Here is a 54,185-nt window from a genome sequence, read left to right on the forward strand (position 1 = left end):
TAGTACGAGAGGACCGGGAGGAACGCACCTCTGGTGTACCAGTTATCGTGCCAACGGTAAACGCTGGGTAGCCATGTGCGGAGTGGATAACCGCTGAAAGCATCTAAGTGGGAAGCCCACCTCAAGATGAGTGTTCCCATGGGGTAACCCAGTAAGGTCACGGGCAGAACACCCGTTGATAGGCTCTACGTGGAAGTCCAGTAATGGATGCAGCGGAGGAGTACTAATAGACCGAGGGCTTGACCAACTTCTTGGTTCTTGCCTGAAAGACAGACTTTGTTTGATTCAGACGCGCGACGAAAGTTGCAGATCCTATGCAGTTCTCAGGGTTCACAACCCATGAGAATGTTTAACTATCCTGGTGTCCATAGCGGTGTGGAACCACTCCGATCCATCTCGAACTCGGTTGTGAAACGCATCAGCGGCGACGATATTTGGGGGGTAGCCCCCTGAGAAAATAGCTCGATGCCAGGTAAAACATTCCATACGAAGAAACCACCTCGCAACGAGGTGGTTTTTTTGTGCCTGAACATATTGCTTGCCGTTGTAGCGTTTCGGCAGTGATGGCGAAGCCGTGGCCAGGCTTGTGTCTCGAATCCGTTGGATGAGTCGCAGGCTCTGGCATGCAGGACTGCGCTGGTCTCAGTGTGATTGTGTGGACCTCAGTGCTGCTTTCGCATACTTCACTCTGCAGTCGATCTTTCCTCTTTTGTTGATCGCCCTGGCGGTGGCTGCGAAAGTGTTCGGAAGCACCAGTGGCATGGATCAGGTGATCGATGCGATCACGCCTCTGCTGCCCCCTTCGGCGGTGGGTGTTGTTGAGTCAACGCTGCTCGGTCTCGTGGCACAGGGGTTTGGAGCCGGTTTGTTCGGCGTTGCCCTGCTGGTGCTGGCCGCCAGCAATGCTTATCTCACACTGCAGAGGGGAGCGGACCGGCTCTGGGAGGAGTTTCTTCCGCAGACAACAACTGTTGTGCCTCTGAAAACCCAGGCGATCGACTTCGTGCGGGGGCGTCTGGAAGCCTTCCTGATCGTTGTTTTGGCGGCGTCATTGATTGTTCTGGAGCAGATTGTTTTCAATCTCGGCAGGATTCCTGAAAGCCTGATGGCATCGTTGTTGTCCATGTGGCCCGATGCCGTGGTCGTGCTGAAGACGATTCCATTTCTGAATGTCGGACATGTCATCGTGCCGACGCTGTGGCTGTCGTTGTTATCTCTGCTGCTTCAACGGGTTCTTCCCAGTCGTCGGGTTCCCTGGAAACCATTGATTCCAGGGGCTCTGCTGGTGGGTGTGGCGTTGAACGTTCTCAACAGTGCCTTCAGCTTGAGCATTATTTCCCTCGGTAATCGTTTTCAGGCTTATGGCGTGATTGGTGGTGTGATGGTGTTGACCTTGTGGGTCTGGTTGATCGGTGTGATTCATTACTTTGGCCAGTGTCTGAGTGTTGAACTGGCAAGCGCACGATCCACGCGCTTGTAAGGGAAATCCGCCCTGCGAAGCATCTTGAATCCACGGCAACGGCTGCGATGCTGAAGCAAGGAGCCTGGAAGTGATCATGACGCGCCCCTCCCCCTTGGTCTGGCTGGCCATCGTGCTGTTGCTGCTTCTGCCAACGGCCGCAGGGCGCCTGCTGCTGGATCTGGCTGGCGGATTGCTGCTCATCCTGTTGGTTCTGCCGTTCCTGCTGACGGGGCTGGGCTGGATCGGCTGGAAGATTCTTCAGTCGCGCATGGTGACCTGTTCGGCCTGTGGCGCGGTGAACTTCGGGGGATCCAGCGTCTGCAGCGTCTGCGGAACCGCGCTTGATGGGATGTCCGGGCCTGATCCATCGGTCCCAGCCAGTGAGGTGACCATCGATGTAACGGCTCAGGATGCCGGTTCCGACTCCTGAGCCAGCAGGTGGCGCTCCCGCAGAAACAGAAACAGGGGGGCCCCACAGGCGAATGACACGCTGAAGCTCACCAGGATCGCCACCCACCAGGCGCGGATCTTCAGCCGTGGGCCTTCGGTGCAGATCCAGAGGCTCACGGCCGAAGCGCCGATCAGCAGGTCTGAGCTCAGTGAGCGGGCGGCGGCTGTGCTGGAGGCGTCGGCGATGAAACGCGGCAGATCAAAGGCCTGACCACCGCTTTCCGCGATGAACTCCAGATTGGCGCGCCAGGGGAGCACAGCTCCGAGCAAGGCCAGGGCCAGATAGATCCAGGGCAGAACCTTACGCATCGTCCGAGGGCTCCAGGGTGTCGGGGTCGAGCTGAACCACCGCTTCTTCCATTGTCTTCAACAGGCTCTCGCAATGGTCGAGATAGACCTGTCCATGCAGCACATGCCGTTGCAGCTCCGCCATCGGAACGGCGTCATCCTGCAGTTCGGCCAGGATCAGATCCAAGGCCTGCAGTGCTTCCTCGTAGCTGAGTCCGGAGGCGTCCTTTCGCCAGTCCTTGATCCGGTCCTGAAGGGACTCGCTGTCGTTCATGGAGTCGATGCGTCGGAAGCGGGGCGGATGGCATCCACCCTGGTGTCGAGCAGACCATCACGGAGCTGCACAGTCAGCCTGTCACCGGGTTGCACATCGCTGATGCCGGTGACCGCGGCTCCGCTGGCGTCGTTCACCAGGGCCAGTCCACGCTGCAGCCATCGTTCAGGCGAAAGCGCCTGCAGCAGAAGCCGTTTCTGCTGCAGCTCCTGGCGCAGGCGTGGCAGGCGGGCTGTCGGTGCCTGCTGCTCCAGCCGCCGCCGCCGATCCAGCAGCCGCTGACGCTCACGGGCCAGCCGCCAGCTCGGCAGATCACGCAGCCGCTCTCGTCTCCGCTGCAGGTCCCGTTCCACCGTCTGGCGATCCGGCAGCAGCGCCACGATGGCGGCGGTGGGGGTGGCGGCGCGGTGATCGGCGACCAGATCGGCCACCGTGAGGTCATCCTCGTGGCCGAGGCCGGTGATCACCGGCACGGGAAAGACCGCCAGATCCCTGCAGAGCCCTTCGTCGTCGAACACCGCCAGATCCTCGCGACTGCCTCCGCCCCTGGCGAGCACAAGAGCTTCCAGTTGCAGATGTTCGTGACGCATCGCGAGTGCGGAGAGCACGCCACGAATGCGTTCAGCCACCGCTCCCTGAACGGGAATCGGCACCAGCAGCAGCCGGGTCATCGGCCAGCGTTCCCGAGCCGTTCGCAGCATGTCCGCCAGCGCGGAACTGGGCACGCTGGTGAGGATGACCACCACGGCAGGTCGCAGCGGCAAGGGGCGTCGACGGGCAGGATCGATCACCCCTTCCTCGAGCAGCCGGTCACGCACCTGCTCGAACTGACGCAGCACGGTGGTGAGGCTGGGCCTGATGTCCAGCACCTGCACCGACAGGCTGGCGCGGGCGATCCAGAAATTGAGCTTGCCCACCACGGTGACGCCGTCCCCGTCCTGCGGATGATGGCTCAGCTGCTTGAGGCGGGAGGCCCAGACCACACCGGTGATGCTCGCGTCACCGTCGGTCAGGGTGAGCCACAGATGCCCCTTTTTCAGCTGCGGTCTCGAGACGCTTGCCTCGACCAGGAAGCGGGGGGCGAATCCGCGTTCCAGCAGGCTGCCGACGGCGGCATTCAGTTCACCGACCGAATAGGTCGGAATCCGATCAGCGCTCAAGGCGGCGGTAGGCGAGACCCCAGTAGAGACAGACCAGTCCACTCACCATGGCCACGAATGCACCCCATGGTTGATGCAGCTGGGTCAAGGAGATGGAGAAGATCACAAGGGCACTGCTCAGGAGCCTCGATCCATCGCGGCGGTTCTGAACGTAGAGCGGTGCCAATGTCAGCCGTTGTGATTCGGTCCACTGTGAACCATGGTGTGGACATCCAGGCGAAGACAACAAAAAACCCCACCGACGATCGGCGGGGTTTTGTGAAGCCCTGAAGGGATCAGCCGAGGCCGATCTGGGACAGGATGCCCTGGCCGGTCAGCAGCTCGGTGCCGAGGCCGATGACGAAGCCGAGCATGGCCAGGCGGCCGTTCCAGGTCTCAGCGAAGTTGACGAAACCGAAACGGGATTGGGTGGAGTCGGACATGAGGAAGAACCGATTGGTTGGAAGCAATGTAACAAAGGATGGAGATTTGTTGCTTGTGCTTTCGGTGACACCGCTGAGTGATGGGGCGGCCTTTCAGTTCGGACGCGATGGCCGTCGTTTTGTTCGGGCGGTGGGAATCGCCTGGCGTGGATCCTCCGGCCAGGGGTGCTTCGGATAGCGCCCGCGCATGTCGCGTCGGACGTCGGCGTAGCTTCCGCTCCAGAAGCCGGCCAGGTCGCAGGTCCGCTGCAGAGGCCGCCCGGCGGGAGAGAGCAGTTCGAGCGTCACCGGCAATCGTCCATCGAGCAGTTGAGGGCTGTCAGCGCAGCCGAACATCTCCTGCAGCTTCACGGCAAGGACCACTTCATCCTCTTCGTAGCGCAAGGCGGCGCACCGTCCGGACGGGATCGGAACCTGGCGGGGCAGCAGTGTCTCCAGTTGCTGTCGATGCCCCCACTCCAGGTCTGTCCAAAGAGCGTTCTCCAGGGTGGTGGGATCCAGGTCCTGCCAGCGGAGGCAGCCGATCAGGACCGGGCCGAGCCAGTGCTCCGCCGTGGCGAGCAATGCCTCAGGCGTTCTCTGCGGCCAGGGAGCTCCCAGATGGCGATGGGCCAGATCCTGGCGCCGGCAGAGCTGTTGCAGGGCATCGGTCCAGGGCAGCCAGTCGAGGCGGCGCGACTCCGCCAGCAGTTCCAGCAGCAGATCGCGGCACTGGAGTCCGTCCGGGGTCGGCAGAGCGTCCTCTCGGATCGTGAGATGCCCCAGCATCAGCCTCCGCCTTGCCCGGATCCGTGCTGCGGCGGCATCCCAGTGCGCGCTGTCCTGCCACTGCCCCTCCTGCGCGGCCAGGCTCTGCAGCGTGGCGTCGCTGATCGCCACGGCGAGCTGGATGCGGGTCTCGCGACTGCCGAGGTCCACCCGTGCCACCGCCAGCGCCTCGGTCCCTGTCAGTGGGTCATGCGGCACCAGATCGGCGCCGCGTCCCTGGCGCAACCGGTAGCGGCCCGGCTGGCCGGGACGCTGCAGTGCCAGCCAGCCTGGAAACGCCGCCAGGATCAGCCGGGAAGCGTCCTGCTCCGGTTGGTCATCGGGAGGATCGAGCTTCAGCGCCTCCAGCTGGCGGCGCAGCTGACGGCTGAGCTGTCGCAGCGGGGCCAGCCGTCTCTCCCGTTTGAGAGCCTCGAGCCGGGCGTGCAGGTCGCAACCGCTGTCGCGCAGACGCAGCGGGTCCCGTTCGCTCAGCAGGGCCGCCAGATCACATCCGAGTTCGGGACAGCCCCGTCGGTGTGCCTCCAGCATCAGCACCCCCAGGCGCGGATGCGTGCCCAGCTGGCCAAGCAGCCTGCCGGAGGGGCTCAGCCTGCCGTCGGTGGTCAGGACCCCAAGGGCGATCAGCTGTTGCTGGCCCTCCAGCAGCGATGCCGCAGGCGGTGGCTCGAGCCAGGGAAGCTCCTCCCCGAGGCCTGCGCCCCAGGCTGCCAGTTCCAGCACCACGGGCTGCGGATCCGCCAGCTGCAGTTCCGGCGTGCTGAAGGCCGGCCGCCGCTGCTGTTCCGCTGGAGACCAGAGCCGCACGCAGCAGCCCGGTCCCTGGCGTCCTGCCCGTCCGCGGCGTTGATCGGCGCTGGCCAGGCTGGAGGGGACTGTCTCCAGGCCTTCCATGCCCTGCCCGGGGTCGTAGCGCAGCTGCCGGCTGAGTCCGCTGTCGATCACCAGGCGCACGCCGTCGATGGTCACCGAGCTTTCCGCGATGGCGCTGGCGAGGATCACCGTTCCGTCATGGTCAGCGCTGCAGCGCTGCAGGGCACGGTTCTGCTCCTCCAGGGGCAGCTGGCCATGCAGCGGCAGGATCCGCCAGCGCCGCAGGTATCCAGCTGTCTCCAGCAGTTCCTTGCACCGGATGATCTCCGCCAGGCCCGGCAGGAACACCAGCACACCGCTGCGTGCGGGCAGCTCGATGGCGTGGGTTTCGATCGCCCTGAGGACCTGACGAGGCAGGGCCTCATCGCGCCGGGGGAGCTGGTGAACGGTCTCCACAGGGTGAGCCCGCCCCTCGCTTTCCAGCACGGCGGCCTCCGGCAGACGGTTCCGCAGGTCGGAGAGATCGAGCGTGGCTGACATCAGCATCACCGCCAGCTCCGGTTGCAGCAGCGGACGGGCTTCCTGCAGCAGTGCGAAGGCAAGATCGGCGTCCCGACGACGTTCGTGGAATTCGTCGAACAGCACCACGGCCACACCGTTGAGAGCCGGGTCGGCCTGCAGCCGTCGCAGAAACAGGCCATCGGTGATCACCTCCACCTGCGTCTGTGCCGAGCGTTGCTGCTCGCCGCGGACCGAGAAGCCGACCCGCTCACCGACGCTTTCCCCAAGGGTCTCCGCCAGGCGGGAAGCAGCGGCTCTGGCAGCCAGGCGTCGGGGTTCGATCATCCAGATCCGCCCCTCCCGGATGCGGTTGTCGCCCATCGGGCCCAGGGCGCCCAGCAGAGCCAGAGGCACGCGGGTCGTCTTGCCAGCTCCTGGAGGAGCCTGGAGCAGCACTGTGGATCCCGGTTGCAGCGCTTCGCAGAGCCGCGGCAACAGCGGATCGATCGGGTAGGCCGTCAAGCCGGGGCTCAGTGAACGAGGTTCAGCACCCCGAGCAACAGCAGGCTGCTGACGGCACCGAAGGCGGCGAGCAGCTTCACCAGCGGCCCAAGGGAGGCGGTGAGGTTGGCCATAAAGACTTCCTTAAAGGCCGGAATAATTCCGGTCTAGCTCCGGTCGCCGCCGCTTGTGGTCGCTGTTCGCACGTTTTTACAGAGCGTTGGATTCAGCGCACATGGCGGGTGCCATCCACCGGGTGGTACTCCTCTCCCGTGAGCTCCTCGAACACGATCGCCGGCAGCCCGGTTTCGAACATGGTCTGAAGCGCTTCCTTGAGATAGGGATTCCATCCACCGGTGCTCACCTGGCCGTGGCGCACCGTCCAGTCCCAGGTCCCCTGCAGATCCCGGGGAATCCGGCCTTCGCGGTCGCGACGGGCCACCAGGTCAAGGGATTCCACCAGACCCACGATCACCGGTTGTTTGCCGTACGCAGGCGTGAGGCTGAGCTCGAGTCGCACAGGATCTTCCTTCAGCATCCTCAGACGGAAGCGGGGCGGAAGTTTCACGCCCTTGATGACTGCAGCAACGATCCGTGTTCTCTGATCCACTCGTTCGACCCTCTCATCGATTCCAGAACGGTGCCGTCTGACGACAACCGATCCCTAACTTATTCAGCAGTGGTCCCTGAGGTATCTGAGCCGGCCTCCTCGTCGCCGCCGAAACGTACCGTCAGCAGATCCTCCTCGGTGATCCGCCCGTCGTTGTCGAGCAATTCCGGGTGCACGGTGACACGGCCTGTACGGTCAGCGGGCTCACCAATCGGACCGCTTGCCGCTCTGAATCCGCGGCTCATCACGCGGAACGCCTGCCACAGCAACGCCACGAACACGACGCCGTAGAGAACGGGGAACAGGGACGACAGCATCGTTGGGCCAAGCGTTCCAACAGCACCATCATGGCTGCCAGCAGGGACTGGACGCACTCGGTCACAGGTCTGACCGGCCGCCGTCTGGATTGCGCCAGACCATCTCCTTACGGTTTGAACATCTCTTCGTTAATCCTGCTGGTGAATCTGTCGAACTGGACCCCGCCCCGCGCCCTCCTTGTCCCTGTCGTCGCTGGTGGCCTGTTGATCGGCGGTGCTGCCGCCCAGCAGTTCGTCACGGCTCAGCAGATGGCTCAGGCCGGACCGGCCTCGGCGGCGCTTTCACGGGAATCCTTCGTGGCGGCGGCCGTGAAGCGCAGTGGAGCGGCCGTGGTGACCCTGGAGACCGCCCGCACCGTGCGCAGTCCGGGGGTGTCCGGCCTGCCTCGCGGACTGATGGCGGATCCGATGTTCCGTCATTTCTTTGGAATACCCGGCACGGCGACGCCCCGTTCACGCGTGCAGCGCGGCCAGGGCAGCGGAGTGATCTTCGATGCGGAGGGATTGCTGCTCACCAACGCCCATGTGGTGGAGGGTGCCGACACCCTCAGCGTGGGGCTCTCCGACGGCCGCCGGGTGTCCGGCCGGGTGGTCGGCAAGGACACGCTCACCGATCTGGCGGTCGTGCGTCTTGAAGGCAAGGGGCCCTGGCCCACCGCGACGCTGGGGAATTCCGATCAGCTCAATGTCGGGGACTGGGCCATCGCGGTGGGCAACCCCTTCGGTCTTGAGAACACCGTCACCCTCGGCATCATCAGCAATCTGAACCGCAACGTCTCCCAGCTGGGGATCTCAGGCAAGCGGCTGGATCTGATCCAGACCGATGCCGCCATCAACCCCGGAAATTCCGGCGGCCCCCTTCTCAATGCCGATGGGGAGGTCGTCGGGATCAACACCTTGGTGCGCTCCGGCCCCGGAGCCGGTCTCGGATTCGCGATCCCGATCAACCGGGCTCAGGCGATCGCCCGTGAGCTGGTGAAGTCCGGTCGGGTCCAGCATCCGATGGTGGGTATCGGTCTCTCGCCGGTCCCGTCCCCCAATCCCGGCGCTGCCGTGCCTCCCGGGGCTGTGATCCGTTCGGTGCAGCCCGGAGGTCCGGCAGACAAGGCCGGCCTGAAGGTGGATGACGTGATCATCTCCATCGATGGCCGCACCATGAAGGGCCCGGCTGCCGTGGTCAGCGCCATCGAAAGCCGTGGAGTCGGTGAGCGGCTGCGCATCACGGTGCGACGCGGAGAGGACGAGGTGACGCTCGAGGTCACACCGGTCGACCTCTCCACACTTCAGCCGGCCTGAGAGGGCTAGCTCTCGGAATCCCGCAACTGTTCCACGCAGCGGGTGATGCAGTCGCCGTCATCCAGCGAGCAGGTCGTGATGCATTCGAAGTAGGTCTCCACGGCATCCCAGGTCTGCTCGTTCTGTCCGGACGGACCGCTGGACGAGGCAGCGAAACCTGGACGGGAGGCCTTCGTCATCACGGCTGGGAGCGGGTTTTGTCAGCCTATGCACACGTGATGAACAGGTAAAGGAGAATGAGTGGTCCTGCCTAAGTCTGTGTGAAGTCTGCTTAAGGCAGTGAGGCTCTTCGGCTGAGATCGCTGTTCAGGCCGTCTTCTTGCGGCGGGCCTGCCGGTCCTTCTGCTTCTGGCGATTCGCCTTCCGTTTCTCTTCCTGATCCGCTGCGAGCCGCTGCTGTTCCGCTGCAGCCCTTTCCTCCGCCTTCTTTTCGAGGTAATAGGCGTAATCGCCCCGGTACAGGATCAGGTCGCCATCGCGCAGCTCCACGATGCGATTGGCGACCTTGGAGATGAAATAACGGTCGTGGGACACCACCAGCACGGCCCCCTCGAAGTGCTGGAGAGCCTCCTCGAGCATCTGCTTCGCCGGGATGTCCAGGTGGTTGGTGGGCTCATCCAGCACCAGCAGATTGCAGGGGCTGAGCAGCATCAGGGCCAGGGCCAGGCGAGCTTTCTCGCCACCGCTCAACTTGCCCACCTCCTTGAACACGGTGTCGTTGCTGAAGCAGAAGCTGCCAAGCAATGAGCGCACCTGAGTCTGGGTCCAGTCGGGCACCGCCTCGAACATGGTGTCGATCACGGTCTTCTCCAGATCCAGCGCTTCAGCCTGGTTCTGTTCGAAATAGCGCCCCACCACGTTGTGCTCCCCCAGGCGGGCCGATCCGTCGTCGGGGGTCTCCAGGCCCATCACCAGCCTCAGCAGGGTGGATTTGCCTGCGCCGTTCGGTCCCACGAAGGCGATGCGATCCCCCCGTTCCACCTCGAGGTCGGCACCGAGGAACAGGATCTTCTCGCCGTAGCTGTGGGTGAGGTTCTCGATCACCGCCACCTGGGCACCGGAACGTGGGGCATCGGGGAACCGGAAGCTCGGGCCAGCCACCGTCTCGATCGGTGCATCGACCATCTCGACCTTCTCGAGCAGTTTCTCGCGGCTCTTGGCCTGGGTGCTGCGGGTGGCGCTGGCGCGGAAGCGGTCGATGTAGGCCTGCTGGGTGGCGATCTCCTTCTGCTGGCGATCAAACGCCGCCTGGGTCGCCTCCTGTTCCAGCTGTTTCTGCTCGAGATGGGCGGTGTAGTTGCCGAGGTAGCTGCGGGAAATGCCCCGTTCCGTGGAAACGATCTGATTGCACACCCGGTCCAGAAAGGTGCGGTCGTGGCTGATCACCACCAGCGCTGCGGTCTGCTCCAGCAGGTAACCCTCCAGCCACTGGATCGTCTCGACGTCCAGGTGGTTGGTGGGCTCGTCCAGCAGCAGCAGGTCTGGTTCCTGGAGAAGGATCTTGCCGAGGGCGATGCGCATCTGCCAGCCGCCGGAGTAATCCCGCACCAGCTGTTCAGCGCCCTCAGGCGTGAACCCGATGGTGGGCAGAAGCTTGTCGATGCGCGCGTCGAGCTCGTAACCGTGGAGAGCTTCGAACCGGCTCTGGAGCCGGCCGAGCTCGTGGATCAGCTGGTCGAGATGGGCGGGATCCTCCGCGGCCTTCTCGGAGCCCATCTCATCCTCCACCTGCCGCTGACGGTTGAGCACCGTGGCCGCCTCTCCGAAGGCCTGAAACAGCTCCTGCCGGACCGAGCGGTCGGGATCCACATCGAACTCCTGCTGCAGGTAGGCGATGCGGGGTTCACCCTGGCGCACCACCTGGCCACTGCTGGGCTCTTCCTCGCCTGCGATCAGGCGCATCTGTGTGGACTTGCCGGCACCGTTCACCCCCACCAGGCCGATGCGGTCTCCGGGTTTCACCTCCCAGGTGACATTCCGCAGCACCTCCCCGGTGGGATAGATCTTGCTGACGTGCTCGAGTCGCAGCACCGGCCAAGGGGCGTTGAGCACCCATCATCCCTGCCGGCAGACTGAACAGTCTCTGGCTCACCGCTCGATGCCGAAACTGGAGCAGCTGGCAGCGCTGGTGGTGGCGGCGGGCCTCGCCCTGGTCAGTTACTGGCTGTTCTTCAGCTGGGCTGGTGGCGGCGGTTACGAGCGTCGTGCTCCCTCCCGGGATCAGGCTGCCCTCACAGACCGCCGCGGGCCTTGATCAACCAGCGGCTCGTGTCGGCGTCGTCGAGGCTGGCCAGGTGTGCCTTCACCTCGTCCGGAGTCACCGGCAGACCGAGGTCGTCTCCCAGCCGGCAGATGCAGTCCATCGCTCCGGTGGGATCCTGCAGGGCCTGACGGAACAGTGCCTGGGTCTGATCGGGATTGCTGCGGATCCGCTCATAGAGCGCAGCGGCATTGGCGGTCATCGGCCTCACGCGTCTGACGCAACGCTATTCAGAGCCGTGGAATCTGACCGCAGGCCTCAGGCGGCCCTGTCGATCCCTTCCTCCCGCTGACCGAGGGCGGAGGCGTCCTCCATGCTGCGGGCATCCATGCAGAGCACCTTGCGGAGCTGGGCGTAATTGGCGGCCTGGGAGCTGCGGCCCTCCTGGCTCGCTCCGTATTCCGCCCGCTGCAGCACGTGGTGCAGATGGGTCAGCAGGTAGGTGCTGATCACGGCGGACACCAGCACGTCGCTGTTGTCCGGGCCGCGCCGGTTCGGGCGGCGTCGGGGACGGCGACTCGGCTGGGATTGAGCCTTGGTGGTCGCTTTCGAGGCGGATTGCGTCATGGGGTACTCCGAGGAGGACCAGTGCCCTCACCATAGTCATGGATACTACCCTTGCCCACCTCTGTACACTTTCGGGTAGCTGAGACTCCATCTGGAGATCCGGTCGTGCCCACCCGTCAGACCTCGACCAGCGGGAAGCCCAAGTCCCCGCGGATTCAGGTGGTCCTGCCCGAGGATCTCTGTGCCCGGCTGACGGCCCTGGCGGAGCAGGAATCCCGCACCGTCAGCAACATGGCGCGCGTGCTGATCCAGCAGGGGGTGCAGCGCCATGAGCAGGGCGATGCGGGGCAATCAGCTGCCAAGGAGTCTTCGCCGGCAGCCATGCGGCCGGAAGACAGGCTCCGCAACAGCCTCGAGGCTCAGCAGCCCAGGCGTCTGCGCGGAGCGCCGCGTCGCCTGAGGCTGCATCGGCCCGGCTGAGGCAGCCTCAGGCCGGCTCCACCCTCACCCCCAGCAGCGTCTCCCGTGCTGCGCCGGTGATCGCCGGCGCGTTGGCCGGGTGGCCTTTGTGGTGCCACCAGGCCAGCAGGGCGAACACGAGGGCTTCCCGGGCCTCCGCCGCCAGCCCCAGGCTGTCGGAGCTGCGCAGCTGCAGGCCATGGCATCGCCGGCGCAGGGCCGACATCAGGCTGGGATTGCGTCGTCCGCCGCCGGCCACCACCAGCTCGAGAGGCCGGATCCCCTCCCGCTTCTGCAGGCGGTCGAGATCCTGCCCCACCACGGCTGCACTGAAGCCGGTGAGGGTGGCGATCGCATCCTCCGGTCGCATCCCGGAGAGGTCACCCAGTCGCCGCTCCAGATCTTCGGCACCGAAGCGTTCTCGCCCGGTGGATTTCGGCGGATCCTCCTGGAAGTAGGGCTCCGTCAGCCAGCGGCGGATCCAGTCATCCCGGCACTCACCGGCTGCAGCCGTCGCGCCGTCCCGGTCGAAACGGATCCGGCCTTCGCTGAATCGCTGCATCGCCAGATCAATCAGGGTGTTGGCGGGTCCGCAGTCCCAGCCCCGCACCGCCGCGTTGCGATCCGGACCGCATCGCGGCGGGATCAGCGTCAGGTTGGCGATGCCCCCGAGATTGAGCAGGGCCCGCCAGCCGTCGATGCCCCCCAGCAGCGCCGCATCGGCCCTGGGCACCAGCGGTGCACCCTGGCCTCCCAGGGCCAGGTCCGCTGCCCGGAAGTCGTGCACCACAGCGCGCTCCAGCAGTCGGGCCAGCAGAGGCCCCTGCAGCACCTGCCAGCTGGCCCCCCGGCGTCCGTTCGCCGGCGGGCGATGCCACAGGGTCTGGCCATGACACCCCACCAGTTCGGCTCTGCTGTCCGGATCGCAGGCCCAGGCGGCAGCCGCCTGGGCTTCGGTGACCGCTTCCGCCAGCTCCAGCCAGGCTCCGGCAGTCAGCGGCGTTCCCTGTCCGGCGGTCACCAGCTGGTGCTGCAGATCCTCCGGATACGGGCAGTGCTGATGCCGGATCAGCCGCCAGCGGGGACGTTCGGCCCCGCCCCGGAAGTCGGCCAGAACGGCATCGACCCCATCAGCGCTGGTGCCGCTCATCAGACCGAGGCAGAGCATGGGCGGGCGATCAGGTCTTGGGCAGTCGCTGCAGGTCGTCCACCAGACCCATCACCACCAGCAGATGCCCTTCCTCCAGCACGTGGGAGGCCGGAGGGTTCACCGTGAGGCTGCTCTGGGGGCCCGCGGCCAGCACATTCACGCGGAAGTTCTTGCGCAGGTTGAGGTCCCGCAGGGATCGACCCATGAACGGTTCCGGCACCTTGATCTCCTCGATGCAGTGCTTCTCATCCAGGGCCAGACGCTCCATCAGATTCGGACGCACCAGTTCAAGCCCGAGGCGTTCCCCCTGCATCCGGGAGGGGAAGATCACGCGGTCGGCTCCGACCCGCTTCAGCATCTTTTCGTGCAGATCGCTGGTGGCGCGCGCAATCACCTGCTTCACCCGCGTTCCCTCGCTGTCCTTGGCGATCAGGGTGGCGGTGATGCTGGCCTCGATCGGTTCACTCATCGCCACCACCACCGTGCCCATGTCGAGCACGCCGGCTTCGCGCAGCGACTCCTCGTCGGTGCAGTCGACGACCCTGGCCTCCACGGTGGGCTCCAGCTGCTGCAGTTCCGCGATGGCGCGTTCCGAGCGGTCCACGGCAAGCACCTCGGCTCCGTTCTGCAGCAGTTCGCGGCAGACGGCGATCCCGAAGCGCCCGACGCCGATCACCGCGAAGCCGAGCCGCTCACTCCCCTGGAGCGGGCTCCACTGCCACCATTCCTTCATGGCTGAAGGGCCCGGGGATCACGCTCAGACATACAGATCCTCCCGGGGGTATCCGATCCGATTCTGACGGTGCAGGTGATGGCCCTCTCGGCTGACCGCCTCCCAGATGGCGCTGAGCAGCAGAAACACCCCCAGACGACCCACGAACATCCCGATCAGCAGCACCAGCTGACCGAAACGACCCAGTTCCTCGGTCACCCCGAGATCCAGGCCAACCGTGCAGAACGCCGAGATGCAGGTGAACAGCATCTCCAGGAAGGTGAACGGGTCCTCGCCGTTGAGGTTGCTCCCCAGGCTGAGCAGCAGGGCCATTCCCAGAACGAACAGCAGCGAGGCGACGGTGATGCCCACGGCTCGCAGCACCACCTTGTCGGAGATCTCCCTGTTGCGGATCACCACGGAATCGCGGCCCCGCAGCGTCGAGCGGGTCGCCGCCATCAGCGCCGCGACGGTTGTGGTCTTGATCCCGCCGCCGGTCCCGCCGGGACTGGCACCGATGAACATCAGCGCCATCAGCAGCAGCGTCCCCGAGTCGGTGATGTTCTCCAGGGAGAACGGAACGGTGGTGAAGCCGGCAGTGCGGGCGGTGACCGATTCGAACAGGGCGGTCATCCAGCGTTCGGGCCAGGCCATCTCGATGAACACCTCCCCCCGGTTGAGCCATTCGGTCACCGCCAGCCCCAGGGTGCCGAAGGCGATCAGCAGCAAGGTGGTCCGCAGCACCAGCCGGGTGTGGAGGCTTGGACGCCGCCGTCCCCGACGGAACCCGAGCCCGACCAGGTCACTGGTGACCCGCCAGCCCAGTCCGCCCATCACGATCAGCAGCATCACCACCGCGTTGACGACCGGGTTCGCGTGATAGCGCTCGAGGCTGTCCGACCAGAGACCGAAGCCGGCGTTGTTGTAAGCCGAGATGCTGTGGAACAGCGACGCCCAGATCCGCTCCCCCCGATCCGGGATATCGCTGAAGCCGAAGCCGTAGAGCACCATCGCGCCGATCAGGATCACCGCGGCTGCGGTCAGGGCGATGGCACGGAAGGTGGCGCCCACTCCGCCGACGCCGAATTCATCGAGGGTCCGCCCCCGGTCAAGCCGGCGGCGCAGAGCGGTTCCCTTCACCACGAACCCCTGCAGGAACGTGGTGATCGCCATCAGTCCGAGACCGCCAGCCAGGATCATCCCGGCCAGCACCAGCTGCCCGAAACCGGTCAGGTCCGTGCCGATGTCGATGATCGACAGCCCCGTGACGGTGATGGCGGAGGTGGCCGTGAACAGCGCTTCCCAGAGGCCGACACGTTCGTTGGAACAGAGCGGTGTGCTCAGCACCAGGGTCCCGAGCAGGATCACCAGCAGGCCTGTCACCACCGTGAACTGCGGAACGGTGAGCCGGCGATGCCAGCCCTGGCTGCGTTCGAGGGCCTGGCGGAGGGGCACGCGGTGCGGCTGGAGGATTCGACCAGTGTTGATCAGGTTGGGCCGTAGCGCCACAGGATCAGGGCCGGCACCAGCACGGTCATGATCAGCGTCAGACCGCTTCCGTATCGGGTGACGTCCAGGAACCGATAGCGTCCTGGGCCGAACACCATCAGATTCGTCTGATACCCCACCGGGGTGAGGAACGACTGGCTGGCCCCGAACAGCACGGTGATCAGCAAGGCGGTGGCCGGCAGATCCAGCCCCGGTGCCAGCTGCACCGCCACCGGCGCCAGCAGGGCCACCGAGGCAGCGTTGCTCATCACCTGCGTCACCAGCGTGGTGCCGATGAAGATCACCATCAGCGCCCCATAGGTCGGCCAGCCATCGAGGCCCTGCGACAGCCCGGCCGCCAGCGCATCAGCCAGACCCGTGGTCTTCAGGGCGACGCTGAAGCTGGTGAGCGATCCCAGCAGCAGAATCACATCCAGGCGGATCGCCCGCTGCAGCTCACCCGGTCGCAGGCAGCCGCTCGCCACCACCGCCACGGTGGCGAGCAGCACCGATGCCACCAGCGGAACCGGCGTCAGGGTCGGCAGCAGCAGCATGCCGACGGCGATCGACACCGCCAGCGGCTTGCGGCGCACCGTCGGCAGATCCTCCTCCAGCCGGTCGAGCACCAGAAGGTCGTTGCTGGCCTGCAGCCCGCGGATCGAATCGAGCGGTGCCTGAAGCAGCAGCACGTCTCCCTCCCGCAACACCACCTGGCCAAGCCGCTCCTGAACGGTTTCCTGGCCGCGTCGCAGCGCCAGCACCGTGGCGTTGTGCCGCTGACGGAAACGCAGTTCCCGCAGGCTGGCGCCGGCCAGGGTGGAGCCGGCTGGCAGCAGCACCTCCACCGTTTTCTGGCCGCCGGCGCTGCTGTCGAGGTTGACGCCGGCGTTCTGCCCCTGGGTGGTGAGCTGGATGGTGTGGTCCTGCTGCAGGCGCAGCAGGTCCTGGCGGGTGACCCGCAGCAGCAGGTGATCGCCAGCCTGCAGCCGTCGATCCGCCAGGGGGGGGAGCAGGCGTTCTCCGCCACGCTGAAGTTCCAGCACGTCCACGTCGAAGCGCCGTTGCAGACGGCTGTTGTGCAGCGAGCGACCGACCAGTTCCGAATCCCCGGGAATCGTCACTTCCGTGCAGTAGGAACTGGTCTGGGGATTGATGGTGAGCTCGTCGCCGTTGCTGCCCCGATCCGGCAGCAGCACCCGCGGGGCGAGCACGAGATAGAGAGCGCCGGCCAGCCAGATCGGGATGCTGATCAGCGTGAAGCTGAACAGTTCCAGGGATCCGTAGCCGAGCTGCTCGCTGATGTCGCTCACCAGCAGGTTCACGGAACTGCCCAGCAGGGTCAGGGTGCCCCCCAGCACGGTGGAGAAGGACAGCGGCAGCAGCACCCTCGAAGGCGAGAGCCCCCGGCGGTGGCACCAGTTCTCCACCACCGGCAGCAGCGAAGCCACCACGGGGGTGTTGGGCACGATGCCGGACACCGGCGCGATCACGAAGGCCATCAGGGCGATCAGACGCCGTGGGGTCCGGATCCGCTCGGAGGCGATCAGAGCCCTCAGACGATCGAGGGCACCGCTTTTGAACAGAGCAGCGGAGACGGGGAACAGGCCCAGCAGGGTGATCAGAGCAGGGCTCCCGAATCCCGCCAGGGCCTCCTGAGGGTTCAGAACGCCTGAGGCCATCAGCAGCCCGACGCTGAGCAGCCCGGTGAGTTCCGGTGCCAGAGCACCGGAGATGAACAGCACCACAGCCAGGATCAGCACGGCCAGGGTGATCAGGGCATGCGGGTCCTGGATCGCGCTGGTCAGCTCGGCCATTCCGGGGCCTGCCCGTTCACAGGTGCCTCCGATTCTGCCCCGGCAGGGAAGAACTGATCCCGGAGCCATTGCTGCAGCCCCCGAAGACCGTCCCCCCGCATCGCTGAGAGGAAGAGGCTGGCGGGCTCCCGGCAGCGGATCGCTTCGATGGCGTCCAGCGAGCAGCGGTCGATCTGATTGGCCACCACCTGGCGGAAGGCCCGACTGCCGAGGGAGTCCAGGAGCCGGTGCACGGTGCTCAGCTGACTGGGCCAGTCCGGATCGGCCAGATCCACCACCAGCAGCAGCACGTCGGCATCGAGGGCCTCTTCGAGGGTGGCGCGGAAGGCTTCCACGAGCGGGGCCGGAAGATCCCGGATGAAACCGACCGTGTCGGTGAGCAGCACCCGGTCGGGGCGTTGGCCCGGGCGGGGCAGATCCAGCTTGCGGGTGGTGGGATCGAGGGTGGCGAAGAGTTTGTTCTCCGCCAGCACGCGGTCGCTCTCCCGCCTGCCACAGAGGGCATTGAGCAGACTTGACTTTCCGGCATTGGTGTACCCCACCAGAGCCACCCGCGGCAGGTCCTGGCGCTGCTCCCGCAGACGGCTGCGGTGCTCCTGCAGTTGCTTCTGATCGCGCAGCAGCCGTTCGATGCGTCGGCTGATGGCGCGTCGATCCTTCTCCAGCTGGGTTTCACCCGGTCCGCGGGTGCCGATACCGCCGCCCTGACGCGAGAGGCTGCGGCCACGGCCCAGCAGGCGTGGAAGGCGGTATCGCAGCTGGGCCAGCTCCACCTGCAGGCGACCGGCAGCGCTGCCGGCCCGCTGGGCAAAGATGTCCAGGATCAGCTCGCTGCGGTCCATCACCGGACAGTCGAGCAGCCGTTCCAGATTGCGGGCCTGCACCGGAGACAACTCCCGGTCCGTGATCACCAGGGACGCACCGTTGCGGCGCACCTCGAGTGCGGATTCCTGCAATTTCCCCGTCCCCCACAGGGTCTGGGGGTTGGCGCTGCCCGGGCGCTGCTGGATCACGGCCACCGGTGTCGCCCCGGCACTGCGCACCAGTCCTTCCAGCTCTGCCAGCTCCCGTTCACTGCGGCCGGGATCGCGGGCCGCCAGGGTAAGCAGCAGGACGCGTTCAGCCGGGTTGTCGGCGGCGACAGGGGAGGGGGCGTCGCCGCTCGGCAGGCTCGGTGGCTGCAGCTGGCACAGGTCGCGAAGAGCCCCTTCCTCCAGGGTTCGCCATCCCAGGGGCTGCTTCGGATCCGGTTGCAGCAGTCGCGCCGGCCGGCTGCCGTCCGATGCCGTGCAGGGGGCGAAGCACAGCCAGGATCGGGGCGCCAGATCCAGGGCCACCACGCTGTCGCGGGGCTCGCTGGACAGCCCCTGCCGACTGAAGGGACAGCTGATCAGTCTCCAACCGCCGCTCTGCCGACGGGGAGCCTGCGGCAGATGCGTGAGCAGGGGGTCGGATCCGTGGAGCGGACCGATCCACAGCAGACGGCAGAGGCCGCGACCGTCCAGCACCAGATGCAGGGGCTGTTCGAGCTCCAGGGCCATGTCCGCCAGCCGTTCCAGGGTGAGAAGGTCGGCACCGCTGGACTCGGGATGGCGGCGGTGGCTGAGCCGTTCGAGCTGACGCTGCTGGGCAGGGCGAAGGCCCCTGGTGCGTCCGGCGAGGTGGGCCTGCTTCAACGGCCGAGCAGCCAGGCGCCGGCCGATCTCAGGCCCAGAGCAAGGCCCGGGAACCGCGTGAGATAGGCAGCACGGCGAATCTGAAAGGCCAGCGGCCCGGCCAGGGTGATGCCCATTCCGGTGAGGGTGGCGTCGCCGATGCCGAGGCTGAGCATCTCCCCGCGGTCCTCGAAACGGAACGGTGCGGCTGTGGACTGGTGGCGCACGGCAAGGATGGCTTCGGCCACGGCGGCTCCCTGCTGCATCGCCACCTGAGCGGTGCTCGGCCAGGGCTCGTCAGCGTTGCGGGTGGCATCGCCGATGGCGAAGATGCTGCTCGATCCCTTCACGCTCAGATCCGGCTGGATCTGCAGGCGTCCGGCCTCCAGTGCGGGGGAGGGATTCAGAGGTGGCCAGCTCGGCCGACTGCCGGCGGTCCAGATCAGTCCGGCATGGCTCAGGGATGTGCCGTTGTTCAGGTCCACCCGGTCGGCATGGACCTCGGTCACGGCCGTGTTGAGATGCAGGGTCACGTCACGCCGTTCCAGAGCCGCTGCGGCACGCTCCCGGTTGAAGGCCGCGTTTCCGGGCAGGATCGAGTCGCTGAGTTCGATCAGGTGAAGGCGCGCTGAGCCCTCGAGCAGATCGGCCATCTTGCAGGCCAGCTCAACGCCGGTGGGGCCGGCCCCGGCGATGACGAGGGCGGCATCGTCCTGGCGCTGGTGGCGCAGATCCCTGATCCAGCGGCGCAGGGTTGCCACGTCGGCGAGATCGCGGAAGCCGATGGCATGCCTTCGCACACCAGGGATCCCGAAATCAGCGGACTCCGCTCCGGTGGCGATCAGCAGCTGGCTCCAGCGCAAGGTCTGACCGCCCGCGGTGATCAGGGTCCTGCCGTCGCCGTCGATCGACTGCACCGTGTCCTGCAGCCAGCTGATGCCCCGGCCGCTGAGCAGATCCCGGTAGGGAGGCGCCACTTCCCACAGCTGCAGCTCATCACTGAGCAGCTCATAGAGCATCGGCTGGAACAGGAAGCGCTCCCGCGGCTCCACCAGCACGATGGGGAGGGAGGGATCCCGGCTGCGAAGGCTCAGGGCCGCCGTCAATCCGCCGAATCCACCGCCCACGATCACCACGGCATCGCATGGTGACGAAGGTCCGGTCATGGGCGGTGTGAGTGTTCCTCAAACCATAGGCAGCGTCGACGGAACGGCGACGGGTGAAGATGGCGCTATGACCGACGGCTCGGACGCCATGACTCGCACTGCGGTCCCCCTGGAGATGTCCTCCCTGGATCCGCTTGCAGCAATGGATCTCGAGGCGGCGCGTCACGAGCTGGAACCGCTCGCCCCTGCGGAGCGACTGGCCTGGGCGCAGCATCGTTTCCCAGGAGCTTTCGCCCTCACCACCAGTTTCGGAATCCAGTCGGCAGTGCTGCTGCACATGGTCAGTCAGCTGGAGGGCGGTGAGTCCATCCCCGTGATCTGGGTGGACACCGGCTACCTGCCACCGGAGACCTACCACTACGCCCAGCAGCTGACGGAACAACTGGGCATCCGTCTGGTGGTGGCGCAGAGTCCGATGTCTCCCGCCCGCATGGAGGCCCTGCATGGTCGGCTCTGGGAGACAGGGCAGGTCAGTGACCTGGAGACCTACCACCGGATCCGCAAGGTGGAACCGCTTGAAGAGGCGTTCGCATCCCTTGATGTCCGCTGCTGGGCCAGCGGAGTGCGCAGCGGGCAGACGGACCACCGCCGTTCAATGACCTGGCTGGATCCGATCCGCACCCGACTGTCCCTGCGGCCGGTGCTCGACTGGACCCCCAGGGATGTCTTCTATTACATGCAGGAGCATGATCTGCCTCAGCACCCGCTGTTTGATCAGGGCTACTCGACGGTCGGGGACTGGCATTCCAGCGGTCCGGACAGCGGAGACCACAGCGGCCGCGGCACCCGTTTCGGCGGCCTGAAGCAGGAGTGCGGCATTCACCTGCCGCAGAACGCTGCTGAGGGAATGCTCGGGGACGGCATCTGATCGTGGTCGATCCGGCGGTCTGCAGCACCGGCCTGCTGATCGGAAACAGTCGCTGGCACTGGGCCGAGTTCCAGGCCGATCGCTGGCATTTCGACCACAGCCTCCCCGACCTCAGCCGGCTCGAGATCACGCCGCCTGTCTGGGCGGCTGTCGGCCCGGTGCCGGAGACGCCATTCCTGAACACGGTGCGACGCCTCACCCTGGCGGACGTCCCCGTGGAGGGCTGTCCTCCCTGGCTCGGGGTTGACCGGGCACTGGGGGCCTTCAGTGCCTGGAACCGCTGCATCGAACAGCAACTGGATCGTCGGGCCGGTGTGCTGCTGGCGGATGCCGGCACGGTGCTCAGCCTCACGCTTCTGGACTCCGCCGGTGGTTTCCGGGGTGGTCAGCTGATTCCGGGCCTGCGGATGCAGCTGCAGGCCATGGCCGCGGGTGCATCCGGCCTTGATCTGCCGGCTCTGGATGTCGAATCCCCAAGCCTGTTCCCCCGGGAAACCGATGCAGCGATGTGGCGTGGCGCCCTGCAGGCTCTGGTGGGAGCTCTGGGGGAAGCACAGCGGCAGTGCGGGGCTCTCATCTGGCTCTGCGGAGGAGACGCGGCCCGGCTGGAACCAGAACTGATCCGGGCGGGGCTCCACGTCCGCTGTGATCCCGATCTGGTGATGAAGGGACTGGTGGATCTGATGCCGATGATCAGCCCAGATCCAGATCACTGAGCAGGTCATCCGCCATCGAGGCGGATTTCACCTTTGTATAGATGCGTTCAAGTTTGCCTTCGGCATCCACCACGAAGGTGTGGCGCATCATGCCCATGTATTCGCGGCCCATGAACTTCTTCAGGCCGTAACTCTCGTAGCTGGTCGCCACGGCACAGGGCTCCTCATCCGTCAGCAGGGTGAAGGGCAGTTCGTGCTTGCTGATGAACTTGGTGTGGGAGGCAGCGTTGTCCTTGCTGATGCCGAGCACCTGGATGCCGTGTTCAGCGAAGCGCTCCCAGCGGTCGCGGAAGTTGCAGGCCTCCTTGGTGCAACCCGGCGTGTCGTCCTTGGGGTAGAAGTACAGAACGACCCGTTGTCCCAGAAATGAGGACAGCTTCACGGGTTCACCGTCCTGATTGGGGAGTGTGAAATCAGGTGCCGGATCGCCGATCTGGAGAGCCACAGGCGCAGTCGGAAGCAACTGGCGGCAGCGTAATGGCCCTTTGGCTGATCCCGAGGCGGGAGGCTCCCGATGCCCAGGTGACGCTGACGGAACGGGAACGCTCCTGGGCGGACGCTCTCGGATCGCAGCGCGCGGAGCAGTTCGCCCATTCCCGTCGCTGGCTGCGCAGCTGTCTTGCGGATCGCTTCCGACTGTGTCCGGATCGCATCCCCCTGGATGCGCCGCCGGGGCATCCGCCGACCCTCGCTGCTGGATGGGGCTGGACCAGCATCAGCCACAGCCGTGATGCCCTGCTGCTGGGCTGGTCCAGCCAACGCATCGGGGTCGATCTCGAACGCCATGACCGAAGCTTTGCGGCGGAGGCTCTCTGCCGGCGCTTCTTCTGCCCCGATGACCGGGACGCTCTGCTCAGCCTTGCGGCCGCGGAACGCCGCCCGGCGGTGTTGCAGCACTGGATTGCCAAGGAAGCGGCGATCAAATGGCAACGGGGAGGACTGGCAACCGATCTGGACCAATGGTCGTTGAGCGAGACGATCGGCATGGCGGTTCACCGCAGCCTGGGTCTGCGGTTACAGGTGCACCACGTCAATCTTGGGGACTGGCGTCTGGCCGTGGTCGGAGCTGATTTCGGCCCGGGACAGCCTCCCCCGATCTGCCGGATTTGAGCTCGACTTGGTCCTGATCGAACCAGATCTGCGCGTTTGTGTTGGCGATTTTTCTACCTACAGCTATTTTTTTGGGTGACGTCCCTCTCTGTCGTCCGTGTTTACTCGTCTCGCCGCCGGCCTTTTGGCTGGTGCTTCCCTCGCCACTCTGGCTGCTCCCGCAGAAGCCGGTACCAAGCGTCCTGTTCGCTGGAACACCGGTGGTGCTGTGTGGACCACCTCCTCCAAAGCTTTCAAAAAGTTCTTCAAGACCGGTGAAATCACCGACCGTGCTCTTGAAGCTGGCATCAACAACTCCGGCTGGACTGCCGAAGAGATCCAGGAAGGCATGACCAAGACCTACAAGGTCGATGTGGTCGGTGTTGCTCGCTTCCTCTACTCCAAGGACGGCGTCAAGTTCCTCAAGGATCAGACCGCTTCCTACTTCCCTTACTGGAAGATGAAGAAGACCGCAGTTCCCGCTCTGCGTTCCGCCATCATCGCTGCTTCCAAGAAGGGCAAGCTGTCCTCCGCAGGCATCATGAAGAACCTGCCTGTCGACTTCCGTCTGGCTGACACCTGCGGCACCTACACCGGTGCTCAGAACGTCTGTGCTCCCGACAAGTGCGAAGGCGACGCCCAGTGCACCTCCCTGCTGTCCTGGTACGTCTTCCTGCCCGCTTGCGTCCAGGCCAACTCCGCACTGCCTGAGCCCGCTCCCCGTGCAGTGCAGACCTACACAGCTCCTGCCCGTCCCCTGTGGTGATCAGGCCCTGAGCCGATTTCGTTCATCAAGCCCCGGCCTCGGCCGGGGTTTTTTCATGGTTTGACAAAACGTCCCTGCAGCAGGAGGTGCCGCATCGGCAACGCAAAGCCATCGCGTCCGACCCGGCGCAGCTCGCGGCGCAGCTGCTCGATCACGTCGTTCCCCACGTCCGAGATCATGCGTCGGTAGCTGGACCCCTCGGCCAGCCAGCGTTCCTCCAGATCGGCACCGCCGCTGAGTGACAGGGTCTCACCCCAGCTGCGCTCCTCCAGCTCCCAGCCGCAGTTCCGCATCACGTCGGTGCACACCTCGGTGCCAGCCAGCCACTGCTGTTCGCGTTGCAGCAGCGCTTCGAGACCATCCCCGATGGCTGCATCGGTTGCCTGCATCAGAGCGGTCGCCGGTCCCGCTGCCGCTGTGCTGATCAACAGGCGCAGGCCGCTCCCCGCCTTGCAGCGCTGCATCAGGATCTCCCAGAGCATCTGCCAGCGCTCCGGTTCCAGGTCAGCGGCACCGAGGCGGCCCCCGATCCATTCGAAGCGTTGACCGTCCGGAAGCTGGCAGAGCACTCCTGGATCGCCGCAGAGCAGCTGCGGTTGCAGGGACGCGTCTAGCAGTTCGAGTTGGGCGCTGATCCGTCTGTGGTCCCCCTCGGTGGGACTCAGCACGGTGACGCCGCCCTCCGGGACGGCCCGCAGCGGATCCAGGGCCCAGAGCAGGGAGCGCATCCCCACGAGCAGCACCCGGTCGTTTCGCTTCCATGGCACCGAACGCCAGAGCTGATCCCGCAGGCGATGCAGCCGGTCTCCCTCCTGGCCCAACTGCCGCTGGATCCAGCGCTCCAGGGCCGGGCTGTCGGGCCCACTGCTCAGCAGCAGCGGCTGTTCCGCCGCCAGCTCAGCGGCCGCAGCGAGCTGGGCCGCGCGGCGCTCCGCCATGCGCTGGCGGCGCTGCCCTTCCCAGCCCTGGCTGCCGGGTTGCCAGAACACCTCCCCCTGGAGAGCGGTCGGCAGGTACTGCTGGTCCACCCAGTGCTCCACGTAGGCGTGGGGGTAGCGGTAGCCGACGCCATCACCGAAGGCTGCGCCGTCCCGGTTGCCGTCCCGCAGGTGGCTGGGCACGTCCTGTCGGCTGGCCGAGCGGACGGTCTTGAGGGCATCGAAGAACCCCATCACGCTGTTGCTTTTCTCGGCACCAGCCAGATACAGAGCGGCCTGCGCCAGCGGATAGAGCCCCTCGGGCAGGCCGACCCGCTCGAAGGCCGCGGCGCATGCCTCCACCACCACGATCGCCTGGGGATCCGCCAGACCGATGTCCTCCCCGGCGGCGATCAGCATGCGCCGGAAGATGAAGCGGGGGTTTTCGCCTGCTTCCACCATGCGGGCGAGCCAGAAGAGGGCGGCGTCGGCATCGGACCCCCGCAGCGACTTGATGAAGGCGCTGATGGTGTCGAAGTGGGCATCGCCGTGCTTGTCGTAGAGCACCGCCCGCTCCTGGATCGACTCCTCGGCGATGGTCAGATCGATCCGGATCACACCGCCGGCGTCCGGTTCGGAGCTCTCCACCGCCAGCTCCAGGGCATTGAGCAGGCTGCGGGCATCGCCATTGGCGACATCCACCAGATGCGCAGCGGCCTCCGCTGTGATCTCCACCCTGCGCTCGCCGAAGCCCCGTTCGTCGTCGTCCAGCGCCCGGACCAGCAGCCGCTGCAGATCCTGCGGTTCGAGAGGCAGCAGCCGGAACAGCCGCGAGCGGCTCACCAGCGCCTTGTTCACTTCGAAGTAGGGGTTCTCGGTGGTGGCTCCGATCAGGGTGACGGTGCCGTTCTCCACCCAGGGCAGCAGGGCATCCTGCTGAGCGCTGTTGAAGCGGTGAACCTCGTCGATGAACAGGATCGTGCGCAGACCATGGCGCTCCAGCCGGGTGCGTGCCGCCTCCACCTCCTCTCGCAGATCCTTCACCCCCGCCAGCACGGCATTGAGGCTGCTGAAGTGGGCTCGTGTGTGATTGGCCACGATGCGCGCCAGGGTCGTCTTGCCGACTCCGGGTGGCCCGTGCAGGATCAGATTGCCGACGCGATCGGCGGCGATGGCCCGGCGCAGCAGTCGACCGTCCGCCAGGATGCCGCTCTGCCCCTCGAATTCCTCAAGGGTGCGCGGTCGCATCCGATCGGCCAGGGGCGCCAGCCTCCGACGTTGCTGATCACCGTGAAAGGCGAAGAGGTCCTGGCTCAATGGGCGCGGACATCTGGTGACAATCTTGCCGCTATCCCGAAGAATCGGGCCGTTGTTGGAATCTTCCGGATAATTCGACCAGACAAGGATTCTCAGTGCGCGCTCCGCAGCGATTGGTTCTGCCACTGATGGCCCTTGCCGTCGTCAGTGCCTGCAAGGGCGAGCCCCCGAAGCAACCGCCACCGCCCAAGGTTCAGGTGGCTCCTGCGGAGCTGGCGGTCTTCACCGATGGGGTGGACACGGTCAGCACCCTGGATTCCCTCAGCAAGGTGGAACTGGCGGCCCAGGCATCCGGACGGATCCTGCAGCTGGGGATCGATCAGGGGGATCAGGTGAATCCCGGTGATCTCCTCGTGGTGCTCGACCAGGCGCAGCAGCAGGCGCAGCTGGCGTCCGACAAAGCGCAGCTGATGGAGGAGGAGACCCGCTCGGAAACGGCCAAGACCAACTGGGAGCGCTACGAATATCTGGCCGCTCAAGGCGCCTCGTCCCAGAAGCAGCTGGATCAGTACCGCACCCAGTACCTCACGTCCGTTGAACAGGTCAACACCGCCCGAGAGAGGGTCAGGGCGACGGAAGCCAATCTCAGTTACAGCAACCTGCGCTCACCGGCCGGCGGCACCGTGGCGGATGTTCATGTGCAGGTCGGCGATGTGATTCAGCAGGGTCAGGTGTTCACAACCCTGGTTCAGAACGCCGAGCTGGAGGCCAGGGTCGAGATTCCTGCCGTCTTCTCCGAGCGGGTGAAGCTCGGTCTGCCGGTGCTGCTCAGCGCACCTGGCAGCGACAAGGTGATCAGCACCGGTGCCATTGATTCGATCGATCCGCAGGTGGATGCGACCACCCAGGGTCTGCTGGTGAAGGCCGTCTTCAAGAATCCGACCGGCCAGCTGCTCAGCGGTCAGCGCCTGCGCACCCGGGTGCTGCTCGACGAGACCGAGCAGCTGTCGGTGCCCTTCGCTGCTGTCACCCAGACCTCCGGTCAGAGCTTCGTGTTCCGTCTCGGAACCCTGGCGGAGCTGAAGGCGAATCCCGGCAAGGCCGATCTGGCCAAGCTCAGCAAGGCGATCGACGCCGGCAAGCTGCCCGCGAATGCCCGCTTCGCTCTGCAGACACCGGTCATGGTCGGGGAACTGGAGAACAACCTCTACCCGGTCAGCAAGGGGCTGTCGTCGAACGCAACCGTGATCACCACGAATCTGCTGAACCTGAAGCACGGCATGCCTGTTCAGGTTCAGACGGGTGCGACACCGAACTGAAGCTGAACGATGTCCGCCTCCAATACCTTCATCACCCGCCCGGTCCTCAGCACGGTCTGCAGCCTGCTGATCGTGATCGTCGGGCTGATCGCCATTCCGATCCTGCCGATCGAGAACCTTCCGGACATCGCTCCCCCGACGGTGAAGGTGCGTGCCACCTATGTGGGAGCTGATGCCGTCTCCGTTGAACAAGGCGTCACCTCGGTGCTGGAGCAGCAGATCAACGGTGTGGAGGACATGGACTTCATCACCTCCAACAGCTCATCGGATGGTGTCAGTTCGATTGCGGTCTCCTTCAACAGCGGCACCGACGGCAACATCAACCAGGTGAACGTTCAGAACCGCGTCTCCCTGGCGGAGCCGCAGCTTCCTGAGGAGGTGCGCAAATCGGGCGTGACGGTGAACAAGGCCTCGAATTCGATCCTGCTGGTTTACAACTTCGTCAATGCACCCGATTCCGAGACCGACTACAGCGTTGAAACGATCAGTGGATATCTCGACAAGAACCTGACGGACAACATCAAGCGGGTGAAAGGCGTCGGCGATGTCACGTACTTCGGAAACCGCAAGATCGCCTTCCGTCTCTGGCTGGATCCTCAGAAGCTCACCGCCAGCGGGCTGTCCGCCTCTGATGTGGTCCAACAGCTGCAGAGTCAGAACCGCCTGGTTCCAGCCGGGAAGGTGGGTGGCGATCCGGCGCCGGAGGGTCAGGAATTCACCTTCACGGTGCAACTGCAGGGACGTCTGACCACGGAGAGCGAGTTCGAGAACATCGTGCTCGCCAGGAATGCCAATGGCGGCCTGGTGAAACTCAAGGATGTGGGCCGTGTCTCCCTCGGCGGTGAGGTCTACGGCGTTGATGCCATCGACCTGCGTGGATCTCCCTCGGTGGGCGTGGCGATCTATCAGCTCTCCGGCAGCAATGCCATCGAGGTGTCCAACGGCGTCAAGGACGTGCTGGAGACCTTCGAGCAGACCCTGCCTGTGGGCCTCGAGGTGGAGAAGATCTACGACACCACCGATTTCATCAGCCAGTCGATCAAGGGGGTCACCAATTCGCTGCGCGATGCGGTGATCCTGGTGGTGCTGATCCTGTTCCTGTTTCTGCAGAACTGGAAGGCCACCCTGGTGCCGGCCATCGCCATTCCCGTGGCGTTGATCGGCACCTTTGCCCTGGTGCTCGCCTTCGGGTTCTCGCTGAATCAGCTCACCCTGTTCGGGCTGGTGCTGGCTACGGGACTGGTGGTGGACGACGCGATCACGGTGGTGGAGGACACCTCCGCGAAGAAGGCGGAGGGTCGCACCGCCGTGCAGGCGGCGATGGAGACGATGGATGAGCTGTTCAGTGCCGTCATCGCCACCTCCCTGGTGAAGATGGCGGTGTTCCTGCCGGTGCTGTTCTTCCCCGGTGCGACGGGAACGATCTACAAGCAGTTCGCCGCAACGATCCTGTTCTCCATCGGGATCTCCACGTTCAACGCCCTCACGTTCTCTCCGATGCTCTCCGCGCTGCTGCTGGCGCGGGAAACCAAGGAGCTCAGCCGCCATCAGTACGCCACGGCTGGGGTGGTGCTCGGTTTCATCTACGGCCTGCTCAGCGCCGGTGACGGTGCTGTGCTGGCGGCGGTGCCGATGGCGGTGGGGGCGGTGATCGGCTACATCGCGTCGCTGCTGACGGGGCTGCCGCTGCGCTTGCCCTTCGCGGCCGGAGGCGCCGTGGTCGGCGTGATCATCGCCGGCATCAGCAAGCTCCCCCCCGTGTTGTTGTTCACCGGGATCGGTCTGCTGGTGGGCTGGTTCATCCCGTCGATCTTCACCAACTTCAACCGCTTCTACAGCGGCTTCGAGAAGCGCTACGCCAGCGTGCTCGACATGGTGCTCAAGGCACGTCCGGTGGTGATGGGCGTGCTGGCGATCGGGATTCTGCTCACGGGCCTGGCGTTCACCCGCGTACCGGGGGGATTCGTGCCGATCGAGGATCAGGGGTATGCGATCGGGGTGGTGCAGGCTCCCGACGGCCAGTCGAGCCAGAAGACTCTCGCCATCAACCGTCAGATCGCGGAGGTGATGAGCACCGAAGAGGACGTGAGGGCCGCGGCACTGTTCAGCGGAGCCAGCCTGGATGGCAATGCTCCCAACAAGGGTCTGTTCTTCGCCGGGTTCAAGCACTGGGATGAGCGTCCCGGGGAGGATCACACCGTCGGCGCGGTGGTGAAGCGCCTCAATCAGAAGTTCTACGAGCAGATCCAGGGCGCCCGGGTGATCGTCGTCGAACCTCCGGCCATTCCCGGCTACGGCACCGGAGGCGGCTTCGAATTCCAGCTGCTGGATCAGAGCAGCGGCGCTTACTCCCTGGATGATTTCTTCGCGGCCTCAGGCCGAATCATCCAGGCTGCCAACACCAATTCGATCCTGAACCGGGTGTACACCCTGTTCACGCCGCAATCGCCCCAGATCGAGATCAAGGTGGACCGGGAGCAGATGGCTTCCCTCGGGGTGGATTACGGCAGCGCCATGTCCACCTTCAGCGTCAATTTCGGAGGTGCCTATGTCAACGACACCTTCCAGGAAGGCAAGGTGCGCCGTGTCTATGTGCAGGCGGATGCGGACAACCGTGCAACACCGGAGCAGCTGGCCTCCGTCTACGTGAGCAATGCCGAGGGCCGCCAGATCCCACTGTCCGAGTTCTTCACGGTGACTCCATCCACGGGGCCGAGCGTCATCCCCCATTTCAATCTCTACCGCTCGATCAAGGTGGAGGGCACGCCGGCTGCGGGCAACAGTTCCGGTCAGGCGATCTCGGCGATGCGCCAGACGTTTGAACAGGGCAGCTTCCGGGGTCTTGATTACGACTGGACCGGCATCTCCCGGGAGGAAGTGAAGGCGGGATCCCTGGCGATCGTGATCTTCGCCCTCGGCATCCTGGCGGTGTTCCTGGTGCTCTCCGCCCAGTACGAGAGCTACACCGATCCGATCATCATCCTGCTGACGGTTCCCACCGCTCTGCTGGGCGCCCTGGTGTTTCTTGCCGGTGCGGGCCAGGTGCTGAACATCTATGCCCAGGTGGGTCTGGTGATGCTGATCGGTCTGGCGGGAGGGAACGCGATCCTGATCGTGGACCTTGCCAATCAGCGGATGGGCGAGGGGGATTCCGCCCTCGAGGCCGCCCGTTTCGCGGCTCAGTCGCGTCTGCGGCCGATCCTGATGACGGCGATCTCCTCACTCACCGGCTTCCTGCCGTTGATGCTGGCCACCGGTGCCGGCGCCCAGAGTCAGTCCTCCCTCGGGCTTGTGGTGTTCGGCGGTCTGCTGGTGGCCACCTTCCTCTCCACCCTCGTGGTGCCTGTGTTTTACGTGGTGATGAAATCTCTGCTGGGCGAGGCGGAGGGACGGGACGTCACAACTGAGCAGACGCCGACGTCATGACCCCGATGGATCAGCCACCGGAACTGGATCCGAGCCGTTCCTTCAGCGGCTGGAGGGTGTTGATGGCTGCTGTGGTGGGAGCGGCCACCGGCGCCGCTGTGAGTTTCTTCATCCAGGAACTGATCGAACACTCCCCTGCTGAGATCCCGCAGCGCAGCGTCCGGTTGTTCTTTCTGATGGTGATCCTGGCTGGAGCCCTGAGCAGCTTCGCGATTGAGGTGATGCGTCAGCTTCAGCAGGAGGCCACCGATGAGGCTTACCGCCACTACAACCCCCATCGGGGCCGCCGCTGAGCCGACGATCAGGTGATCACGGTTTAAGTGATCACGGTGGGACGGTCCATGCCGGTGCGCTCCTGGATCTCCGCCAGCGCATTGATGCCGCTGATCATGTCGGCCAGAGCGATCTGGGGATCCTGGTTGAGATCACCGGTGCTGGGCACGTAACTCTCCAGATACACACGGATCGTGGCGCCCTTGGTGCCTGTGCCGGAGAGGCGAACAACAACCCTGCTGCCGTCCTCGAGCAGGATGCGAAGTCCCTGGCCTTTGGTCACGGAGCCATCGACGGGGTCGGTGTAGCTGAAGTTGTCGGCCCCGCTGATGCTGCGACCCGCCAAGGACTGGCCGATGAGGCCGGGAAGCATGCCTTCGAGGCGGTCATAGAGACCATGGGCCGCGTCGCTGGGCACCGCCTCATAGTCGTGGCGGGAGTAGTAGTGGCGTCCGAAGCGCTTCCAGTGCTCGGCCATGATCTCGGCGACGCTGCAGCGGCGTTCCGCCAGGATCTGCAGCCAGAACAGCACGGCCCAGAGGCCGTCTTTCTCACGGATGTGATTGCTGCCGGTGCCGAAGCTCTCTTCACCGCAGAGGGTGATGCGACCGGCATCGAGCAGGTTGCCGAAGAACTTCCACCCCGTGGGGGTCTCGTAGCACTCGATCCCCAGCTCCTTGGCCACCACATCAACGGCTGCACTGGTGGGCATCGATCGCGCCACACCCGCCAGGCCGGAGGCGTATGCCGGCACCACCGACGCATTGGCCGTGAGCACGGCCAGGCTGTCGCTGGGATTCACGAAGCACTGGTGGCCCAGAATCATGTTGCGGTCGCCATCGCCATCGCAGGCGGCACCGAAGCGATGGGCATCACCGTTGAGCAGCAGATCGGCCAGCTCGTGGGCATAGGTGAGGTTCGGGTCGGGATGACCACCGCCGAAGTCCTCGAGGGGGACGCCGTTGCGCACGCTGCCGGCCGGAGCACCCAGCAGACTCTCGAACACGCGGCTGGCGTAGGGACCGGTGACGGCGTGCATGGCGTCGAAGGCCAGCGGGAAATCGCCGCGGATCAGATCGGCGATGCGATCGAAATCGAACAGCTGCTGCATCAGCGCCACGAAGTCATCGACGCCGTCGATCACCTCCACCTGCATCGCACCGATGCTGAAGCTGCCGGGAGCATCGATGGGGATCGCCGGCGCTTCGAGGATCGTGTACTGCTCAAGGGTCTTGGTGCACTCGAACACCGCGTCGGTGAAGCTGGCCGGCGTCGGCCCGCCGTTGGCACCGTTCACCTTCACGCCGAAGTCCCCATCAGGGCCGCCGGGGTTGTGGCTTGCCGAGAGGATGATGCCGCCGATGGCCTGACGCTTGCGGATCAGGTTGGAGGCCGCGGGGGTGGAAAGGATGCCGCCGGTGGCGACGATCACCTTGCTGAGGCCATGGGCGGCCCCCATGCGCAGGATCACGTCGATGGCACGACGGTTGCCGTAGCGGCCGTCGCCCCCCAGCACCAGGGTTCCCCCCTGCACACCGGTGAGGGTGCGGAACACGGCCTCCACGAAGCTCTCGAGGTAGTGCGGCGCTTCGAACTGCTGGCTGCTCTTGCGCAGTCCGGACGTGCCGGGCTTCTGATCGGTGAAGGGAGTGTCCAGGCGCACCTGACGTTGCGTCGGTTCCACCGGGGCCGAGGTGGTCATCACGAAGAGTGGGACTACGCGGAACGTAAACACGGGATGACCGTGGCAGCGTGATGGACACGACCAGTTGCGGTCGCCAGCCACTCCCCGCGCGTTTCGGGCTCGGATATGCACAGAACACTGCTGCTGATGCTGCTTGGAGCCGGGTTACAGCTGGCTCCAGCCCACGCCACCCAGGCCTGGAAGCGGGCAAAGCCGTTCCCTGAGGCCTCGGCTGCTGCCAAGAACGCCGCAGAGGCTGTGATCCATGAGGCAGGTTCGGAGGAATGCCTGCGCGGCAAGCTCTCCAACGCCATCGTGCAGCTGTCCAACAGCTGCGACGTGTCCGGCCTCTCCTCGTCGGTCTGCGATCTGGCCTCCGATATCGCCGGTCGCGAGCTGGAACTGGACGTGGCTGAAATGCTCAGCACCTCTGAAACGCTGCTCCAGATGCTCGGCGACGGGGCATCAGCACGCTGAGCGTGATCAGGAGGCCCCGAACCCGAAGCCGCTGCCACCACCGCCGGGATTCGGTCCACCCTGAGGCTGGTTCTTCGGCGTTTTCTTCACTGGCTCCGCGCAGCTGATCGTGATGCGCCGGGCCTCGCTGTCGATGCTGTCGCGGCGTTTGTAATCGTTGCTGCCTGCGGTGGTGGATCGTTCGATCACGGCCCAAAGCACGTCCTTGCAAACCACGGGCAGGCGGGGATGGTCCATCAGCGGATCAGCCAGGCTGCGGGCTCGGCTGCAGTCAGCCGCGTCGTTCTCCCTGGAACAGCTGTAGGCGGCGAGCTGAATCTCGCGCAGCTTCTCCTTGCTGGGCCAGGGCACATAGGGTTCTGCCGCCTGCACCGGCAGGGCGAGAGCCAGCAGCAGCAGAGCCGCGGTGGAGTGGAACGGAGTCATGGGCGCATTCTGACCTGATCGCTGTTCAGTTGATGCAGACCGATAACCCTCTGGTGATCCAGCAGGTCTTGTCATCGTCACGCCGCTCAGCGGGTGATCGGGTCTCGCCGGGTGACTGATCAAGGTTCAAGCCTTGGACGGTCAACCAAGCTTTGCCGGGTTCCGTGACACGGATGGTGAGGCGGTTGATCCCGGGGATCAGATCAACATCGTGGAAGGCATTGCGCAGGTGAAAGCTTCCATCGCCAGCGAACGGTTGGACCATGCATCCGCCATCGAACTGGTGCCCGGACTCACGCTTGACGATGCAGTGCACCCATTCACCTTCGGCTCTGTTTTGCTTGAGAGGCGGATCAGCCAGGCTGCGAAATTCATTCAGCAGCAGTTGATTGAATTGCTGAAAGCAACCAAGCAGAACTTGGCCGTGAATGGATCCGTCCTTCAGGGACTCTTTGGCCAAGGAGCAGAAGCGGTCACGATGTTTGTTCCAGGCTGAGAACGTTCTATCGCCCAGGATCGCATTCAACTTGGCGTCGGATTGTTCGACATTTTGCGTGGCACAGGCCTGAGCTTCCAGGGTTGTTTGCCCAGGGCAAATCAGCATGGCGATGAGCGGGAGCATCATTTTTCATGACCTGATGGATGGCTTGATGTTGATTCAACTGTTGGATCTGTTTGGATTCGGGGAACCGTTCATTACCCCATCCCCGCAGCGGATCTTCTGACGTTCCAGCTTGCGGCGCAGGTGCGGTGTGATCCCCAGTTCGGCGGTGTCCCAGAGCCGATCCATCTCCCGGGTGAAATGTTGGGCGAGTTCGGGTGAGTGAATGGCGAGCAGGGTCTCGTCATTGGTGTGGGCAGCCGATGGCGACCAGTTGAAGGACCCAGTGATCACGGTGCGGTTGTCGATGACAGCGAACTTGTGATGCAGCTTGTCGCCTCGGGCGAGCCGTGGCGTGCCGATGCCCCGCAAGGGGGCCTCATAGGGCTGGTTGTTCCGCTCCAGCTTGCAGTTGCGATCCGGTAGGGCCACCCCCAGCAGATCCAGCACTTCCGAGAAGGAACGGCTGGCAAAGCCGGGATCGGCCACCAGCCGAATCTTCACGCCGGCCTTCACCCGCTCCTGCAGCACATCAGCCAGCTGCTGGGCCGAGAACACGAACAACGCCATGTCGATCGAGCGGCGTGCTGCACCCAACTGCTGGCCCAGCCAGTTCAACCCATGTTCCGGGTTGCGTTTCGGGTGGGGGGCGAACAGCACCTCCACCCGGGCATCGCCCACCATCACCGTCTGTGGCCCGGCGGATCGTTTCGCCAACCCGAAGCGACTGTCCTCTTTGCCGCCGGGTCCGTCTCCCCACATGCGCTGGAATTCAGCCCGGAACAGCTCCGCGAGGTCCTCACTTCTCAGGTGCAGCATGTGGTTGACGTTGCCGCGGGTGCTGTTGCGGCCGGCATCGCCATGGATGCCGGAACTGGTCAGATTGGCCGAGCCGGTGAGCACGCTGCGGCCGTCGATCACCAGGAATTTGTGGTGCATCAGGCCGCTGCCGCTGCTGCCGTCCTCGCGGTCGTCCACCATCGGGATGCCTGCCTCCTGCAGCAGGCCGACCGCGTCTCCGGCGGCAGCCTCCTCATCACTGGTGATGCCATCGCCATCAAGATCCGCCAGCTGCTGCAGGCGTTGCCAGCGCTGGCGTTGATGGTTCGCCAGGTGGGTCGGCTGCTGCTCACGCCAGGGGCTGCTGTAGGTGTTCTCCAGAACCACCTGCACCGTGAGTCCGCGATCCCGGGCAGCGATCAAGGCTTTGGCGATCCCGGGCAGCGTCAGTTCCTGCACGGCCACCAGCACCTCCTGCTGAGCGCCCTCGATGGCCGCGATCAGGGATCGCTCGAGATCATCGCCATTGCGCCAGCGTCCCGTCAGCGGTGAGCGGTAGCTGCTGGTGTCACGGTGATTGAACAGCACCTCGATCTGAGGTGGCTGCGGCAGTTCGGTTGCCGTGCTGCCGATCACGCGACCCTGCTGACTGCAGCCGCTGCTGATCAACAGCGCAGTGATCAGAGAGAGGGATCGGAGCACGATGCCGTATGGGGATCACGCTTCAAGCATTCCCCGGCGAGATCAGTGGGGCATCTCCGAGGTCTTGAGCATGGCGATGAACCAGAAACTGCTCAGCACCAGGGCAACGGCGACGCCGGCAGCGATCCCGACCCTGGCCATCACCAGCGGAACGATCAAAGGAAACGCCATCGCCCCCGCGAGGGGGGTGATGGCGACGAACCAGCGCAGGGAGGCCGGTGCTTCGTTGTCGTGGGAGTTCAGAACCACTCGGCGCGGGCTTCGCTGGCGGGGTTGCTGTTGTCCTCGGGGGTCTGACGAGCGAAGTTCAGGGTGATGTTGCGCTTCTGCTCGCCGTCTGCGGCTGTGGCTTCGATGGGGTACATCTGCTCACCGTCGCGGAAGGGCACCTGGATGCGGAAGGTGCCGTCGGTGGAGAGGGGCACGTCCTCGCCGCCGATGGTGAGACGGGCGGAAGGATCCGTGGCGCCGTAGACGATCAGCTCGGCGTCAGCCACCAGCCAGAAGGAGCGTTGGCGGGGAGCCACACCACCGAGGCCGGACTCATTACGGCCGCTGGCCCAGAGGCCGATGCCGGAATCGCTCAGCCCGAAGCTGTCGGAATCGCCGGAGGAGTCGACACCCTCCTGGAACTCCTCGGAACCGACGCGGCGACGGCGGAAGTGCACCGTGGCGCTCTGATACAGACGCTCGTGCAGGCCACTGTCGCTGGGCTCAGCGGGTGTGACGGGAGCAGCAGGAGCTTCCGGAACCGAAGTGGTGTCGAGGCTGAAGGGGACGAACTGATCCAGGATCTGCTCGCTGGGGTGCAGAGCCGGGACGCGGGCCACGGAGGAGAAGGCCAGGGACATCCAGGTGGTGCCGATCCGGTAGCCGAGCTCGACGCGGTAGTCGCGGTCGCAGAGGGGAACCGGCAGATACCACTCGGTGCTGTGGCTGTCGACGGGGACTTCCTGAAGGGTGTGAGGGTGAGCGCTGCCGTCCTGCATGCCGGTCACGTCGGCAAGGCGCAGGCAGAGGCGGCTGGCGCCCTCCTTCTGAGCCCGCTGGCGGTCATCGTCGGAGATCTCCCAGAACACGTAGGCCCACTGGGGATCGCGAGGCAGGAAGACCACGCGGGTCTCGCTGGTGGAAATCGCGGGAGCACTCAGCTCAGCCTCGATCGCCTTGAGATCACCACCGCGCTGTTCCTGACGCTGCGCCACCTCGCCGACGAGGGCTTCCTTGCTCTTACGGCTGTAAAGAGGAACGCCCAGGTCGCTTGCGATCTGCCGAAGTTGGCGCAGTGTCAGACGTGCCAGAGAGGTGAGGGTTTGGGACACGTCCAAAAACTCCAGTTTTCATTCGGGATCATTGTGCGGCCAAACACCTCGATTCAGACCTTGCCTGGAGTCGGAGTCAGCATCCACTGACGGCAAGCCGTTGGAGGATTGGCGGGGATCACTGTTCAGCACACAAAAAAAGCGGGGCAGAGGCCCCGCTTTTGTGAGTGACCGGGCCCACGTTCAGCGGCCGATGCTGCGGAAGGGAACCCGTGACATGTAGTCGATGTCCGTGGTGGTGGTGTTCCCGCGCGGGTTGGGCATCGGCAGATCCTTGAGCCATTCGAGGTAATCGGCGGGAGCGCCACCCCGCTTGATCTTGGCGCGTGCTGGCAAGGCCTTTCCGGGGCCTCCCATGAACACGATCTGAGGGAAGCCGAGGATCCCCCGGTAGTACTCGTCGTAGCGGGGGCTGGTGATGTTGAAGGGGGTGTCACCCAGGTCGCGTCCGGGGAGCACCCGGTTGCGCTGGGAGGGCACGGTGTCGTAGCCGAAGGCATCGAGGTATTCCTGGCTGTCGAGCAGCACATCAACGAGGCCCTCGACCCCTTTGGTGCCGATCACGATCGACCAGGCGATCTCCTCGGACTTGTTGCTCTTGCGGCCCAGCAGCTTCTCCACAAGGTGGCGAACCACCTTGTAGTTGCTGTTCATCCCGTAGAAGCTGCGCTTGAAGGTGTCGGAGAGCACCAGTCCACGGATGAAGTCCCGGACCGTGATCTGCCCGTCCTTCAGCTGGGATTCCAGGTTGACGTCGCGGTCGGATTCGAAGGCGTGGAAGAAGATCTGCCGATAGGCGCTCTCGATCACCGTGACGAGGTTGTCCCGGTCCATGGCGATTTCCATGGAGTAGGCCCGTGCCGTCTCATCCGAGTTGACGCGCAGGGCGGCGACCCGTGAGTTCTGGGTGATCGGTGCGTACTCCAGAAGGGGAATGGCCACGCGAGCTTCAGCATCCACTGCCGCAGATCGTAGAAGTGCCGACCTGTCCCCCTTCCCGCCGCAGGGGCACCGATTACATCCCGTAATAGAGAGTTGAGTACTTCTGCTTACCAGCCGAAGGGGGCCAGGGCCCCGGGCATGCCGGCACTGGCGGCAGCCGTCGCCGCTGCTGGGTCATCCAGCTGGCGGGTTTCCATGCAGAAGGAGGCATTGTTGGAGAGGCCCTGCACGGTGCTGGTGCGCAGCCGCAGATTCGGCCCTGCGAACCAGAAGCGCTCCAGCGAGCTCATCATTTCGTAGTCGGTGGTGAGGATCAGGCCGTTCTCCTCATCCATGCGGAACTGCCCGGCCACCGGTGCCTTCTCCGCATAGCCGCGATCCCTCAGCAGCAGGCCGTTGCGCCCGCTGTCGTCGGTGGGGATCAGCCCGAACATGGTCTGGTCTTCGTGGGATTCGCCGGCTCTGTCCCAGGCCATCGATCCGCTCCAGCGGACCCAGCAGCCGCCCACGATCCGTTCGGCGCTCTCCCCGTTGCAGGCGGCGATCTCCGCCAGCCGCGGGTCTCCTTTCGGCAGTTCCTCCACCACGATGAAGGAGGCTCCTGCCTCGGCCCGCCGATGCAGCAGATGATGCTGGCTGCGCTGGGAGCGCCAGCGGCCGCAGCTCAGCCGGAAGAAGCTGAGGGCATCAGGAATCTCAAGGCTCATCGGCGCGTCCCGGCTGAATCTGATGATGGCAGCGCGCCTCGGCGGCGCTGATCAGGTCCTCCAGAGACAGCTGCAGCGGGGGCTTGTTCAGGCTGTCGGCCAGGGTCTGCAGTTGCTCGGCGGCTCCCTCGAGCTGATGCAGCAGAGAGCGCAGGAAGCCCGGCTCCTCCGCGACCACCGGTTGCTGTTCACACCAGCGCCGTCTGCTGGCGGCATCAGGCAGCGCATCGCCTGCAGCGTTGTCCATGGCCCGGAAGCTCTCGAGGCAATGGGCCAGCAACCGCAGGTGATGCCGGTCCATCTGGGGCAGAAGCGTCGCGTCGATGCGCGCGATCACCGTCGCGTCGATGGCCATCAGCTCTCGATCGGCGTGATCCGGAAACCGCAGGCATGCCCCCCCTCCAGGCGCCAGTGCACCCGTTCGACCCGGCAGTCCGGAACGGTGCGGCGGATCAACAGCAGCTCCTGGTCGCACACGGCGGGGAATTCCTCGGCGATGCGTTGCACCGAGCAGTGCACTTCCTGCAGGCGCCAGCTGAGGCCGTCGTCCTCTGGGCTGCAGCTGGTGATGTAGCCCTCGTCGCGCCGCAGGCGCGTCAGCTGTTCCAGGCGCTGCTGCAGGCTGCCATCCCCCAGCTGCTGTCGGTACTGTTCCGCCTTGTCCTCAGCCTGCTGGTTGAGCAGCTGCTTCAGCGTCTCCTCGGGCAGGCTGGCGCGCATCGAGTCCAGCAGGCCGAGCGCGAAGCGGCGACTCCCATCGGGGAACCGTTCACGCCCGCGTTCGGTGAGGCTCCAGCGATTGCTGGGGCGCCCAGGCCCGCTGGCTGCGGTGCTGGATTCAGCAAGACCCTCCTCCGCGAGGCTGCGCAGATGACGCCGGATCACCTGAACGGAGAGATCCAGGGCGCCCGCCAGGTCAGCTGCCTCCGCATCCCCGCGCTCCAGAAGCAGGGACAGCAGGGCATCGCGGGTGCTGGCCTGAGCCGGGGCGGTCATGGAAGAGGGAACCTCATCACACGATGCCACTGGAAGGGGAGTGCTGGAGTTCACAATGGTGGGCCGCCGTGGGGCGATCGGCTGCCTTAGGCTTCCGATAAGGAAACCACGGTGTTTCGTAATCCGTCTTCGCCTCCATGTCCGACGCCGCTCCTGAGCCGACAGCTGAAAGTCTGGAGGTGATCCGCAAGTTCGCTGAGACCTACGCCCAGCGCACCGGTACCTACTTCTGTACGGAACCCAGCGTGACGGCGGTGGTTCTGAAGGGTCTGGCGCGTCACAAGGATGAACTGGGCGGCGCTCTCTGCCCCTGCCGCCACTACGAAGACAAGGAAGCGGAAGTGTCCCAGGCCTTCTGGAACTGCCCCTGCGTGCCCATGCGGGAGCGCAAGGAATGCCACTGCATGCTGTTTCTCACGGAAGACAATCCATTCGCCTCCCAGGAGAAGGTTCAGACGATCAGCACCGAGACGATTCACGCCACCGCCGGCTGACCTGAATGACCAGCACCTCCACGCGAGATCTCGTCAGCCAGCCGTACAAGTACGGCTTCGTCACCGAGATCGAGACCGACAAGATCGCCAAGGGTCTCAGCGAGGACGTTGTTCGGCTGATCTCCTCCAAAAAGGATGAACCGGCCTTTCTGCTGGATTTCCGGCTCAAGGCTTTCCGGCACTGGCTCACCCTTGAGGAGCCCGACTGGGCTGCTCTGGGCTATCCGGCGATCGATTACCAGAACATCATTTATTACGCGGCGCCGAAGCAGCAGGAGAAGAAATCGAGCCTGGAGGAGGTGGATCCCAAGCTCCTGGAAACCTTCGACAAACTCGGCATTCCTCTCAGCGAGCAGAAGCGGCTCAGCAATGTGGCGGTGGATGCGGTGTTCGACAGCGTTTCGATCGCCACCACCTACAAGGAAAAGCTGGCGGAGCACGGTGTGGTGTTCTGCTCCTTCAGTGAGGCGGTCAAAGAGCACCCTGAGCTGATCGAGCGTTATCTGGGCACGGTGGTGGCCAGCAACGACAACTATTTCGCCGCTCTGAATTCAGCGGTGTTCAGCGACGGTTCCTTCGTCTTCATCCCCAGGGGCGTCGAGTGCCCGATGGAGCTGTCCACCTATTTCCGCATCAATTCCGGCGACACCGGTCAGTTCGAGCGCACGCTGATCGTGGCCGAGGAAGGCGCTTCCGTGAGCTATCTCGAAGGCTGCACGGCGCCGATGTTCGACACCAATCAGCTGCATGCAGCGGTGGTGGAACTGGTGGCACTGGACGATGCGTCGATCAAGTACTCGACCGTGCAGAACTGGTATGCCGGCGATGAGAACGGCGTCGGCGGCATCTACAACTTCGTCACCAAGCGGGGTCAGTGCCGCGGTGATCGCAGCCGCATCAGCTGGACCCAGGTCGAAACCGGCTCGGCGATCACCTGGAAATACCCCAGCTGCGTGCTGCAGGGCGCGGATTCGGTGGGTGAGTTCTATTCCGTGGCCCTCACGAACAACCGCCAGCAGGCCGACACCGGCACGAAGATGGTTCACGTCGGTCCGCGCAGCCGCTCAACGATCGTGAGCAAGGGGATCAGCGCCGGCCATTCCAGCAACAGCTACCGCGGCCTGGTGCAGATCGGCCCCGCGGCGAAAGGGGCCCGCAATTACAGCCAGTGCGATTCGATGCTGATCGGCGATCAGGCGGCGGCAAACACCTACCCCTACATCCGCTCCCAGCAGCCCCAGGCGGCGATCGAGCACGAGGCCAGCACCTGTCGCATCTCCGAAGACCAGCTGTTCTATCTGCAGAGCCGCGGCATCGGTTTCGAAGAGGCGGTGTCGATGATGGTGAGCGGCTTCTGCCGTGATGTGTTCAACCAGCTGCCGATGGAATTCGCCGCTGAAGCCGACAAGCTGCTGGCCCTCAAGCTCGAGGGATCCGTGGGTTGATCCCCCTGACCACTCCGTTCCAACCGTTCTTCTTATCCACGTGATCCGCCCTGACGCCGAGCTGCTTCTCGACATCACTGACCTGCATGCCTCCGTGGAGGATCAACCCATCCTCAAAGGGGTGAACCTGCAGGTGCGGGCGGGAGAGATCCACGCCGTGATGGGTCGCAATGGCAGCGGCAAAAGCACGCTGTCCAAGGTGCTGGCCGGCCACCCCGCTTACCGGGTCACCGCCGGTGCCGTCCGCTATTGCGGCAACGACCTGTTCGAGCTGGAACCGGAACAGCGCGCCCGACTGGGGGTGTTTCTCGGTTTCCAGTACCCGGTGGAGATCCCCGGGGTGAGCAATCTGGAGTTTCTGCGGGTGGCCACCAATGCCCGGAGGCTCCAGCGGGAGCAGGAGGAGCTGGACACCTTCGATTTCGAAGACCACGTGCGCGACAGGCTCAAGGTGGTGCAGATGGACCCTGCCTTCCTCGAGCGCAGCGTCAATGAAGGCTTCTCCGGTGGCGAGAAGAAGCGCAACGAGATCCTGCAGATGGCGCTGCTCGAGCCCGTGGTGGCGATCCTCGATGAAACCGATTCGGGTCTGGATATCGATGCGCTGCGCATCGTGGCGGCAGGTGTGAATCAACTGGCGACACCGGAGAACGCCACCCTGCTGATCACCCACTACCAGCGCCTGCTCGATGAGATCACTCCCGATTACGTGCACGTGATGGCGGCTGGCCGCATCCTCCGCACCGGGGGGCGTGATCTGGCCCTCGAGCTGGAGAAGACTGGCTACGACTGGGTCGATAAGGAACTGGCCGCTCAGGGGGTGGCCTGACCATGGCAAGCAGCGTGCTGGAGCCGGTGCAGCAGCGGGGGCGGGAAGCCCTGCAGCGGCTCGGCCTGCCCACCCGCCGTCAGGAGGCCTGGCGGCTCACGGATCTGAAACGTCTGGCAGCGCTGGCCGATCTGCCTCTCAGCGCCTCGCCGGCCAAGGCGGAGCAACCGGCTGTGGCTACAGGAGTGCTGCGCCTGCGGCTGGATGGTCTCGGCGATCCCCTCGAGGGTGTGACCCTTCCGGAGGGGATCAGTGCCCTCACTGAAAGCGAACTCAGGCAGGCCCTCGGCCACACCCTCGATCGCTGCGGGTGCGCCGACGTGTGGCCGGTGGAGTTGAACCATGCCTGCAGCCGGCGGGTGCTGGCGTTGCGGGTGCGCGGTTCAGTGCCGCCTCTGGAGCTTCTGCAGACAGGTGCTGCGGGGCTGACGGCGACACGGGTGCTGTTGCTGATGGAAGAAAAGGCGCAGCTGGATCTGCTGCAGGTGGTGACGGCTCAGGCTGACGCTGCCCACAGCCACGTGCTGGAGGTTCATCTGGGTCAGGAGGCTTGCCTGAACCACGGTCTGCTGGCTCTTGGAGACGGCAGCGCCTCGCTGCTGGCCCACCTGGCGGTGGAACAGGAGCCCCGCAGCCGCTACGCCCTCACCTCTGTGATGCGGGGCTGGTCCCTTGGACGTCTCGAGCCCCGGGTCGTGCAGGTGGATGGTCAGGCCACCACCACCCTGCAGGGTCTGGCGGTGAGCGATGCGGATCAGCAGCTCGCCACCCACTCCTCTGTCCGTTTCGACGGACCGGAGGGGGAGCTTGACCAGCTGCAGAAATGCCTGGCGGCCGGTCGCTCCCACTCCATCTTCAACGGCGGCATCAGCGTGCCCAGGGCGGCGCAACGCACCAATGCAGCTCAGCTGAGCCGCAACCTGCTGCTGTCGGATCGGGCCCGTGTCGACACCAAGCCTGAGCTGGAGATCGTCGCTGACGATGTGCGCTGCGCCCACGGAGCCACCGTCAGCCAGTTGCAGGAGGACGAACTCTTCTACCTGCGCAGCCGTGGGATCGCTGCTGGAGAAGCCACGGCCCTGCTGCTGCGCGGTGCCTGTCTGGAGGTGATTCGCCAGCTGCCGGATCAGGCCGGGATCTGGTCTCCGCTCGAGCGGGTGCTGGAGGGGCTGGCCGCATGACCAGCACTGATCTCAGACTGGCACAAAATCGTGTCAATATCGACACGTTGGCGTCACGATATCGTGCCGATTTCCCGGTTCTGGAGCAGCGCGCCGCTGATGGTCGCCCGCTGATCTACCTGGATCACGCTGCCACCAGCCAGAAGCCGCTCCCTGTGCTCGAGGCCTTGCAGCACTACTACGCCTGCGACAACGCCAATGTGCATCGCGGTGCCCACCAGCTCAGCGTCCGCGCCACCGAATCCTTCGAGGCCGCCAGGTCCGCGGCTGCGGAGTTCGTCGGTGCAGCCAGTGCGCGGGAGATCGTGTTCACCCGCAATGCCAGCGAGGCGATCAACCTGGTGGCCCGCAGCTGGGGTGACGCCAACCTGCGCGCGGGGGATGAGGTGTTGCTCACCCTCATGGAGCACCACAGCAACCTGGTGCCCTGGCAGCTGCTGGCCCAGCGCACCGGTTGTGTGCTGCGCCACGTCGGCATCACGGAAACCGGTGAACTGGATCTCGACGACTTCCGCGCCAAGCTCAGCGACCGCACCCGTCTGGTGAGCCTGGTGCATGTCAGCAACAGTCTCGGCTGCTGCAACCCCCTCGATCAGGTGATCCCCGCCGCCCATGCCGCCGGTGCCCTGGTGCTGGTGGATGCCTGCCAGAGCCTGGCCCACAAGCCCACCGACGTCGCCGCTCTGGGTGCCGATTTCCTGGTGGCGTCCTCCCACAAGCTGTGTGGTCCCACCGGGATGGGGTTCCTCTGGGCGCGCGAGGCGCTGCTGGAGGCGATGCCCCCCTTCCTCGGTGGCGGCGAAATGATTCAGGACGTCTTTCTCGATCACAGCACCTGGGCGGATCTGCCTCACAAGTTCGAGGCCGGCACCCCCGCCATCGGTGAAGCGGTCGGCATGGGTGCGGCGATCCGCTACCTGCAGGCCGTCGGCCTCGAGGCGATTCAGGCCTGGGAAGCACAGCTCACCCGCCATCTGTTCGAGCGGCTTCAGGCCATCGACGGAGTGCGCGTTCTGGGCCCCACCCCCGAGCAGCAGCCCGAGCGTGGTGCCCTGGCCACCTTCCTGGTCGAGGGCGTGCACGCCAACGACATCGCTGCGCTCATGGATGCCTCCGGTGTCTGCATCCGGAGCGGCCATCACTGCTGTCAGCCGCTGCATCGCCACTACGGCGTCACGGCATCCGCCAGGGCCAGCCTCAGTTTCATCAGCACCTTCGAGGAGATCGACCGTTTCGGCGAAGAGCTCGCCTCCACGGTCTCCTTCCTGCGGGAGCACAGCTGAGTCTGGTCAGGCCGCCAGTTCGCTTCGCCCAGTCGCCACCACCCCGGAGTCCAGGGTTTCGGGCTGATCGACGTTCAGCCCGGCACGTGGTGATGGCGGCTGTTTTCCACTGTCGGAACCATCACATGGTCTGAAGTGGGTTGCGTTTTCAGCGTGGATTGAGGTGCCTCCGTCGCTTCAGATCCCCAGCCGCTCCCGGAAGAAGGCTTCCGTCTCCTCCAGCACCTGGATCTGCACCGCGCTGTCACGGAAGCCATGGCCTTCCTGCTCGAACAGCCGCACCTCCACCGGCACGCCGTTGGCTCTCAGTGCCGCCGCCATGCGTTCGGTCTGCTCCGGGGGCACCACCTTGTCCTGCAGCCCCTGAAAGAACAGCACCGGGCAGCGGATCCGATCGGCGTGCTGCAGCGGTGAGCGTTCGTCGTAGCGGGCCCGATCCTCCGGCCAGGCCCCCACCAGGGTGTCGAGATAGCGGGCTTCGAAGCGGTGGGTGTCCACAGCCATGGCGGTGAGATCACAGACCGCATAACGACAGGCTCCGGCGCGGAACACATCGGTGAAGCAGAGGGCCGCCAGTGTGGTGAAGCCTCCGGCGCTGCCCCCTTCGATGGCGATGCGTTCCGGATGGGCCCGTCCGGCCGTGATCAAGGCCTGGGCTGCGGCCGCGCAGTCGCTCACATCCACCACGCCCCAACCCCCGTTGAGCCGCTCGCGATAGGCCCGCCCGAACCCCGTGGAGCCGCCGTAGTTCACATCCACCACGCCCCAGCCGCGACTGGTCCAGTACTGGATGGCCAGGCTGAGGCCGCGGCGGGCCATGGCCGTCGGACCGCTGTGGCTCTTGACCAGCAGCGGGGCTGCGCCGCTGCTGCCGTCACTCGGCGGGTAGTACCAGGCATGGGTGCGCTGACCGTTGTGGCCGGCGAACCAGATCGGCTCCGCCACGCTGATCGCTGCGGGTGCCAGCACGGCCGGCACCGCGGAGGTATGGATCCAGGGCTCCGCGGCGTGCTGGCGCAGATCCAGCTCCAGCAGGCCTGCCCCTGTGCGGCTGTTGCTGGCCACCGCCACGGCCCGGCCCTCGAGGGCGGCGAGTCCGGCCAGGTCATCGAAGGGCTGGTTCACGGCCTCGATGCGTCCATCCAGTCGCAGGCGCTTCAGCTGCCAGCGGCCCTCGCTGCAGACCGCTGCCAGCAGGTGCTCCCCATCCCAGGCGGTGGTGCTCATGCCATAGATCCACTGCGGCATCGCGGTCTCCGCCGCCATCGGCCAGGGGCGCTCCCAGGTCGTTGCCCCCGGTTGCTGCAGCATCAGGTTCCACCAGCCACTGCTGTCCTCCGCCACCAGCAGCCGCCCGTCCGGCAGCCACTGGGGCTGGAACACGGCGGTGGCGTCTCCGCCGGCCAGGCTGCAGGGAGCGGCCAGCTCACCTGTTTCGCTGAGAGGCGACCACCACACCCGGCTGCTGTCCCAGGGCATCGCCGGTTGCTGCCATTCCACCCAGGCCAGCTGTCCGCCATCGGCGCTGAGGACGGCATAGCCGGCGAAGTCCGCCGGCTGGTGCAGCAGCTGCGGCTCCTGATCGCTGCTGTCGAGCGAGACCTGCACCAGCTGGTCACGTCCTGCCATCTCCCTGATCCCGAGCCAGCGACGGCGGCGAAGATCCAGCAATCCGTCGGCCAGATCCCACTCCCCAGGCAGCGTCAGCCGCAGGGGCTCCATCACGGCGGCTGCAGCCCCGGAGCTGTCGGGCAGGTGCCAGTGCTGCTGCCAGAGGCAGCCCGACGCGATCCAGACCAGCAGCAGCTGACCGTTCTCGATCGCGGCTGTCAGCACCCCGCCGCCGTAGTCGTGCACGCGGCTGCGCAGGTTGATCGGAGCGGGAGTCAGCTCCACCGGCTTGGCGGCGGAGTCCGCGAACGGGCGGATCAGTGCTGTGGTGCGGCCGCGTTCCTGGGGACGCTGTTCCAGCCAGAGCAGCCAGAGACGTTGATCCGACCCTTTCAGCAGGCGGGGTTCCTTCAGCCCGGGCAGCCTGCCGACGGCGTGATCACTGGCGAGGGGTTGCCGGTGTGCAGCAGGTTCCATATCGCCTGGTTCGGGCCGCTTAACATGTTGAATCAACGCTCTGGAGTCCTTGGCGGGAAGCTTTGCCCAGTTGGCCCGGAATGCCGACAAGGCTCGGGACACCATGCTGGTTCCCAAGCAGGCGCTGGAAACGCCTCCGCTGGAGATTCACACCCTCGGCGATGAGGTGCTGCGACAGCCCGCCCGTCGCATCGGCAAGGTGGATGAGCAGGTGCGGGAGCTGGCCCGCGACATGCTGCGCAGCATGTACACCGCCAAGGGCATCGGCCTGGCTGCTCCCCAGGTCGGCGTTCACCAGCAGCTGCTGGTGATCGATCTGGATCTGGAGAACGCCGCCACCCCGCCGCTGGTGCTGATCAACCCGGAGATCTCGGCCTCCAGTGCCTCGATCGACACCTATGAGGAAGGCTGCCTCAGCATCCCGGGCGTCTATCTGGATGTGGTCCGGCCGACGTCGATCGAGCTCAGTTACCGCGACGAGATGGGGCGTCCCCGCAAGATGAAGGCGGACGGTCTGATGGCGCGCTGCATCCAGCACGAGATGGATCATCTGAACGGCGTGCTGTTCGTCGATCGGGTGACCGATGCCTCAGGTCTGGAGAAGGAACTCAAGGAGAATGGCTTTCAGAGCCAGCACGTGCGGAGCGTCTCCTGATCCATGCCGATGAAACCTCTGGCGGGCGTGTTCCTCGCCCTGGCCTGCATCCTGGGCATTGCTTCCACCGGATGTGTCTTTGAGCTCGCCTACGGCGATCCCGATCTCGGTGTGACCACCACCGGTTGGATCCTGGCTCTTGCAGCCCCAGGCACGGTCGGGACACTTCTTGTCGCCATTCGCCTGAACAAACCGGCCTGAACCGCTGGATCGACCCGGCCCGGGACTTTTACGATCCGGGGACTTCCGTCATTCGGCTGTGATCCCCCGTTCTCTGTCCATCGCCGCAGGACTGACTGTCTGCGGGGTTCTGGCCGCTCCCGTCGCCCTCGCTCAAGGGTCCGTGTTTCAGGCCGTGCCGGTGGACGAGGCCAATTTCATCCTGGTGTCGGCACCCATCGGCCAGGGTGAACGCTCCCAGCTCAACATCTACGAGCAGCGCACCAGCAAGCGCCCCTGCTTCTCGGTCAGCGGCAGTGCTCCCGCCATGGTGGACCCGCTGCTCTCCACTTTCGACTTCACCGGCATCTGCAGCCGCTACATCGACGGCAACGGCTATTCCCTGCGCATCGGCGGAGATGACCTGGGCACCCGCTACCGGCTCACGGTGGTGAACACCGGCAGCGACATGGAACTGCTGGCGGCCCCCACCCGCGATCGCTCCCAGCCCACCATGCTCGTGGCTCGCTCAGGCGGAGTGGCCTCTGGATTCCTGAAGCTCAGCTTCGAGCCCGGCTGGTCGCTGCGGCGCCGCGCCTATGGCAAGAAGGGGCTTGGCCACCTGTACATCTATCGCGACACGGCCCCGCAGAGCTGAAAAGGAGTGGAAACACCTGTTGCCGGCCTTTGTCAGTGTTCCCACACTGAAGGCAGTCGCAGCAGGTGCTCATGCAAGCCAAGGTTCTCCACTGGTTCCACTGGTTGGGTGAGGCCATGACCCATGCCCTCGGTTCCCTCACGGACCGTCATCTCGCTCCGCCGCCGATCGGTCCGCAGCCGTACAGCGACGTCCCGGTCCGCAGGGTGCGCGACTGACCTTCAGGCTGCCGTGTCCACGACCAGTGGATCGGTGCAGCGATAGCAGCTCGCCTCGGCCACGGCGTCGGCGCACACCGTCTCCCTGCCGTTGAGGTCGGCGATCGTGCGAGCCACCTGCAGCAGTCTCAGGGCGCTGCGGGTGGTGAGCCGGCGGCTGGCGATCAGGTGTTCCCAGAGCTGCAGTCCATCGCGTTCCAACCGCCCGACCCGGCCGAACTCCTCGGCACTGAGATCCCGGTTGCAGCCACCACCGGGATTGCGCTCCCGCATTCTCTGGCGGGCGCTGTTGATGCAGCTCGCTTGCAGCCAGGGCTCGATGCCGGCTGACGGCGTCGGCTCAAGGCAGCGGCGCACACGGCTGGCCGCTGGACGTTCCAGGCGGAGCTGCAGATCGAGCCGATCCAGCAGGGGGCCTGACAAGCGTTGCCAGTAACGCTGACGCTGACTGAGGCTGCAGCGGCAGCCGTGCTCACGGTCGCCATGCCAGCCGCAGGGACAGGGGTTCGTGGCTGCCACCAGAGTGATCGCAGCCGGGAAGGTGGTTTTCAGGCGGCTGCGGCTGAGCCGCAGCACGCCCTCCTCCAGGGGTTGCCGCAGTTGGTCGAGCACGGCCCGGGAAAATTCCGCCAGCTCGTCGAGAAACAGCACGCCGCCGTGGGCGAGGCTGAGCTCCCCCGGCTGCGGACTGATGCCGCCGCCGAGCAGTGCAGCGGCGGTACAGCTGTGATGGGGCGCCCGGAACGGCCGTGTTCTGGGCAGGGTGCCGGGATTGCGCAGCAGGCCGGCCACCGATTGGATCCGCGTGATGGTGAGGGCTTCGCTCCGGCTGAGGGGCGGCAGCAGCCTGGGCAGCTGATGCGCCAGGTGGGTTTTGCCGCAGCCCGGGGGGCCCACCAGCAGCAGGTGATGGCCGCCCGCCGCTGCCAGGGCCAGAGCCCGTGCCGCCAGGCTCTGCTCCACGCCGGGTTGCGCAAGTGGTTCCGGCTCGGGAGCCTCAAAGGCCGTGCTGCGGGGCATCGTGCGCAGCAGCGGGCCTCGCTGCTGCAGCTGCTCGACCACCTGGCGCAGGTCAGGGGCGCTGAGGACAGTCAGTTCCGGGATCAGGGCCGCTTCCTCGGCATTGGCCGGCGGCACGATCAGGGCCCGGGCCCCCTGATCCGATGCCAGTTCCGCCAAGGCGATCACGCCGCGGCAGGGCCGCAGGCTGCCGTCCAGTCCCAGTTCTCCGGCGCACCAGATGTTTCTCAGCCGTGGCTGATCCAGCTGGCCGCTGGCGGCCAGCAGTGCCAGGGCGATCGGCAGATCGAAGGCGGGGCCCTCCTTGCGCAGGTCGGCCGGCGCCAGATTGATCACGACCCGCACCAGCGGTCCCCGGAAGCCGCTGTTGCGCAGGGCTGAGCGCACCCGCTCGCGGGATTCCTGGATCGCCTTGTCCGGCAGCCCCACCAGCTGAATGCCCGGCAGACCCGGTGCCATGTCCACCTCGACGGTGACCGGCCGGGCGTCAAGGCCCTGCAGGGAGGCGCTGAGGCAACGTGCCAGCATCGGGATCGATCCAAGGGTGCATGGCGTTCATGCCCCACCCGTCACAACACCAGTTCCATGGCGGACGACACGATCTTCGGAAAGATCCTTCGCGGGGAGATTCCCTGCGATGAGGTCTACAGCGATGACCGATGCCTGGCCTTCCGGGACATCGCGCCCCAGGCCCCGGTGCATGTGCTGGTGATTCCGCGGAAACCGATCGAGAGCCTGCGGTCCGCGGACGCCGAGGACGGGGATCTGCTGGGCCACCTGCTGCTGGTGGCGGCGCGCGTCGCCAAGCAGGAGGGCCTGGAGGACTGGCGCACGGTGATCAACAGTGGCGCAGCAGCGGGGCAGACGGTGTTCCACCTGCATGTGCATGTGCTCGGTGGTCGTCCTCTGGCCTGGCCGCCCGGCTGAGGTTTGCCTCGTCAGAATGGGCGAATGACAGTCACCGCCACGGCACCGCGCGCCGGTCTCCGCAGTCAGCTCAACAAGCTGAGGAATCTGGCCCAGCCTTTCTTCCTGCCCCTCGATCAGGCCACGGGCTGGCAGTTCGCCGGTCTGCTGGTCGCCCTGCTGTTCTGTGTCGGGGGTCTGGTTCTGGTGGCCCTCACGGGCCTGATCGAGCTGCTTCAGCAGCTGGTGCCGGCCCTGACCGAGAAGTACTTCGGCGGTGTGGCCGCCACCATCAGCGGCATCTGGAGAAGCTGGTGGGGGGTTGGCTTCAGCGGGCTGTTTCTGCTGGGGGCGTCCGCCTTCCTCGCGATGCGCCAGCAGCTGCGCGGCCGCCGCTGGCTGCACTGGCTGATGCTCGGCGTGATCGTGCTGATGCTGCTCACCGTGAACGGCATCAATGCCGGGATCGGTTTCATTGCCCGCGATCTCACCAACGCTCTGGTGGCGAAGCAGGAGGAGGGTTTCTACCGGATCCTGATCATCTACGCCTGTTGTTTTGTTGTCGCTCTCCCGATTCGCACGGCCGCAGATTTTCTTCACGCTCAAGCTCGGATTGGTATGGCGCGACTGGCTTTCGCGCAGTCTTATTGGTGATTATATGCGCAATCGTGCCTACTACGTTCTTAATCCAAATGATGAGCAGGCGACTGATCTAGACAATCCCGACCAGCGTATAACTGATGATACGCGATCTTTTACATCCCAGAGTCTTCAATTTACGCTTGGAATCTTTGATGCCCTTCTGACTTTTTCTCTTAATATTCTTATCCTGTGGAGTATTAGCCAAAAGCTAACTTTCTCTTTATTCGCTTATGCGATTGTCTCTACGACGGTCCTTGTTTTCGCGGGTCGTCGTCTTGTGAAAATTAATTATGATCAGCTGCGTTATGAGGCTGATTTCCGTTATGGACTTGTCCATATCAGAAATAATGCTGAGTCGATTGCTTTCTATTCTGGTGAAGAGCCTGAGCAGCAAGAGACGGCTCGCCGTCTTGGTTCAGTTGTTCGCAATTTTAACTTGTTAATTATTTGGCAAGTTATCATCAGTGCGATGCAGAGATCTGTTGGTTACGCTGGAGTGTTTTTTCCTTATTTGGTGATGGCGGGGCCATATTTTTCAGGGGATATTGATTATGGTCGATTTATTCAAGCTGGCTTTGCCTTCAACATGGTTGAGGGCTCACTTCTTTTCGTTGTTAATCGTATTGATGAATTAGCTCAGTTCACTGCAGGGGTAGGCCGTCTTGAAGGTTTTCAGAGCAAGGTTGAGCAGGTCAGTCGTGAAGCCTCTCCTGATCGGATCACAAGCCGCGACGCGATCGTGGTGCGCCATGCCGATCTGACGCCCCCCGGCGGCGAGCACGCCGATCCTCCGGGATCTGAGCCTCAGCGTCGGTGAGGCCGACCGACTGCTGGTGGTGGGACCCTCCGGCTGCGGCAAGACGTCACTGCTGCGGATGATCAGCGGGCTCTGTGGCCGCCGACCCGCGGAGCGGTGGAGCGACCCGCAGACCGGTGAGCTCCTGTTCATCCCCCAGAAGCCCTACATGCTGCTGGGGTCGCTGCGCGAACAGCTCTGCTACCCCACCGATGAGAGGCCGCTTCAGCGACGACCAGCTGCGCCACGTGCTGGAGGAGGTCAATCTCGGCCACCCTCTCGACCCGCTACCCCGACCTCGACGTCAAGCAGGACTGGCCTCGCATCCTGTCCCTCGGCGAGCAGCAGCGCCTGGCTTTCGGCCGGCTGCTGCTCAACGCACCCCGGTTCGCAGTGCTGGATGAAGCCACCAGTGCTCTCGATGTGGCCACGGAGGATCACCTCTATGCGCTGCTGCGTCAGCGGGAGCTGGCGGTGATCAGCATCGGCCACCGCCCCACCTTGAAGGACTATCACGACACCGTGCTGGAGCTGAGCGGTGATGGGGGATGGCGACTGCTGCCGGCGACCAGCTATGACTTCGGGCGTCCCTGATCCGGCCGGATGACCTCCCCCAGCGAGACCACCACCCCGTCCACATCGGCGACGACCTCCGATGTGCCGGCTTTCGGCTGGAGCGGTTACGCCGAGCGGGTGAACGGTCGCTTCGCGATGGTGGGGTTCGCCGCGATCCTGCTGATCGAAGCCCTCAGCGGTGACACCTTTCTGCACTGGGCCGGTCTGCTGCCCTGATCAGGGCAGACGGATCAGGTCCACCTGCCAGCGTCCGTCGCGGCTCACCTGCACCGCCAGCCGGCGGCCGGAGCCATCGAGACTGACGGACCTGGGCACGCCGGGGGGGTCGAGAGGCAACCGCTGCACCGCCGCGACGCTGCGGCGGTAGAGCAGCAGTTCGGTGCGCCCGTCCCGCTGCTGCACCACGGCCAGCCGCTCGCCGTCGGCGCTGACGCTGGCGCTGATCGGTTGGGCATCGGCTCGGTTGAGACCTGGAAGTGTCACCGGTCGTCGGCGGGTCAGGTCAATCAGTTCCACCCGTTCGCGGCCGCCTCGCTCGCCCAGGCTGACCAGCCAGCGCTGTCCCAGATCCGGTGCCCGGCGGCTGTTCACCGATTGCCGCAACAGTCCGTTGAGCTCCAGCAGCGGTCTGGGCTGAGGCGTCCGGCAGCCCAGCAACAGCAGCGGCACGCCTGCCGTGGCGATCCAGCCCAGCCATCGGCTCATCACTGCGGCTCCAGTGGTGGGGTGGTGAGACCGGCGCCAGCAGGACGGTCCGGTTCGAGCAGGTCGCTGAGGTCCAGCAGTTCCACGCGCCAGCGCCCCTGGTCGGCCACCTGCAGCGCCAGTTGACGCGCATCCGGGGAGAGGCTCACCCGTACAGGATCGCGGCCGCCCGGCAGCGGCAGGGGATGCAGGCGGTTGTTGAGACGATCGGCCACCACCGCCAGTCGGCGGCGGCCCCTCTGGGTGACCAGGGCCAGATAGCGGCCGTTCCAGCTCAGGGAGGGGGAGCTGTGGGGTTGATGCCGTTTCAGGCTGGGAAGCGGCAGCAGCCGTCCGTCCGACAGGGAGCGCAGCTGCACGGTGGGTCGCCCCCGCTGCGGGCTGATCACGGCCAGGAGGCGCCCGTCACCGCTGAGGGCTGGATCCTCCTGGCTGCGATCCATCAATCCACCAGCGGCCTGTTCCTGGCGGCTGCTGCAGGCACTGACGCAGAGCGCCAGCACCGTGAGCAGCAGAGGGCCGACCCGGCGGCTCAGTCGTCGAAACGGGAGCTGTTGTCCCGTGGGCGGCTGGTCTGCTGTCGGCTGCTGCTTGAAGGAGGGGTGCTCCCGGTGCTGCCGTTCTGAACAGGGCCGCTGCCCTGCCGGGAGCTGCGCGGTGCCGAGCGGCTCCCGGCAGCTGCCGGGCGGCCGGAGGAACGGCTGCTCGGGGTGAAGGCGGCATCCTCCGCGGCTGATTTCGCCGGGGTGCTGCGTGGAGCCGACGGCGGCTGAGCCTGTTCGGAGGACGGTCGGCCTGAGGGGCGGCTGCCACGCCGCTGATCCTGGCGTTCATTGCGACGCTCGCCGAAATCACTGCGGCGCTCAGCGCGTTCCTCGCCGGCCCGGAAGCGGGCCATGCGACGGCTGCGTTCATCATCGGCGCCCCAGCTCTGATCCTGGTCGTCGTCCCGTCCCCGGGGGCGGCGACTGGCGGCTTCTTCTGGGATGGCGGCACGGCTGGTGCGCCGCGGACGGTAGAAGTCCTCTTCGGGGCGCTCCTCCCGTTCATCCTCGCGACCGCCGAAGCGCCGGCGCAGGGGCTGGGGCTCGTCGAAACGCTCGTAATCGTCATCCCAGCCGCCACGCAGTCCGCCGGAGGCGGGTCCGCCGCGGACGGGGGCCGGCTCATCCTCGAAGTAGGCGGAACG

At 65.2% G+C, this 54,185-nt stretch carries 59 protein-coding genes, 2 rRNA genes and 1 pseudogene (2 of these 62 cut by a window edge); 27 read left to right on the forward strand and 35 right to left on the reverse strand.

The genetic code is table 11. The annotated features are described in order from the left end of the window. The 4 genes from ACJ0G7_RS08805 to ACJ0G7_RS08820 all read left to right on the forward strand — a co-directional run. Positions 1-247 (forward strand): 23S ribosomal RNA (locus ACJ0G7_RS08805) (it extends 2,619 nt beyond the left edge of the window). 110 nt (positions 248-357) lie between these two features. Then, a 5S ribosomal RNA gene (rrf, locus tag ACJ0G7_RS08810) occupies positions 358-474 on the forward strand. 130 nt (positions 475-604) lie between these two features. Further along, positions 605-1,480, forward strand: a complete 876-nt coding sequence (locus ACJ0G7_RS08815; RefSeq protein ID WP_052378197.1) for a YihY/virulence factor BrkB family protein — start codon at positions 605-607, stop codon at positions 1,478-1,480. A gap of 76 nt (positions 1,481-1,556) precedes the next feature. After that, positions 1,557-1,892, forward strand: coding sequence for a hypothetical protein (locus ACJ0G7_RS08820; protein WP_043693055.1), 336 nt, complete (start codon positions 1,557-1,559; stop codon positions 1,890-1,892). Here the strand turns inward: ACJ0G7_RS08820 and ACJ0G7_RS08825 are convergent. The 8 genes from ACJ0G7_RS08825 to ACJ0G7_RS08860 form a co-directional block, all read right to left on the reverse strand. Further along, positions 1,868-2,221, reverse strand: a complete 354-nt coding sequence (locus ACJ0G7_RS08825) for a DUF2834 domain-containing protein (RefSeq protein ID WP_043693052.1) — start codon at positions 2,219-2,221, stop codon at positions 1,868-1,870. The genes ACJ0G7_RS08820 and ACJ0G7_RS08825 overlap by 25 nt on opposite strands. Beyond that, on the reverse strand, positions 2,214-2,474 hold the full coding sequence (gene xseB / locus ACJ0G7_RS08830) for an exodeoxyribonuclease VII small subunit (protein WP_043693049.1): 261 nt from the start codon (positions 2,472-2,474) through the stop codon (positions 2,214-2,216). The genes ACJ0G7_RS08825 and xseB overlap by 8 nt, the downstream gene beginning before the upstream one ends. After that, complete coding sequence (gene xseA, locus ACJ0G7_RS08835) at positions 2,471-3,634, reverse strand: exodeoxyribonuclease VII large subunit (RefSeq protein ID WP_043693046.1); 1,164 nt, start codon at positions 3,632-3,634, stop codon at positions 2,471-2,473. The genes xseB and xseA overlap by 4 nt, the downstream gene beginning before the upstream one ends. Next, the gene (locus ACJ0G7_RS08840) at positions 3,624-3,800 is read right to left on the reverse strand and encodes a hypothetical protein (protein WP_173402138.1); all 177 of its coding nucleotides are present in this window, start codon (positions 3,798-3,800) and stop codon (positions 3,624-3,626) included. Before ACJ0G7_RS08840 ends, xseA begins: the two co-directional genes overlap by 11 nt. A gap of 109 nt (positions 3,801-3,909) precedes the next feature. Continuing rightward, on the reverse strand, positions 3,910-4,056 hold the full coding sequence (locus tag ACJ0G7_RS08845; RefSeq protein ID WP_043697009.1) for a chlorophyll a/b-binding protein: 147 nt from the start codon (positions 4,054-4,056) through the stop codon (positions 3,910-3,912). A gap of 93 nt (positions 4,057-4,149) precedes the next feature. Beyond that, positions 4,150-6,660: an ATP-dependent helicase HrpB gene (hrpB, locus tag ACJ0G7_RS08850; RefSeq protein ID WP_407395780.1), complete on the reverse strand. Its 2,511-nt coding sequence runs from the start codon at positions 6,658-6,660 to the stop codon at positions 4,150-4,152. A gap of 205 nt (positions 6,661-6,865) precedes the next feature. Beyond that, positions 6,866-7,249: a hypothetical protein gene (locus ACJ0G7_RS08855; RefSeq protein WP_043693038.1), complete on the reverse strand. Its 384-nt coding sequence runs from the start codon at positions 7,247-7,249 to the stop codon at positions 6,866-6,868. A gap of 59 nt (positions 7,250-7,308) precedes the next feature. After that, positions 7,309-7,566 (reverse strand): DUF2973 domain-containing protein, encoded by a 258-nt coding sequence (locus ACJ0G7_RS08860; RefSeq protein WP_407395782.1) that lies wholly within the window; start codon positions 7,564-7,566, stop codon positions 7,309-7,311. 138 nt (positions 7,567-7,704) lie between these two features. Here ACJ0G7_RS08860 and ACJ0G7_RS08865 point away from each other — a divergent pair, with 138 nt between their 5' ends. Next, the gene (locus ACJ0G7_RS08865) at positions 7,705-8,862 is read left to right on the forward strand and encodes a trypsin-like peptidase domain-containing protein (protein WP_407395887.1); all 1,158 of its coding nucleotides are present in this window, start codon (positions 7,705-7,707) and stop codon (positions 8,860-8,862) included. A 5-nt stretch (positions 8,863-8,867) separates the two neighbouring features. Here ACJ0G7_RS08865 and ACJ0G7_RS08870 read toward each other — a convergent pair whose 3' ends face one another. Next, positions 8,868-9,041 (reverse strand): hypothetical protein, encoded by a 174-nt coding sequence (locus ACJ0G7_RS08870; protein WP_173402137.1) that lies wholly within the window; start codon positions 9,039-9,041, stop codon positions 8,868-8,870. 127 nt (positions 9,042-9,168) lie between these two features. Further along, complete coding sequence (locus tag ACJ0G7_RS08875) at positions 9,169-10,893, reverse strand: ATP-binding cassette domain-containing protein (protein WP_043697003.1); 1,725 nt, start codon at positions 10,891-10,893, stop codon at positions 9,169-9,171. 67 nt (positions 10,894-10,960) lie between these two features. Here ACJ0G7_RS08875 and ACJ0G7_RS08880 point away from each other — a divergent pair, with 67 nt between their 5' ends. Next, positions 10,961-11,116 carry a hypothetical protein gene (locus ACJ0G7_RS08880; protein WP_173402136.1) on the forward strand — a complete coding sequence of 52 codons (156 nt, stop codon included), beginning with the start codon at positions 10,961-10,963 and terminating at the stop codon, positions 11,114-11,116. Here ACJ0G7_RS08880 and ACJ0G7_RS08885 read toward each other — a convergent pair. After that, positions 11,094-11,324, reverse strand: coding sequence for a hypothetical protein (locus tag ACJ0G7_RS08885; protein ID WP_043693032.1), 231 nt, complete (start codon positions 11,322-11,324; stop codon positions 11,094-11,096). The genes ACJ0G7_RS08880 and ACJ0G7_RS08885 overlap by 23 nt on opposite strands. A 56-nt stretch (positions 11,325-11,380) precedes the next feature. Then, complete coding sequence (locus ACJ0G7_RS08890) at positions 11,381-11,689, reverse strand: hypothetical protein (protein ID WP_043693026.1); 309 nt, start codon at positions 11,687-11,689, stop codon at positions 11,381-11,383. 105 nt (positions 11,690-11,794) lie between these two features. Between ACJ0G7_RS08890 and ACJ0G7_RS08895 the strand changes: the two genes are divergently transcribed. After that, the gene (locus tag ACJ0G7_RS08895; protein WP_043693023.1) at positions 11,795-12,109 is read left to right on the forward strand and encodes a ribbon-helix-helix domain-containing protein; all 315 of its coding nucleotides are present in this window, start codon (positions 11,795-11,797) and stop codon (positions 12,107-12,109) included. Between the two features lie 7 nt (positions 12,110-12,116). Here ACJ0G7_RS08895 and ACJ0G7_RS08900 read toward each other — a convergent pair whose 3' ends face one another. The 6 genes from ACJ0G7_RS08900 to ACJ0G7_RS08925 are packed head-to-tail and all read right to left on the reverse strand — an operon-like array spanning position 12,117 to position 20,073. Beyond that, positions 12,117-13,256, reverse strand: a complete 1,140-nt coding sequence (locus ACJ0G7_RS08900) for an anhydro-N-acetylmuramic acid kinase (protein ID WP_407395784.1) — start codon at positions 13,254-13,256, stop codon at positions 12,117-12,119. Between the two features lie 10 nt (positions 13,257-13,266). After that, positions 13,267-13,971 carry a TrkA family potassium uptake protein gene (locus tag ACJ0G7_RS08905; protein WP_043693016.1) on the reverse strand — a complete coding sequence of 235 codons (705 nt, stop codon included), beginning with the start codon at positions 13,969-13,971 and terminating at the stop codon, positions 13,267-13,269. A 24-nt stretch (positions 13,972-13,995) separates the two neighbouring features. After that, positions 13,996-15,405, reverse strand: a complete 1,410-nt coding sequence (locus tag ACJ0G7_RS08910; protein ID WP_043697000.1) for a TrkH family potassium uptake protein — start codon at positions 15,403-15,405, stop codon at positions 13,996-13,998. Positions 15,406-15,437: 32 nt separating this feature from the next. Continuing rightward, entirely contained in the window at positions 15,438-17,252 is a 1,815-nt protein-coding gene (locus ACJ0G7_RS08915; RefSeq protein ID WP_407395786.1) for an SLC13 family permease, read from the reverse strand. Continuing rightward, entirely contained in the window at positions 17,240-18,928 is a 1,689-nt protein-coding gene (hflX, locus tag ACJ0G7_RS08920; protein WP_407395788.1) for a GTPase HflX, read from the reverse strand. Before hflX ends, ACJ0G7_RS08915 begins: the two co-directional genes overlap by 13 nt. Then, on the reverse strand, positions 18,925-20,073 hold the full coding sequence (locus ACJ0G7_RS08925; protein ID WP_407395790.1) for an NAD(P)/FAD-dependent oxidoreductase: 1,149 nt from the start codon (positions 20,071-20,073) through the stop codon (positions 18,925-18,927). Before ACJ0G7_RS08925 ends, hflX begins: the two co-directional genes overlap by 4 nt. A 67-nt stretch (positions 20,074-20,140) precedes the next feature. On the opposite strand from ACJ0G7_RS08925, the gene ACJ0G7_RS08930 reads away from it, so the two are divergent. Together ACJ0G7_RS08930 and ACJ0G7_RS08935 are read left to right on the forward strand one after the other, a co-directional pair. Beyond that, positions 20,141-20,941 carry a phosphoadenylyl-sulfate reductase gene (locus tag ACJ0G7_RS08930; RefSeq protein WP_407395792.1) on the forward strand — a complete coding sequence of 267 codons (801 nt, stop codon included), beginning with the start codon at positions 20,141-20,143 and terminating at the stop codon, positions 20,939-20,941. Between the two features lie 2 nt (positions 20,942-20,943). Next, entirely contained in the window at positions 20,944-21,657 is a 714-nt protein-coding gene (locus ACJ0G7_RS08935) for a type III pantothenate kinase (RefSeq protein WP_407395793.1), read from the forward strand. On the opposite strand, the gene bcp is transcribed toward ACJ0G7_RS08935, so the two are convergent. Next, entirely contained in the window at positions 21,635-22,102 is a 468-nt protein-coding gene (gene bcp / locus ACJ0G7_RS08940; protein ID WP_043696997.1) for a thioredoxin-dependent thiol peroxidase, read from the reverse strand. The genes ACJ0G7_RS08935 and bcp overlap by 23 nt on opposite strands. A gap of 32 nt (positions 22,103-22,134) precedes the next feature. Between bcp and ACJ0G7_RS08945 the strand changes: the two genes are divergently transcribed. Further along, positions 22,135-22,767 (forward strand): 4'-phosphopantetheinyl transferase family protein, encoded by a 633-nt coding sequence (locus ACJ0G7_RS08945; RefSeq protein WP_407395794.1) that lies wholly within the window; start codon positions 22,135-22,137, stop codon positions 22,765-22,767. A 97-nt stretch (positions 22,768-22,864) separates the two neighbouring features. Then, a complete protein-coding gene (locus tag ACJ0G7_RS08950; RefSeq protein ID WP_407395796.1) occupies positions 22,865-23,512 on the forward strand; it encodes an alpha/beta hydrolase in 648 nt (215 codons plus the stop codon). Between the two features lie 53 nt (positions 23,513-23,565). On the opposite strand, the gene ACJ0G7_RS08955 is transcribed toward ACJ0G7_RS08950, so the two are convergent. Then, the gene (locus ACJ0G7_RS08955) at positions 23,566-25,746 is read right to left on the reverse strand and encodes an AAA family ATPase (protein WP_407395797.1); all 2,181 of its coding nucleotides are present in this window, start codon (positions 25,744-25,746) and stop codon (positions 23,566-23,568) included. 95 nt (positions 25,747-25,841) lie between these two features. Between ACJ0G7_RS08955 and ACJ0G7_RS08960 the strand changes: the two genes are divergently transcribed. Genes ACJ0G7_RS08960 through ACJ0G7_RS08970 form a run of 3 tightly spaced genes read left to right on the forward strand, consistent with a single transcriptional unit; the run spans position 25,842 to position 30,724 of the window. After that, entirely contained in the window at positions 25,842-27,005 is a 1,164-nt protein-coding gene (locus ACJ0G7_RS08960) for an efflux RND transporter periplasmic adaptor subunit (protein WP_407395798.1), read from the forward strand. A 9-nt stretch (positions 27,006-27,014) separates the two neighbouring features. After that, on the forward strand, positions 27,015-30,431 hold the full coding sequence (locus ACJ0G7_RS08965; RefSeq protein WP_043692996.1) for an efflux RND transporter permease subunit: 3,417 nt from the start codon (positions 27,015-27,017) through the stop codon (positions 30,429-30,431). Continuing rightward, positions 30,428-30,724, forward strand: coding sequence for a hypothetical protein (locus tag ACJ0G7_RS08970; RefSeq protein ID WP_407395800.1), 297 nt, complete (start codon positions 30,428-30,430; stop codon positions 30,722-30,724). The genes ACJ0G7_RS08965 and ACJ0G7_RS08970 overlap by 4 nt, the downstream gene beginning before the upstream one ends. Positions 30,725-30,747: 23 nt before the next feature. Here the strand turns inward: ACJ0G7_RS08970 and ACJ0G7_RS08975 are convergent, their stop codons facing one another. Then, positions 30,748-32,406, reverse strand: coding sequence for an alpha-D-glucose phosphate-specific phosphoglucomutase (locus tag ACJ0G7_RS08975; RefSeq protein ID WP_407395801.1), 1,659 nt, complete (start codon positions 32,404-32,406; stop codon positions 30,748-30,750). 108 nt (positions 32,407-32,514) lie between these two features. Between ACJ0G7_RS08975 and ACJ0G7_RS08980 the strand changes: the two genes are divergently transcribed. Beyond that, the gene (locus ACJ0G7_RS08980; protein WP_407395802.1) at positions 32,515-32,865 is read left to right on the forward strand and encodes a hypothetical protein; all 351 of its coding nucleotides are present in this window, start codon (positions 32,515-32,517) and stop codon (positions 32,863-32,865) included. 6 nt (positions 32,866-32,871) lie between these two features. Here ACJ0G7_RS08980 and ACJ0G7_RS08985 read toward each other — a convergent pair whose 3' ends face one another. From ACJ0G7_RS08985 to sufR, 9 genes are all read right to left on the reverse strand, one after another. Next, positions 32,872-33,291: a hypothetical protein gene (locus ACJ0G7_RS08985; protein WP_052378195.1), complete on the reverse strand. Its 420-nt coding sequence runs from the start codon at positions 33,289-33,291 to the stop codon at positions 32,872-32,874. Positions 33,292-33,316: 25 nt separating this feature from the next. Further along, on the reverse strand, positions 33,317-33,913 hold the full coding sequence (locus tag ACJ0G7_RS08990; RefSeq protein WP_407395804.1) for a hypothetical protein: 597 nt from the start codon (positions 33,911-33,913) through the stop codon (positions 33,317-33,319). Positions 33,914-33,949: 36 nt separating this feature from the next. Continuing rightward, positions 33,950-35,374 (reverse strand): phospholipase D-like domain-containing protein, encoded by a 1,425-nt coding sequence (locus ACJ0G7_RS08995; RefSeq protein WP_407395806.1) that lies wholly within the window; start codon positions 35,372-35,374, stop codon positions 33,950-33,952. A gap of 42 nt (positions 35,375-35,416) precedes the next feature. Next, the gene (locus ACJ0G7_RS09000; RefSeq protein ID WP_043692983.1) at positions 35,417-35,623 is read right to left on the reverse strand and encodes a hypothetical protein; all 207 of its coding nucleotides are present in this window, start codon (positions 35,621-35,623) and stop codon (positions 35,417-35,419) included. Next, a complete protein-coding gene (locus tag ACJ0G7_RS09005; RefSeq protein WP_043696977.1) occupies positions 35,614-36,696 on the reverse strand; it encodes a DUF4912 domain-containing protein in 1,083 nt (360 codons plus the stop codon). Before ACJ0G7_RS09005 ends, ACJ0G7_RS09000 begins: the two co-directional genes overlap by 10 nt. A gap of 183 nt (positions 36,697-36,879) precedes the next feature. Further along, positions 36,880-37,638: a phycobilisome rod-core linker polypeptide gene (locus tag ACJ0G7_RS09010; protein ID WP_407395807.1), complete on the reverse strand. Its 759-nt coding sequence runs from the start codon at positions 37,636-37,638 to the stop codon at positions 36,880-36,882. Between the two features lie 107 nt (positions 37,639-37,745). After that, positions 37,746-38,345: a phycobiliprotein lyase gene (locus tag ACJ0G7_RS09015; protein ID WP_043692977.1), complete on the reverse strand. Its 600-nt coding sequence runs from the start codon at positions 38,343-38,345 to the stop codon at positions 37,746-37,748. Beyond that, entirely contained in the window at positions 38,335-38,700 is a 366-nt protein-coding gene (locus ACJ0G7_RS09020) for a hypothetical protein (RefSeq protein WP_043692975.1), read from the reverse strand. The genes ACJ0G7_RS09015 and ACJ0G7_RS09020 overlap by 11 nt, the downstream gene beginning before the upstream one ends. Next, entirely contained in the window at positions 38,700-39,341 is a 642-nt protein-coding gene (sufR, locus tag ACJ0G7_RS09025; protein ID WP_407395808.1) for an iron-sulfur cluster biosynthesis transcriptional regulator SufR, read from the reverse strand. The genes ACJ0G7_RS09020 and sufR overlap by 1 nt, the downstream gene beginning before the upstream one ends. Before the next feature lie 137 nt (positions 39,342-39,478). Here sufR and ACJ0G7_RS09030 point away from each other — a divergent pair, with 137 nt between their 5' ends. Genes ACJ0G7_RS09030 through ACJ0G7_RS09050 form a run of 5 tightly spaced genes read left to right on the forward strand, consistent with a single transcriptional unit; the run spans position 39,479 to position 44,573 of the window. Further along, complete coding sequence (locus tag ACJ0G7_RS09030) at positions 39,479-39,835, forward strand: ferredoxin-thioredoxin reductase catalytic domain-containing protein (protein WP_043692969.1); 357 nt, start codon at positions 39,479-39,481, stop codon at positions 39,833-39,835. A 5-nt stretch (positions 39,836-39,840) separates the two neighbouring features. Next, positions 39,841-41,280, forward strand: a complete 1,440-nt coding sequence (gene sufB / locus ACJ0G7_RS09035; RefSeq protein WP_407395809.1) for a Fe-S cluster assembly protein SufB — start codon at positions 39,841-39,843, stop codon at positions 41,278-41,280. A gap of 40 nt (positions 41,281-41,320) precedes the next feature. Further along, positions 41,321-42,109: a Fe-S cluster assembly ATPase SufC gene (sufC, locus tag ACJ0G7_RS09040; RefSeq protein ID WP_043692962.1), complete on the forward strand. Its 789-nt coding sequence runs from the start codon at positions 41,321-41,323 to the stop codon at positions 42,107-42,109. A gap of 2 nt (positions 42,110-42,111) precedes the next feature. Beyond that, positions 42,112-43,290: a SufD family Fe-S cluster assembly protein gene (locus tag ACJ0G7_RS09045; RefSeq protein ID WP_043692958.1), complete on the forward strand. Its 1,179-nt coding sequence runs from the start codon at positions 42,112-42,114 to the stop codon at positions 43,288-43,290. Next, entirely contained in the window at positions 43,287-44,573 is a 1,287-nt protein-coding gene (locus tag ACJ0G7_RS09050; protein WP_407395810.1) for a SufS family cysteine desulfurase, read from the forward strand. Before ACJ0G7_RS09045 ends, ACJ0G7_RS09050 begins: the two co-directional genes overlap by 4 nt. A 177-nt stretch (positions 44,574-44,750) precedes the next feature. Here the strand turns inward: ACJ0G7_RS09050 and ACJ0G7_RS09055 are convergent, their stop codons facing one another. Next, positions 44,751-46,661 carry a S9 family peptidase gene (locus tag ACJ0G7_RS09055; RefSeq protein ID WP_407395811.1) on the reverse strand — a complete coding sequence of 637 codons (1,911 nt, stop codon included), beginning with the start codon at positions 46,659-46,661 and terminating at the stop codon, positions 44,751-44,753. 49 nt (positions 46,662-46,710) lie between these two features. Between ACJ0G7_RS09055 and def the strand changes: the two genes are divergently transcribed. From def to ACJ0G7_RS09075, 4 genes are all read left to right on the forward strand, one after another. Next, the gene (gene def / locus ACJ0G7_RS09060) at positions 46,711-47,316 is read left to right on the forward strand and encodes a peptide deformylase (RefSeq protein ID WP_043692953.1); all 606 of its coding nucleotides are present in this window, start codon (positions 46,711-46,713) and stop codon (positions 47,314-47,316) included. A gap of 3 nt (positions 47,317-47,319) precedes the next feature. Continuing rightward, positions 47,320-47,517: a hypothetical protein gene (locus tag ACJ0G7_RS09065; protein ID WP_186484211.1), complete on the forward strand. Its 198-nt coding sequence runs from the start codon at positions 47,320-47,322 to the stop codon at positions 47,515-47,517. Positions 47,518-47,590: 73 nt separating this feature from the next. Continuing rightward, complete coding sequence (locus ACJ0G7_RS09070; RefSeq protein WP_407395889.1) at positions 47,591-48,133, forward strand: DUF3747 domain-containing protein; 543 nt, start codon at positions 47,591-47,593, stop codon at positions 48,131-48,133. 65 nt (positions 48,134-48,198) lie between these two features. Further along, positions 48,199-48,351 (forward strand): hypothetical protein, encoded by a 153-nt coding sequence (locus ACJ0G7_RS09075; RefSeq protein WP_186485763.1) that lies wholly within the window; start codon positions 48,199-48,201, stop codon positions 48,349-48,351. A 3-nt stretch (positions 48,352-48,354) separates the two neighbouring features. Here the strand turns inward: ACJ0G7_RS09075 and ACJ0G7_RS09080 are convergent, their stop codons facing one another. After that, the gene (locus ACJ0G7_RS09080; RefSeq protein ID WP_407395814.1) at positions 48,355-49,899 is read right to left on the reverse strand and encodes a YifB family Mg chelatase-like AAA ATPase; all 1,545 of its coding nucleotides are present in this window, start codon (positions 49,897-49,899) and stop codon (positions 48,355-48,357) included. 57 nt (positions 49,900-49,956) lie between these two features. Between ACJ0G7_RS09080 and ACJ0G7_RS09085 the strand changes: the two genes are divergently transcribed. The 3 genes and pseudogenes from ACJ0G7_RS09085 (at position 49,957) to ACJ0G7_RS09095 (ending at position 52,507) form a co-directional block, all read left to right on the forward strand. Further along, positions 49,957-50,298 carry a histidine triad nucleotide-binding protein gene (locus ACJ0G7_RS09085; RefSeq protein ID WP_043692918.1) on the forward strand — a complete coding sequence of 114 codons (342 nt, stop codon included), beginning with the start codon at positions 49,957-49,959 and terminating at the stop codon, positions 50,296-50,298. Positions 50,299-50,322: 24 nt separating this feature from the next. Further along, positions 50,323-52,309, forward strand: a pseudogene (locus ACJ0G7_RS09090) (ABC transporter ATP-binding protein/permease). 9 nt (positions 52,310-52,318) lie between these two features. Continuing rightward, a complete protein-coding gene (locus ACJ0G7_RS09095) occupies positions 52,319-52,507 on the forward strand; it encodes a chlorophyll a/b-binding protein (protein ID WP_043692913.1) in 189 nt (62 codons plus the stop codon). On the opposite strand, the gene ACJ0G7_RS09100 is transcribed toward ACJ0G7_RS09095, so the two are convergent. The 3 genes in view from ACJ0G7_RS09100 to ACJ0G7_RS09110 are tightly spaced (at most 29 nt apart) and all read right to left on the reverse strand, a layout consistent with a single transcriptional unit that may run on beyond the window. After that, positions 52,508-52,996: a TolB family protein gene (locus tag ACJ0G7_RS09100; RefSeq protein ID WP_407395815.1), complete on the reverse strand. Its 489-nt coding sequence runs from the start codon at positions 52,994-52,996 to the stop codon at positions 52,508-52,510. Further along, complete coding sequence (locus tag ACJ0G7_RS09105) at positions 52,996-53,499, reverse strand: hypothetical protein (RefSeq protein WP_407395816.1); 504 nt, start codon at positions 53,497-53,499, stop codon at positions 52,996-52,998. The genes ACJ0G7_RS09100 and ACJ0G7_RS09105 overlap by 1 nt, the downstream gene beginning before the upstream one ends. Before the next feature lie 29 nt (positions 53,500-53,528). Next, positions 53,529-54,185: the 3' portion of a Ycf66 family protein gene (locus ACJ0G7_RS09110; RefSeq protein WP_043692902.1), read on the reverse strand. 279 nt of this gene lie beyond the right edge of the window; 657 of the gene's 936 nt are visible here — the last part of the coding sequence; its start codon lies off the right edge, out of view — the gene reads right to left on this strand; the stop codon is at positions 53,529-53,531.

The organism is Parasynechococcus sp. (assembly GCF_045559935.1).
Taxonomy (GTDB): domain Bacteria; phylum Cyanobacteriota; class Cyanobacteriia; order PCC-6307; family Cyanobiaceae; genus Parasynechococcus.

What these genes read in the sequence shown, in the direction of transcription:
- ACJ0G7_RS08880 (WP_173402136.1), top strand. Translation starts at nt 10,961, where the DNA reads ATGCCGAAACTGGAGCAGCTGGCAGCGCTGGTGGTGGCGGCGGGCCTC.
- ACJ0G7_RS08925 (WP_407395790.1), bottom strand. Translation starts at nt 20,073, where the DNA reads ATGACCGGACCTTCGTCACCATGCGATGCCGTGGTGATCGTGGGCGGT.
- ACJ0G7_RS08915 (WP_407395786.1), bottom strand. Translation starts at nt 17,252, where the DNA reads ATGGCCGAGCTGACCAGCGCGATCCAGGACCCGCATGCCCTGATCACC.
- ACJ0G7_RS08825 (WP_043693052.1), bottom strand. Translation starts at nt 2,221, where the DNA reads ATGCGTAAGGTTCTGCCCTGGATCTATCTGGCCCTGGCCTTGCTCGGA.
- ACJ0G7_RS08990 (WP_407395804.1), bottom strand. Translation starts at nt 33,913, where the DNA reads ATGCTCCCGCTCATCGCCATGCTGATTTGCCCTGGGCAAACAACCCTG.
- ACJ0G7_RS08930 (WP_407395792.1), top strand. Translation starts at nt 20,141, where the DNA reads ATGACCGACGGCTCGGACGCCATGACTCGCACTGCGGTCCCCCTGGAG.
- xseB (WP_043693049.1), bottom strand. Translation starts at nt 2,474, where the DNA reads ATGAACGACAGCGAGTCCCTTCAGGACCGGATCAAGGACTGGCGAAAG.
- ACJ0G7_RS09050 (WP_407395810.1), top strand. Translation starts at nt 43,287, where the DNA reads ATGACCAGCACTGATCTCAGACTGGCACAAAATCGTGTCAATATCGAC.
- ACJ0G7_RS08900 (WP_407395784.1), bottom strand. Translation starts at nt 13,256, where the DNA reads ATGCTCTGCCTCGGTCTGATGAGCGGCACCAGCGCTGATGGGGTCGAT.
- sufR (WP_407395808.1), bottom strand. Translation starts at nt 39,341, where the DNA reads ATGACCGCCCCGGCTCAGGCCAGCACCCGCGATGCCCTGCTGTCCCTG.
- sufB (WP_407395809.1), top strand. Translation starts at nt 39,841, where the DNA reads ATGACCAGCACCTCCACGCGAGATCTCGTCAGCCAGCCGTACAAGTAC.
- ACJ0G7_RS08945 (WP_407395794.1), top strand. Translation starts at nt 22,135, where the DNA reads ATGGCCCTTTGGCTGATCCCGAGGCGGGAGGCTCCCGATGCCCAGGTG.
- ACJ0G7_RS08980 (WP_407395802.1), top strand. Translation starts at nt 32,515, where the DNA reads ATGCACAGAACACTGCTGCTGATGCTGCTTGGAGCCGGGTTACAGCTG.
- ACJ0G7_RS08845 (WP_043697009.1), bottom strand. Translation starts at nt 4,056, where the DNA reads ATGTCCGACTCCACCCAATCCCGTTTCGGTTTCGTCAACTTCGCTGAG.
- ACJ0G7_RS08965 (WP_043692996.1), top strand. Translation starts at nt 27,015, where the DNA reads ATGTCCGCCTCCAATACCTTCATCACCCGCCCGGTCCTCAGCACGGTC.
- ACJ0G7_RS09100 (WP_407395815.1), bottom strand. Translation starts at nt 52,996, where the DNA reads ATGAGCCGATGGCTGGGCTGGATCGCCACGGCAGGCGTGCCGCTGCTG.
- ACJ0G7_RS09030 (WP_043692969.1), top strand. Translation starts at nt 39,479, where the DNA reads ATGTCCGACGCCGCTCCTGAGCCGACAGCTGAAAGTCTGGAGGTGATC.
- ACJ0G7_RS08860 (WP_407395782.1), bottom strand. Translation starts at nt 7,566, where the DNA reads ATGCTGTCGTCCCTGTTCCCCGTTCTCTACGGCGTCGTGTTCGTGGCG.
- ACJ0G7_RS08970 (WP_407395800.1), top strand. Translation starts at nt 30,428, where the DNA reads ATGACCCCGATGGATCAGCCACCGGAACTGGATCCGAGCCGTTCCTTC.
- ACJ0G7_RS08985 (WP_052378195.1), bottom strand. Translation starts at nt 33,291, where the DNA reads ATGACTCCGTTCCACTCCACCGCGGCTCTGCTGCTGCTGGCTCTCGCC.
- ACJ0G7_RS09020 (WP_043692975.1), bottom strand. Translation starts at nt 38,700, where the DNA reads ATGGCCATCGACGCGACGGTGATCGCGCGCATCGACGCGACGCTTCTG.
- ACJ0G7_RS09015 (WP_043692977.1), bottom strand. Translation starts at nt 38,345, where the DNA reads ATGAGCCTTGAGATTCCTGATGCCCTCAGCTTCTTCCGGCTGAGCTGC.
- ACJ0G7_RS08815 (WP_052378197.1), top strand. Translation starts at nt 605, where the DNA reads ATGAGTCGCAGGCTCTGGCATGCAGGACTGCGCTGGTCTCAGTGTGAT.
- ACJ0G7_RS08870 (WP_173402137.1), bottom strand. Translation starts at nt 9,041, where the DNA reads ATGACGAAGGCCTCCCGTCCAGGTTTCGCTGCCTCGTCCAGCGGTCCG.
- ACJ0G7_RS09080 (WP_407395814.1), bottom strand. Translation starts at nt 49,899, where the DNA reads ATGCTGGCACGTTGCCTCAGCGCCTCCCTGCAGGGCCTTGACGCCCGG.
- ACJ0G7_RS08885 (WP_043693032.1), bottom strand. Translation starts at nt 11,324, where the DNA reads ATGACCGCCAATGCCGCTGCGCTCTATGAGCGGATCCGCAGCAATCCC.
- ACJ0G7_RS09045 (WP_043692958.1), top strand. Translation starts at nt 42,112, where the DNA reads ATGGCAAGCAGCGTGCTGGAGCCGGTGCAGCAGCGGGGGCGGGAAGCC.
- ACJ0G7_RS09055 (WP_407395811.1), bottom strand. Translation starts at nt 46,661, where the DNA reads ATGGAACCTGCTGCACACCGGCAACCCCTCGCCAGTGATCACGCCGTC.
- ACJ0G7_RS08905 (WP_043693016.1), bottom strand. Translation starts at nt 13,971, where the DNA reads ATGAAGGAATGGTGGCAGTGGAGCCCGCTCCAGGGGAGTGAGCGGCTC.
- ACJ0G7_RS09085 (WP_043692918.1), top strand. Translation starts at nt 49,957, where the DNA reads ATGGCGGACGACACGATCTTCGGAAAGATCCTTCGCGGGGAGATTCCC.
- ACJ0G7_RS08820 (WP_043693055.1), top strand. Translation starts at nt 1,557, where the DNA reads ATGACGCGCCCCTCCCCCTTGGTCTGGCTGGCCATCGTGCTGTTGCTG.
- ACJ0G7_RS09065 (WP_186484211.1), top strand. Translation starts at nt 47,320, where the DNA reads ATGCCGATGAAACCTCTGGCGGGCGTGTTCCTCGCCCTGGCCTGCATC.
- ACJ0G7_RS09095 (WP_043692913.1), top strand. Translation starts at nt 52,319, where the DNA reads ATGACCTCCCCCAGCGAGACCACCACCCCGTCCACATCGGCGACGACC.
- ACJ0G7_RS08890 (WP_043693026.1), bottom strand. Translation starts at nt 11,689, where the DNA reads ATGACGCAATCCGCCTCGAAAGCGACCACCAAGGCTCAATCCCAGCCG.
- ACJ0G7_RS08975 (WP_407395801.1), bottom strand. Translation starts at nt 32,406, where the DNA reads ATGACCACCTCGGCCCCGGTGGAACCGACGCAACGTCAGGTGCGCCTG.